This is a genomic window from Sphingobacterium spiritivorum ATCC 33861 (assembly GCF_000143765.1).
Lineage (GTDB): Bacteria > Bacteroidota > Bacteroidia > Sphingobacteriales > Sphingobacteriaceae > Sphingobacterium > Sphingobacterium spiritivorum.
This window is the reverse complement of record NZ_GL379770.1, coordinates 285,038-342,708: the sequence shown is the minus strand read 5'-3', so window position 1 is coordinate 342,708 and position 57,671 is coordinate 285,038. Positions and strand designations below refer to the sequence as shown.

The 57,671-nt window shown below is 41.0% G+C and carries 52 protein-coding genes (2 of these 52 running past the window's edge); 30 read left to right on the top strand and 22 right to left on the bottom strand.

Translation table 11 applies throughout. The annotated features are described in order from the left end of the window. A protein-coding gene (locus tag HMPREF0766_RS01705) for a potassium channel beta subunit family protein (protein ID WP_002993134.1) crosses the window boundary here: on the bottom strand, positions 1-59 show its 5' end (the start). The gene continues 931 nt to the left of window position 1, outside the view; only the first 59 of its 990 coding nucleotides appear in the window; the start codon lies at positions 57-59; the stop codon falls past the left edge of the window. Between the two features lie 161 nt (positions 60-220). Here HMPREF0766_RS01705 and HMPREF0766_RS01700 point away from each other — a divergent pair, with 161 nt between their 5' ends. The 4 genes from HMPREF0766_RS01700 to yidC all read left to right on the top strand — a co-directional run bounded on the left by HMPREF0766_RS01700 (position 221) and on the right by yidC (position 6,123). Further along, positions 221-1,321, top strand: coding sequence for a carbohydrate-binding family 9-like protein (locus HMPREF0766_RS01700; RefSeq protein WP_236590564.1), 1,101 nt, complete (start codon positions 221-223; stop codon positions 1,319-1,321). 5 nt (positions 1,322-1,326) lie between these two features. Next, the gene (locus HMPREF0766_RS01695) at positions 1,327-2,412 is read left to right on the top strand and encodes a family 10 glycosylhydrolase (RefSeq protein ID WP_002993132.1); all 1,086 of its coding nucleotides are present in this window, start codon (positions 1,327-1,329) and stop codon (positions 2,410-2,412) included. 227 nt (positions 2,413-2,639) lie between these two features. Then, positions 2,640-4,259, top strand: coding sequence for a CTP synthase (gene pyrG, locus HMPREF0766_RS01690; protein ID WP_037459839.1), 1,620 nt, complete (start codon positions 2,640-2,642; stop codon positions 4,257-4,259). 40 nt (positions 4,260-4,299) lie between these two features. Further along, a complete protein-coding gene (gene yidC / locus HMPREF0766_RS01685; protein ID WP_002993130.1) occupies positions 4,300-6,123 on the top strand; it encodes a membrane protein insertase YidC in 1,824 nt (607 codons plus the stop codon). Positions 6,124-6,200: 77 nt separating this feature from the next. Here the strand turns inward: yidC and HMPREF0766_RS01680 are convergent, their stop codons facing one another. Both HMPREF0766_RS01680 and HMPREF0766_RS01675 read right to left on the bottom strand, forming a co-directional pair. Next, positions 6,201-6,983 (bottom strand): M48 family metallopeptidase, encoded by a 783-nt coding sequence (locus HMPREF0766_RS01680; RefSeq protein WP_236590565.1) that lies wholly within the window; start codon positions 6,981-6,983, stop codon positions 6,201-6,203. Positions 6,984-7,062: 79 nt separating this feature from the next. Continuing rightward, entirely contained in the window at positions 7,063-8,415 is a 1,353-nt protein-coding gene (locus HMPREF0766_RS01675; protein WP_002993127.1) for an acyl-CoA dehydrogenase family protein, read from the bottom strand. Between the two features lie 571 nt (positions 8,416-8,986). On the opposite strand from HMPREF0766_RS01675, the gene HMPREF0766_RS01670 reads away from it, so the two are divergent. The 4 genes from HMPREF0766_RS01670 to HMPREF0766_RS01655 all read left to right on the top strand — a co-directional run bounded on the left by HMPREF0766_RS01670 (position 8,987) and on the right by HMPREF0766_RS01655 (position 11,985). Next, positions 8,987-9,205 (top strand): hypothetical protein, encoded by a 219-nt coding sequence (locus tag HMPREF0766_RS01670; protein WP_002993125.1) that lies wholly within the window; start codon positions 8,987-8,989, stop codon positions 9,203-9,205. 128 nt (positions 9,206-9,333) lie between these two features. Then, positions 9,334-10,683 (top strand): adenylosuccinate lyase, encoded by a 1,350-nt coding sequence (purB, locus tag HMPREF0766_RS01665; RefSeq protein ID WP_002993122.1) that lies wholly within the window; start codon positions 9,334-9,336, stop codon positions 10,681-10,683. Between the two features lie 74 nt (positions 10,684-10,757). After that, positions 10,758-11,312: a NifU family protein gene (locus HMPREF0766_RS01660; protein ID WP_002993121.1), complete on the top strand. Its 555-nt coding sequence runs from the start codon at positions 10,758-10,760 to the stop codon at positions 11,310-11,312. A gap of 103 nt (positions 11,313-11,415) precedes the next feature. Continuing rightward, positions 11,416-11,985, top strand: a complete 570-nt coding sequence (locus HMPREF0766_RS01655) for a hypothetical protein (RefSeq protein WP_002993120.1) — start codon at positions 11,416-11,418, stop codon at positions 11,983-11,985. Between the two features lie 9 nt (positions 11,986-11,994). Here the strand turns inward: HMPREF0766_RS01655 and HMPREF0766_RS01650 are convergent, their stop codons facing one another. Both HMPREF0766_RS01650 and HMPREF0766_RS01645 read right to left on the bottom strand, forming a co-directional pair. Next, positions 11,995-12,672, bottom strand: coding sequence for a response regulator transcription factor (locus HMPREF0766_RS01650; RefSeq protein WP_002993119.1), 678 nt, complete (start codon positions 12,670-12,672; stop codon positions 11,995-11,997). Beyond that, positions 12,662-13,993: a sensor histidine kinase gene (locus HMPREF0766_RS01645; RefSeq protein WP_002993118.1), complete on the bottom strand. Its 1,332-nt coding sequence runs from the start codon at positions 13,991-13,993 to the stop codon at positions 12,662-12,664. The genes HMPREF0766_RS01650 and HMPREF0766_RS01645 overlap by 11 nt, the downstream gene beginning before the upstream one ends. A 120-nt stretch (positions 13,994-14,113) precedes the next feature. Between HMPREF0766_RS01645 and HMPREF0766_RS01640 the strand changes: the two genes are divergently transcribed. The 8 genes from HMPREF0766_RS01640 (at position 14,114) to HMPREF0766_RS01605 (ending at position 22,615) form a co-directional block, all read left to right on the top strand. Then, the gene (locus HMPREF0766_RS01640; RefSeq protein WP_002993117.1) at positions 14,114-16,486 is read left to right on the top strand and encodes an outer membrane beta-barrel family protein; all 2,373 of its coding nucleotides are present in this window, start codon (positions 14,114-14,116) and stop codon (positions 16,484-16,486) included. A 106-nt stretch (positions 16,487-16,592) separates the two neighbouring features. Further along, positions 16,593-17,441, top strand: a complete 849-nt coding sequence (locus HMPREF0766_RS01635; RefSeq protein WP_002993116.1) for a transketolase — start codon at positions 16,593-16,595, stop codon at positions 17,439-17,441. A gap of 74 nt (positions 17,442-17,515) precedes the next feature. Further along, a complete protein-coding gene (locus HMPREF0766_RS01630) occupies positions 17,516-18,469 on the top strand; it encodes a transketolase family protein (RefSeq protein ID WP_002993115.1) in 954 nt (317 codons plus the stop codon). Positions 18,470-18,490: 21 nt separating this feature from the next. Further along, on the top strand, positions 18,491-19,036 hold the full coding sequence (locus tag HMPREF0766_RS01625; RefSeq protein WP_002993114.1) for an RNA polymerase sigma factor: 546 nt from the start codon (positions 18,491-18,493) through the stop codon (positions 19,034-19,036). A 35-nt stretch (positions 19,037-19,071) separates the two neighbouring features. Continuing rightward, positions 19,072-19,908, top strand: a complete 837-nt coding sequence (locus tag HMPREF0766_RS01620) for a hypothetical protein (RefSeq protein WP_002993113.1) — start codon at positions 19,072-19,074, stop codon at positions 19,906-19,908. Positions 19,909-19,911: 3 nt separating this feature from the next. Beyond that, positions 19,912-20,364 (top strand): hypothetical protein, encoded by a 453-nt coding sequence (locus tag HMPREF0766_RS01615; protein WP_236590566.1) that lies wholly within the window; start codon positions 19,912-19,914, stop codon positions 20,362-20,364. A gap of 51 nt (positions 20,365-20,415) precedes the next feature. After that, on the top strand, positions 20,416-21,603 hold the full coding sequence (locus HMPREF0766_RS01610; RefSeq protein WP_002993111.1) for an aspartate aminotransferase family protein: 1,188 nt from the start codon (positions 20,416-20,418) through the stop codon (positions 21,601-21,603). Between the two features lie 247 nt (positions 21,604-21,850). Further along, positions 21,851-22,615, top strand: coding sequence for an SGNH/GDSL hydrolase family protein (locus HMPREF0766_RS01605; protein WP_002993110.1), 765 nt, complete (start codon positions 21,851-21,853; stop codon positions 22,613-22,615). 115 nt (positions 22,616-22,730) lie between these two features. Here the strand turns inward: HMPREF0766_RS01605 and HMPREF0766_RS01600 are convergent, their stop codons facing one another. From HMPREF0766_RS01600 to thrA, 5 genes are all read right to left on the bottom strand, one after another. Beyond that, positions 22,731-23,936, bottom strand: a complete 1,206-nt coding sequence (locus tag HMPREF0766_RS01600; protein WP_002993107.1) for an MFS transporter — start codon at positions 23,934-23,936, stop codon at positions 22,731-22,733. Between the two features lie 57 nt (positions 23,937-23,993). After that, entirely contained in the window at positions 23,994-25,178 is a 1,185-nt protein-coding gene (locus HMPREF0766_RS01595; RefSeq protein ID WP_002993105.1) for a class I SAM-dependent rRNA methyltransferase, read from the bottom strand. A gap of 104 nt (positions 25,179-25,282) precedes the next feature. After that, positions 25,283-26,590, bottom strand: coding sequence for a threonine synthase (gene thrC, locus HMPREF0766_RS01590; protein ID WP_002993103.1), 1,308 nt, complete (start codon positions 26,588-26,590; stop codon positions 25,283-25,285). Positions 26,591-26,596: 6 nt separating this feature from the next. Further along, positions 26,597-27,577: a homoserine kinase gene (locus tag HMPREF0766_RS01585; protein WP_002993101.1), complete on the bottom strand. Its 981-nt coding sequence runs from the start codon at positions 27,575-27,577 to the stop codon at positions 26,597-26,599. Between the two features lie 50 nt (positions 27,578-27,627). Continuing rightward, positions 27,628-30,075, bottom strand: a complete 2,448-nt coding sequence (gene thrA, locus HMPREF0766_RS01580) for a bifunctional aspartate kinase/homoserine dehydrogenase I (protein WP_002993098.1) — start codon at positions 30,073-30,075, stop codon at positions 27,628-27,630. 470 nt (positions 30,076-30,545) lie between these two features. Here thrA and HMPREF0766_RS01575 point away from each other — a divergent pair, with 470 nt between their 5' ends. Further along, positions 30,546-31,145, top strand: coding sequence for a C40 family peptidase (locus HMPREF0766_RS01575; protein WP_002993097.1), 600 nt, complete (start codon positions 30,546-30,548; stop codon positions 31,143-31,145). 95 nt (positions 31,146-31,240) lie between these two features. Then, positions 31,241-31,756, top strand: a complete 516-nt coding sequence (locus tag HMPREF0766_RS01570; protein ID WP_002993096.1) for a phosphoribosyltransferase family protein — start codon at positions 31,241-31,243, stop codon at positions 31,754-31,756. Between the two features lie 43 nt (positions 31,757-31,799). On the opposite strand, the gene HMPREF0766_RS01565 is transcribed toward HMPREF0766_RS01570, so the two are convergent. From HMPREF0766_RS01565 to HMPREF0766_RS01545, 5 genes are all read right to left on the bottom strand, one after another. Further along, positions 31,800-33,272: a lytic transglycosylase domain-containing protein gene (locus tag HMPREF0766_RS01565; protein WP_002993095.1), complete on the bottom strand. Its 1,473-nt coding sequence runs from the start codon at positions 33,270-33,272 to the stop codon at positions 31,800-31,802. A 207-nt stretch (positions 33,273-33,479) separates the two neighbouring features. Continuing rightward, the gene (locus tag HMPREF0766_RS01560; RefSeq protein ID WP_002993094.1) at positions 33,480-33,689 is read right to left on the bottom strand and encodes a twin-arginine translocase TatA/TatE family subunit; all 210 of its coding nucleotides are present in this window, start codon (positions 33,687-33,689) and stop codon (positions 33,480-33,482) included. A gap of 90 nt (positions 33,690-33,779) precedes the next feature. Beyond that, entirely contained in the window at positions 33,780-35,060 is a 1,281-nt protein-coding gene (locus HMPREF0766_RS01555) for a murein hydrolase activator EnvC family protein (RefSeq protein WP_002993093.1), read from the bottom strand. Positions 35,061-35,164: 104 nt separating this feature from the next. Then, positions 35,165-35,947, bottom strand: coding sequence for a lipoprotein insertase outer membrane protein LolB1 (gene lolB1, locus HMPREF0766_RS01550; protein WP_002993092.1), 783 nt, complete (start codon positions 35,945-35,947; stop codon positions 35,165-35,167). Beyond that, positions 35,937-37,658, bottom strand: a complete 1,722-nt coding sequence (locus HMPREF0766_RS01545; protein WP_002993091.1) for a tetratricopeptide repeat protein — start codon at positions 37,656-37,658, stop codon at positions 35,937-35,939. Before HMPREF0766_RS01545 ends, lolB1 begins: the two co-directional genes overlap by 11 nt. 253 nt (positions 37,659-37,911) lie before the next feature. On the opposite strand from HMPREF0766_RS01545, the gene rplM reads away from it, so the two are divergent. From rplM to HMPREF0766_RS01505, 8 genes are all read left to right on the top strand, one after another. Continuing rightward, complete coding sequence (gene rplM / locus HMPREF0766_RS01540; RefSeq protein WP_002993090.1) at positions 37,912-38,355, top strand: 50S ribosomal protein L13; 444 nt, start codon at positions 37,912-37,914, stop codon at positions 38,353-38,355. Positions 38,356-38,366: 11 nt separating this feature from the next. After that, positions 38,367-38,753: a 30S ribosomal protein S9 gene (gene rpsI / locus HMPREF0766_RS01535; RefSeq protein ID WP_002993089.1), complete on the top strand. Its 387-nt coding sequence runs from the start codon at positions 38,367-38,369 to the stop codon at positions 38,751-38,753. A gap of 18 nt (positions 38,754-38,771) precedes the next feature. Further along, complete coding sequence (gene rpsB / locus HMPREF0766_RS01530; protein WP_002993088.1) at positions 38,772-39,584, top strand: 30S ribosomal protein S2; 813 nt, start codon at positions 38,772-38,774, stop codon at positions 39,582-39,584. A gap of 188 nt (positions 39,585-39,772) precedes the next feature. Next, entirely contained in the window at positions 39,773-40,609 is an 837-nt protein-coding gene (tsf, locus tag HMPREF0766_RS01525) for a translation elongation factor Ts (RefSeq protein ID WP_002993085.1), read from the top strand. A 238-nt stretch (positions 40,610-40,847) separates the two neighbouring features. Further along, positions 40,848-42,230: a TolC family protein gene (locus HMPREF0766_RS01520; protein WP_002993084.1), complete on the top strand. Its 1,383-nt coding sequence runs from the start codon at positions 40,848-40,850 to the stop codon at positions 42,228-42,230. 1 nt (position 42,231) lies between these two features. Further along, on the top strand, positions 42,232-43,221 hold the full coding sequence (locus HMPREF0766_RS01515) for an HlyD family secretion protein (protein ID WP_002993083.1): 990 nt from the start codon (positions 42,232-42,234) through the stop codon (positions 43,219-43,221). A gap of 11 nt (positions 43,222-43,232) precedes the next feature. Further along, the gene (locus HMPREF0766_RS01510) at positions 43,233-44,408 is read left to right on the top strand and encodes an ABC transporter permease (RefSeq protein WP_002993082.1); all 1,176 of its coding nucleotides are present in this window, start codon (positions 43,233-43,235) and stop codon (positions 44,406-44,408) included. A gap of 36 nt (positions 44,409-44,444) precedes the next feature. Continuing rightward, on the top strand, positions 44,445-44,846 hold the full coding sequence (locus HMPREF0766_RS01505; protein ID WP_002993081.1) for a GNAT family N-acetyltransferase: 402 nt from the start codon (positions 44,445-44,447) through the stop codon (positions 44,844-44,846). A gap of 61 nt (positions 44,847-44,907) precedes the next feature. On the opposite strand, the gene pckA is transcribed toward HMPREF0766_RS01505, so the two are convergent. Together pckA and HMPREF0766_RS01495 are read right to left on the bottom strand one after the other, a co-directional pair. Beyond that, complete coding sequence (pckA, locus tag HMPREF0766_RS01500; protein WP_002993080.1) at positions 44,908-46,524, bottom strand: phosphoenolpyruvate carboxykinase (ATP); 1,617 nt, start codon at positions 46,522-46,524, stop codon at positions 44,908-44,910. Between the two features lie 227 nt (positions 46,525-46,751). Further along, positions 46,752-47,657, bottom strand: a complete 906-nt coding sequence (locus HMPREF0766_RS01495; RefSeq protein WP_002993079.1) for an OmpA family protein — start codon at positions 47,655-47,657, stop codon at positions 46,752-46,754. 332 nt (positions 47,658-47,989) lie between these two features. Here HMPREF0766_RS01495 and HMPREF0766_RS01490 point away from each other — a divergent pair, with 332 nt between their 5' ends. The 3 genes from HMPREF0766_RS01490 to HMPREF0766_RS01480 are packed head-to-tail and all read left to right on the top strand — an operon-like array spanning position 47,990 to position 53,445. Beyond that, the gene (locus tag HMPREF0766_RS01490) at positions 47,990-49,051 is read left to right on the top strand and encodes an efflux RND transporter periplasmic adaptor subunit (RefSeq protein ID WP_002993078.1); all 1,062 of its coding nucleotides are present in this window, start codon (positions 47,990-47,992) and stop codon (positions 49,049-49,051) included. Between the two features lie 5 nt (positions 49,052-49,056). Then, positions 49,057-52,134: an efflux RND transporter permease subunit gene (locus HMPREF0766_RS01485; RefSeq protein ID WP_002993077.1), complete on the top strand. Its 3,078-nt coding sequence runs from the start codon at positions 49,057-49,059 to the stop codon at positions 52,132-52,134. A gap of 9 nt (positions 52,135-52,143) precedes the next feature. Then, positions 52,144-53,445 carry a TolC family protein gene (locus HMPREF0766_RS01480; RefSeq protein ID WP_002993076.1) on the top strand — a complete coding sequence of 434 codons (1,302 nt, stop codon included), beginning with the start codon at positions 52,144-52,146 and terminating at the stop codon, positions 53,443-53,445. Between the two features lie 27 nt (positions 53,446-53,472). Here HMPREF0766_RS01480 and HMPREF0766_RS01475 read toward each other — a convergent pair whose 3' ends face one another. Next, complete coding sequence (locus tag HMPREF0766_RS01475; RefSeq protein WP_002993075.1) at positions 53,473-54,018, bottom strand: hypothetical protein; 546 nt, start codon at positions 54,016-54,018, stop codon at positions 53,473-53,475. A 156-nt stretch (positions 54,019-54,174) separates the two neighbouring features. Between HMPREF0766_RS01475 and HMPREF0766_RS01470 the strand changes: the two genes are divergently transcribed. Then, positions 54,175-55,191, top strand: coding sequence for a zinc-binding alcohol dehydrogenase family protein (locus HMPREF0766_RS01470; protein ID WP_002993074.1), 1,017 nt, complete (start codon positions 54,175-54,177; stop codon positions 55,189-55,191). A 71-nt stretch (positions 55,192-55,262) separates the two neighbouring features. On the opposite strand, the gene HMPREF0766_RS01465 is transcribed toward HMPREF0766_RS01470, so the two are convergent. From HMPREF0766_RS01465 to HMPREF0766_RS01450, 4 genes are all read right to left on the bottom strand, one after another. Then, positions 55,263-55,823, bottom strand: coding sequence for a DUF4230 domain-containing protein (locus tag HMPREF0766_RS01465; RefSeq protein ID WP_002993072.1), 561 nt, complete (start codon positions 55,821-55,823; stop codon positions 55,263-55,265). A 209-nt stretch (positions 55,824-56,032) separates the two neighbouring features. Then, the gene (locus tag HMPREF0766_RS01460) at positions 56,033-56,596 is read right to left on the bottom strand and encodes a thermonuclease family protein (protein ID WP_002993070.1); all 564 of its coding nucleotides are present in this window, start codon (positions 56,594-56,596) and stop codon (positions 56,033-56,035) included. Further along, entirely contained in the window at positions 56,578-56,892 is a 315-nt protein-coding gene (locus HMPREF0766_RS01455; RefSeq protein ID WP_002993068.1) for a hypothetical protein, read from the bottom strand. The genes HMPREF0766_RS01460 and HMPREF0766_RS01455 overlap by 19 nt, the downstream gene beginning before the upstream one ends. Positions 56,893-56,903: 11 nt before the next feature. After that, positions 56,904-57,671: the 3' portion of a TerC family protein gene (locus tag HMPREF0766_RS01450; protein WP_002993066.1), read on the bottom strand. It continues 252 nt past the right edge of the window; 768 of the gene's 1,020 nt are visible here — the last part of the coding sequence; its start codon lies beyond the right edge, outside the window — the gene reads right to left on this strand; the stop codon is at positions 56,904-56,906.

Here is a 57,671-nt window from a genome sequence, read left to right as displayed (position 1 = left end):
GATCCGAAGGAAAGCACACTCAGCTGGAGCCCCGTCTTTCCCATTCTTCTATATTCCATAAAAACTATCTAATTTATATACGTACTAAAGGTATACTTTCAGACTGATATTTAAGAACAGGAATTCTAAAATTTCGTTGCAACATTTCTTTTACAGAATGGTCAGAATTTCGTTGCTAAAACAATTTACTTTAACTTCAGCATTTATATTAGCCCTATACATGAAAAACATCCTGCTATCGACAATCTGTACACTGCTGCTGGTTTCCCCTTCTCAGGGTCAACAAAATATAGCCCAGTTCGAGGCCTTGCAAAGCATACCTCAGACCTACGCCGTAGTAAAGACCGGCAAGCCGATAGAAATTGACGGGAAAGCCACTGAACAGGACTGGCAGAATACAGCCTGGACAAATCTCTTTGTCGATATACAGGGGAAGCAACTTCCGGATCCGGCATACAAGACACAGGTCAAGATGCTCTGGGATGACGAATACCTCTATGTATATGCACAGATGGAAGAGCCGCATATATGGGGAAATCTGGAGAAACATGATGACATTATATACCACAACAATGACTTTGAGATTTTTATCAAACCGAATATACACCAAAGTGAATATTATGAGATAGAAGTGAATGTACTCAATACCATCTTTGACCTGTTGCTATCCAAACCGTACCGTTTTGGCGGAAATGCACTCGTTCACTGGGATGTTAAAGGATTGCGTTCGGCTGTTCATAACGAAGGAACAGTCAATAATCCGGATGATACAGATAAGTACTGGGCTGTAGAAATGGCTATTCCGTTTGAATCTTTACGCGCATACGGACCGGGCAATGCCCCTAAGCCAAAAGACTACTGGCAGATCAACTTCTCACGTGTGCAGTGGCAGCATGAAATCCAGAACGGAAAATACAGCAGAAAATTAAAAAACAATAAACGCATAGAAGAAGACAACTGGGTATGGTCTCCGATAGGAGTCATCAATATGCATTATCCGGAACGCTGGGGCTATATCCAGTTTGTAACCGAACAGCAGGATACCGTACCGGAACTACCTCCTTATTATGCGATATCCAAATTGAGCTGGAACATCCATTATTTACAAAAACTGTATTTTGACAAGAATAAGGTCTATACGTCCAAACTAAGTCATCTGCCCTCCTATACGACCCATATTCAGCCGTATCTGAAAACCTATGACGTTGAACTGTTGACGAATTCGCAAAAAAACTATTATAGCCTGCTCCTGCGCAGCAAGTCCAATCCCAGACAGACTGCTACAGTAGACAGCAAGGGAAATTTTGATACTAATCCATAAACCTCATGAGTAACAGAAGAAATTTTTTAAAACTGGCTGCCGGAAGTGTTGCAGCGCTAAGTCTCAAACCTGCAGATGTGATCGCCGGAATATCCCCGCAGCACTCTTTCAGTTTTGACTACTGGTTTTGGGTGAGACCCAATGAAAAAGATAGCTCCGCAACGTTAAAAGAAAGATACAAATCGTGGAAAGATGCAGGAGTAGTCGGACTGCTTTTCGAGAATTATTCAGAAAAACATTTTGCAATAGCGAAAGAGCAGGGACTACAGACCCACCGCTGGATGTGGACCATGAACAGAGGAGAGAAAGAGTTACTGCAGGCTCATCCCGAGTGGTACGCAGTGTCCAGATCAGGGAAATCCTGTGCTACAGACCCTGCTTACGTCAATTACTACCGCTTCCTCTGCCCCTCGCATCCGGATGTCCCTAAATACCTGGAAGACAAAGCCAGAGAGCAGCTGGAGAAGAAAGATGTAGACGGTCTGCACCTGGACTATATCCGCTATCCGGATGTGGTGCTACCGGTCAACCTGTGGCAAAACTACAAACTGGATCAAAGCAGCGAACTGCCGGACTATGACTTCTGTTACAGCAAATTCAGCAAAGATGCTTTCAGAAAAGAAACAGGAATCGACATCGATAAACTGGAATATCCGACACAAAGCCTCTCCTGGCGCAGCTTTCGTTACCGACAAATCAATAATGTCGTAAACCGTATTGCTGAAGTCGCTAAGGAATACCATAAACCCCTGACTGCAGCGGTATTCCCTACCCCGGACCTGGCCAAACGCATCGTGCGTCAGGACTGGACCAACTGGAACCTGTCGGCTGTATTTCCGATGATCTATCACGGATTTTACAGGGAACCGGTATCCTGGATCGGGGAAGCCGTATCAGAAGGAGTGAATACACTGCATAAAAAGTTTCCGCTGTATGCAGGTCTCTATTTACCCGATTTCAAAGATGTACACGAACTGGAAACCGCTATTCAGCTGGCGAAAGAAAACGGTGCTGCCGGCGTATCCTTATTCGGTGAATCCGAAATTAATGCAGACGTTCTGAAAGCCATTAAAAAAATAAAATTCGGGTAATATATTCCCATCAAAGACCTGTAGGCTAATCTCATCGGTGGAAGGAGATATAGCCTACAGGTTTAATAGCCATTTTTCATTTTCCGGAGATTGCTGAAACATTTTACTTTTTCAGGCCGGAAAAAACACGACATCCAGAAAAAATTTCTATCTTTGTATCCCGTACATAAAGCTGATGAATGGGGACCAATCCCCCCATATTTTTTAGTTCGAAATCCAAAATTGCTATGACTAAATATATTTTTGTTACGGGCGGCGTTACTTCGTCGTTAGGGAAAGGCATTATTGCAGCTTCTCTTGCCAAGCTTCTCCAGGCACGTGGCTATAAGGTTACCATCCAGAAATTTGATCCTTACATTAACATCGATCCGGGAACATTGAATCCGTATGAACATGGAGAATGTTATGTTACCGAAGACGGTGCAGAAACAGATCTTGACCTCGGACACTACGAGCGTTTTCTGAATGTAGCAACTTCTCAGGCTAACAACGTCACGACTGGTAGAATATATCAGCATGTCATTCAAAAAGAACGTGAAGGCGCCTATCTGGGTAAAACCGTACAGGTAATCCCGCATATCACGGATGAGATCAAACGTCGTATGCAACTGCTGGGTGAAACCGGTGAATACGATATCGTGATCACAGAGCTGGGCGGAACAGTAGGTGATATCGAATCGCTACCGTTTATTGAAGCTGTACGTCAGTTAAGATGGGAATTGGGCAATAATGATTCTCTGGTCATCCACCTGACACTGGTACCTTACCTTGCAGCAGCGGGTGAGCTCAAAACAAAACCAACACAACACTCGGTAAAAACATTGCTGGAATATGGGGTACAACCTGATATTCTGGTATGCCGTACAGAACATACTCTTTCTCAGGATATCCGTAAGAAACTGGCGCTGTTCTGTAATGTAAATATCAATGCCGTAGTCGAATCTATCGACGCATCTACAATCTACGATGTGCCGTTGTTGATGCTGAAAGAACAGCTGGACAAAACGGTATTGACCAAATTGAAGCTTTCCACCAAAAATGAACCGGATCTGACGAACTGGAAAACATTCCTTGGTAAACTGAAAAATCCTACAAACGAAGTAAATATTGCACTGGTAGGTAAATATATAGAATTGCCGGACGCATACAAATCCATTTCGGAAGCCTTTATCCATGCCGGAGCAAGCAATGAATGCAAAGTAAAAGTACACTACATCGCAGCTGAAAGTGTTGCTCCTGAAAATGTGAAGGACAAACTAAAAGCTATGGATGGCGTATTAGTCGCTCCGGGATTCGGAGAACGCGGACTGGAAGGTAAGCTGACAACGATCCAGTATGTGAGAGAAAACAACATTCCTTTCTTCGGAATATGTCTGGGTATGCAATGCTCAGTGATTGAGTTCGGACGCAATGTATTGGGTCTGAAAGGAGCCAACAGCTTTGAAATGGACGAAAGCACGCCTTATCCGGTGATCAACCTGATGGAAGAACAGAAAAACATCAAAAACATGGGTGGAACCATGAGGTTAGGTGCATATGACTGTGAAATCAAAAAAGGAACAAAAGCATTCGGTATCTACGGAAAAGCAAAAATATCAGAAAGACATCGTCACCGTTACGAATTCAATAATGCGTATCTGGAGCAATACGAAAAAGCCGGTATGATCGCTTCAGGCTTTAATCCGAAGACAGGTCTTGTAGAAATAGTCGAGCTGAAAAACCATCCATTTTTCGTAGCCGGACAATTTCATCCAGAATTAAAGTCAACTGTTGCAAATCCTCACCCACTTTTTGTTAGCTTTGTAGCCGCTTCTTTGGCAGGCAAAAAAGCGAAGGCAACAAAATAAATGGTTGCGGATAATATTGAATAGAAATTAATAATTAAAGATGGATAGAAATACCCTAATTGGTTTAATCCTGATCTTCGCCATCTTAGGTGGATCATTTTATTTAATGAAACCCTCAGAATCGGAGATTAAACAAGAACAAAGACTGCAAGACTCGCTGAAAAGAGTCAAAGAAGGCTTACCTCCGGTAGCTGACACAACAAAAAATCCGGCAAAAACTGCTGTTAATACCAATCAGGTAGATTCAGCCGAACTGAAAAAACCTTTCGGAGCTGCCAAATACGGTGAAGAAAAAATAATCACCCTGCAAAATGAAAAGATCATTGCAAAGATTACCTCTAAAGGTGGTCGTGTAAAATCTGTTGAGCTGAAAAACGAAAAGAACTTCGACGGATCTCCGTTAATCCTGTTTGACGGGAATAACAACAGATTTGGTCTGATGTTCAACGCTGCCGGTCAGAATATCTCTACCAACAATCTTAATTTCCAGACGACAGATGCAGATGTATCGGTAAGCAAAGGAGATTCAAAGACAGTGAAATTCAGACTGAGCTATAATGATGCGCAATACATCGAGTATACCTATACATTGAAAGGCGATGATTACAACCTGGGGCTGGATGTCAATGCGGTAGGTTTACAGAACCTGATCCCTCAGGATCAAAAAACAATCCTTCTGGACTGGGGAGCTGTATTGTACCAGAAAGAGAAAAATATAAAAGGAGAGCGTGATAAGTCCTCTATCTATTACAAAACTGCAGAAAACAATGTAGATCACTTAAAAGAATCCGGTGATGATGATGATCAGCTGGACAAACGATTAACATGGATCGCATTCAAGCAACATTATTTTTCAAGTATCCTGACCAGCAAGACAGGCTTTGCTTCTGCGGATCTGGATGTGAAAACCGCTGCTGAAGCTGATATCGTAAAATTATACAGTGCTAAAGCGAAACTTGATTTTTCAAACCAAAAGGACAATCAATATTCTTTTAATTTCTTCTTTGGTCCGAACAAATACAATATTCTGAAAGCACAGAACGACGGTTCAAACAGTATCATCAACATGGGCTGGGGCCCGATGCGCTGGATCAACCAGTGGATCACGGTTCCGGTATTCAACTTCCTGGATGGCTTCCACATGAGTTATGGTATCGTTATCCTGATTCTGACCATCCTGTTAAAAGGTGTCTTATTCCCGCTGACGTACAAGTCATACCAGTCTATGGCCAAAATGCGTGTATTGAAGCCTCAACTGGATGAAATAAAAGCCAAAGTAGGCGAGGATAATGCCGTATTGCTACAACAGGAGCAGATGAAACTGTATAAACAGGCCGGCGTAAATCCACTCGGAGGATGTTTACCACTGGTACTGCAGATGCCGTTTACCATTGCCTTTTTCTACTTCTTCCCGAATCTGTTCGAATTAAGAGGAGAAAGCTTCCTGTGGGTAAAAGATTTGTCAACCTACGATTCGCCAATCACGTTCCCGGCAATCTTCGGTATCGATCACGTCTCTTTAATGTGTGTGCTCATGACATTGACGACCCTACTGACTACCTGGTACAATAATGCAACATCCGGAGCGACCGGACAGATGAAATATATCGGATACTTTATGCCGCTGATCTTCTTCTTCGTCCTGAACAGCTTCCCGGCAGGTCTTAACTACTACTACTTCTTAGGTGCGGTATTTACATTCCTGACGCAATTATTGATTCGTTCATTCGTAGATGATGATAAAATTCTGGCGAAAATCGAAGAGAATAAAAAGAGACCGGAGTCTGAAAAGAAAAAATCATCTTTCCAATCTAAAATGGAAGAAATGATGAGACAACAACAGGCACAGAAAAACAAAAAATAGAACTTCAGTTCTGATCATAAAAAAAGTGGCGGCTTCCATATAGAAGCCGCCACTTTTTTTATAACGGATAATTCCTGTTATTCAGGTTTTTTGAAGCCTTCTTTTTCCGCCTTTTTAGACATAGTCTCTACACGCTTGGGTGTATCCGGATGTGAAGACATCAGTTTCTGAGTAGCACTTTGCTTCTCACCACCTGACAGTTCATTCAGTTTTTCAAAAGCCTTTGCCATATACCACGGATTGGATTTCTGTTTTTTCAGGAACTCGTATCCATAGTCATCAGCAAGAGATTCCTGTTTACGGGAAAAGCTTGAGTTTGCGATCTGCTCACTTAAAGCTCCCAGTTGCGATTCAGAAAGCGCAGCTGCAGTACCTCCCTGTGAAGATACACCGTCCTTCAATGCCGAAGTCAGTAAAGCCGTACGGAATGCATCTTTAGAATCTTCATTCTTCACGTGACCGATCTCATGACCAATTACACTCAAGACTTCCTCATCGGTCATCACCTGCATCAATCCCGCACATACCCTCACACTACCATCAGCACAGGCAAATGCATTCACATCACGTACCAGATATACTTTAAAATTAAGGTCAAGCCCATCGTAATTGTTCAATCCTGAAGTCAGTTTTTTCAAACGGATAGCCAGTTCATCATTATCCGGAGCCACCGGATTGTTCTCATCCATCCACTCGATATACTCTTTCGTATATTTTACAACATCTTCGTTGCTCAGGGTTACTGCTTTGACCGCTTTAGTCGCAGAACCAACAGTCTTCGAATTCAGCTTAAACTGTCCATAACTTACTGATGACAGCAACGCCACAGCACAAGAGGTTAATAAAATCTTTTTGATCATAACTAATAATATAAAGTAACTATTCATTGAAATGCCGTACAGCATTTCAGATTATCACTTTTCCGTTACAATTATCGTGCTAAACAAATGCACTGAAGCCAGTAATACTTCTTCCGACGATCAGAGAATTGATCTCTTTGGTACCTTCGTAAGAATAAATAGCCTCAGCATCAGCCAGAAAGCGGGCCACATTATATTCTAATAAAATACCATTTCCTCCCATCACTTCCCGGGCCTTGGAAACGATATCGCGCGTCCGCAGCGAACAGAAGACTTTTGCCAGAGAAGCATGTTCATCTTTTAGCTGTCCGGCATCCTGTAATTCAGACAACCGGAATACAAGTGTCTGCATCGCGGTAAGATTGGAAAGCATTTCCACCAGGTGGTTCTGAATAAGCTGAAATGCAGCGATAGGTTTACCGAACTGCTTACGCTGACGGGTATAGTCCAGGGCATTTTCATATGCACCACGCGCGCAGCCTACAGCCATCCAGGCCACTCCTGCACGTGTCATCTGCAACACCTTAGCTGTATCTTTAAAAGAGTTGGCATTCTGCAAACGGTCAGATTCTGCTACCACACAGTTTGTCATCGTAATCAAGCCATTCTGTACGATACGCAGCGCCATTTTTCCCTTTATCTTCTCTACTTCAAATCCGGGTGTCTCCTTCCGTACAATAAATCCTTTGACTTCTCCGTCATCCAGATCACGGGCCCACACAATTGTAATATCAGAAAAGGTAGAATTACCGATCCACTTCTTCTGCCCGTTGAGTACCCAGCCCTGTTCTGTCTTCTGGCAGGTTGTGGTCAGCCCCCCTGCAGCTCCCGAACCTACTTCCGGCTCCGTCAGGCCAAAAGCACCGATCACTTCCATCTTCTGCATCTTAGGCAGCCATTCCTGTTTCTGCTCATCGGATCCACAGATATAAATAGATCCCATAGCCAGACCACTCTGCACTCCGAAAAAAGTAGCAATAGAAGCATCTACACGAGCGATCTCAGCAGCAACAACACCTTCCATAAGAGAAGTTCCCCCGGCACAGCCGTATCCCTCATAGGTATATCCGGCAATATTCAATGCCGCAAACTTGGGAATGATCTCAAAAGGAAATTCATCTCTTAACCAGTAATTGTTGACGATTGGCTTGATCTCCGTCTCCATAAAAGAGCGCACCTTCAACTGAAGTGCACGATCTTCAGGGCTTAATTTGGCGTCAATATCATAAAAATCCCCGTTTATAGGTGGCAATTCCTTCTTCTTATTACCACCTCCGGTCAGCATTTTGGTTACAGCCTGCAATTGCTTATCATCCATTTTAGAGATAGCCTCCATAACCTGTTTCAGATCTATCTTCTTTGATATTTTCTCAATTTGTTCCAGATCGACAGACTTCATAAGGCCCATCATATTTTTTATTTTATCAAACATAACTGTATCGGTTTTAACCTCTTTAACAACAAAGGGCCTTATAATTTAGTTTTTATTATTGAAAAATAATAGGACTACTTTTCGCAGTCTGCCACACAATAACCAGAGCATTAGTCGGCGTCCCTGCCAACTGTATGGACTTTGCTCTGGAAAAAAATAATCAAACACTGTACTCAAAAGCACATGCTCCTTTTCAAAACAAAGTAAATCAAGCAATTAAAAGCTGCGTCAGTTGGCGTCCCCGCCAGCTTTATGGACTTAGACGATAAAATATAAATACCTGATTATAAGAACATTAAATAAATATAGCACAAATAAACACATCAATTAGAATAAAAGTCTTGACAACGTCATATTATTATCCCATCTTTGCGCCATATTTAAACGAATATCTGCTTTTCAAGGTTCTTTAAAAATAAAAAAATAATATTTTTTAAAACTTTAAAACACTGAAAAACAACAACTTAAATAAAAAATTAAAAAAAGTTAAATATTCGGGGTTACCTTTTAAGGTTACGGGTATTAAAGATTAAATAAACAAATTTGTTTCAATTAAAATAGAAAATTAAAAATGAAAAACTTATTCAAATTCGGATTTTTAGGTTTAGCTTTAACTTTAGCTTTCGCTTCATGCGGTAACTCATCTACTAAAACTGCTGAAACTGCAGATTCATTAGGTGATTCAATCCAAGCTACTACTGACTCTATCGCTGATTCTTTGAACAACGTAGCTGATTCAGTTAAAGCTAAAGGTGATTCTATCGCTGATTCAGTTAAAGCTGCTCACTAATCTCCGATTGAGAGTATAAAAAACTCATTAAAGACCGGTACAAATTTGTACCGGTCTTTTTGTTTTTACCACTCTAAATTGGGAATACGTGCTCGTTTTGCTATTTTTGTCAAAATAAATTGACAAACATGGCTTTATCTTCTCTAACAGCGGTGTCTCCTGTAGACGGCCGTTACTATAATGCTACCAACGAACTATCTGCATATTTTTCTGAATTTGCACTGATCAAATACCGTGTACTGGTAGAAATCGAATACTTTATTGCATTGACGGGTTCCGGCATTCCACAGTTACAACATTTTGACGGATCTTTAAATGAAAAATTAAGAGCATTATACCTCAACTTCACACCAGAAGATGCACAGTGGATCAAGGATAAAGAAAAGATCACTAACCATGACGTCAAAGCTGTAGAATACTTTATTAAAGACAAATTCGAGCAGTTCGGTCTGCACGATTCTCTTGAGTTTATACACTTTGGACTGACTTCTCAGGATATTAATAATACGGCCATTCCATATTCATGGAAAGAAGCAATCGAGAAAAGCTATACTCCTGCTATTCAGGAATTGGTAAATGAACTGACAGCCCTATCCAACGAATGGACAGCTATTCCGATGCTGGCACGTACACACGGACAGCCGGCCTCTCCTACCAAATTGGGAAAAGAGATCAAAGTATTTGTAGAGCGTATAGAAAAACAACTTCAGTTATTGAATGCGGTGCCGTATTCTGCTAAGTTCGGAGGAGCTACCGGTAATTTCAACGCACACCAGATCGCTTATCCTAACCAAAACTGGGTGGACTTCGGAAATAATTTTGTAAACAACATATTAGGATTAGACCGTTCACAGACCACTACGCAGATTGAGCATTACGACAATTTTGCTGCAAGCTGCGATGCGCTGAAACGTATCAATAATATCATCATCGATCTGTGCAGAGATATCTGGACATATATTTCGATGGAGTATTTTAAACAAAAGATTACCGCCGGACAGATTGGTTCATCGGCTATGCCTCATAAAGTAAATCCTATTGACTTTGAAAATGCGGAAGGTAATCTGGGTATGGCTAATGCCATCTTTGAACATCTGGCAGCGAAACTCCCGATTTCACGTCTGCAACGCGATCTGACAGACTCTACAGTATTACGTAATATCGGAGTTCCGTTTGCACACACCCTTATCGCAATCAAATCTACATTGAGAGGTTTACGTAAACTGATCTTAAATGAGAAAGCGTTACAGGATGATCTCAACAACAACTGGGCAGTAGTAGCAGAGGCTATACAGACAGTACTTCGCCGTGAAGGATATCCGCAGCCATACGAAGCACTGAAAGATCTCACACGTACAAATACACACGTAACACAAGACACCATTGCTGTATTTGTAGAGAACCTCAATGTCAGTGAAGCTGTAAAAACTGAGTTAAAAGCGATTTCGCCATCTAACTATACAGGAGTAGAACTGTAACCTTTGACGCTTTGATGACGGGCAGGCATAAGTAAAACTCCTATATTTGTCATCATATAACTAGAGAGAAAACTATGGCAACCATAAACGTATATACAGAAAGCACTCCTAACCCGGCAACCATGAAGTTTCTGGTCAATAAATTATTGATCAACGGAAGTCTGGATTACCCGAATAAAGAGAAAGCCCAGGAATCACCATTTGCATTTGAACTCTTCAAGTTCAACTTTGTAACCGGTGTATTTTTCGCAAGTAACTTCGTGACCATCACCAAATCGGACGATGTGGAATGGAGTGATATTGAAGCTATCCTCAAAGATTTTGTAAAAGGAGCGGTAGAGTCCGAACTGGCTGTAAAAGAAGTTCATCACGATGAGGATACTAATTTTGAAGGAACAGAAGTAGAAGTCAAGATCCAGCAGGTATTGCACGACTATGTACGTCCTGCAGTGGAACAGGATGGCGGAGCTATTCACTACAAATCATTTGATAACGGAATTGTAACCGTAGAATTGCGCGGATCCTGCAGTGGCTGCCCGTCTTCTACCATTACGCTGAAATCAGGTATTGAAGGCCTTCTGAAAAGAATGGTACCTGAAGTAGAAGAAGTAGTTGCTGAAGCCATGTAATAAGACGTATAGCGTAAAATATAGAAAACGGGAGTATAACACAATACTCCCGTTTTTTTATACTATCTTTAGATGGCCACTATGTAAATAACCGCTCAGTATAATGAAAAATTACCTGACAATCCTATTATTTCTGTTTACCGGATCGCTGCTACAGGCCCAGGTAAGCCTTATTGCTGTAAACAAAGACAATATCGACCGCAACAGAATCCCTTACAGCGGAACACGTATTATGATGGCAGATGCTGTAGAAACAAACGGTCCTGCCCGCATGTATATTTTTTCAAAAAATGAAAAAGGAACCGATAAAGATTCTCTGTATGCTGAAGAATTCCTGAAAGAGAATGATAAATGGATCCTACAAAGTAAGAAGGACTTTTGCTTCCCCAATGAAATCCTGATGACCTGGTCCAACCGGAAAGCATTCTTTGACAGTGACAAAGATCATTATCCCGAAAGCCTGTTTATCTTCTCCAAAAATGCAGCTAACAATATCGATCAGCAACATGCTGTCATTCTGTTACTGTTCCATAAAAAACAGTTCTATACAATAGAAGCAAAAGCGGCTGACAGCTATCAGAAGGATTATTTTTCAGCTAATTTTGATCAGTTACCTGCACTGGTCAAAGATAAGGTAATGGCTTACTGGCAAAATCTGGATAAAGAGGAATGATTATAAAGCTTATAACCTGACATCAAAGCCTATTCCCCGCACAGAGTTAATCTGTAATCCGGGATCATGACTCAGATACTTTCGCAATCGGCTGATAAATACATCCATACTTCTCCCTGTAAAAAAATCGGTAGTTCCCCAGACCTGCTCCAGTATCTGCTCACGCGTCACCAATTGTCTGTTCTGACTCCATAGATACGAGAGCAGATTGACCTCGCGTTCAGTCAGCCGGAAAGTTTCCTGCGGATGGATCAACAGAAAATTAGACCGGTCAAATACATAAGTTCCTATTTTGACTTCAGCTACAGGCAATACCGGCTGACTGCGACGGACAATATTCTGAATACGCAGCACAAGTTCTTCCGGATCGCAAGGCTTGGTAATATAATCATCCGCCCCGATCTTGAGCCCTGTAAGCTTATCTATCTTCTGATCCTTCGCGGTCAGAAAGATAAACGGAAATCCCGGATACCGGCTAAGAATTTTTTGTGCCAGTGTAAAGCCACTCATATAGGGCATCATTACATCCAGAATAGCCAGATGAAAGGTAAAATCCTGATCCAGCAATGCCTCTGCCTCCTGTGGATGGGCAATGAGCCTTACTTCCAGACCGGAAAGTTCCAGATACTGTTTCAGCATAAAGCCAAAATCCTCATCATCCTCGACTAATAAAATATTATACTTCATAAGGTAATGATATACGGAATGCCGCACCTTTGCTAAGTTCACTCAAGACAGTCACCTCTCCTTTATACTTACTGACAATCTGCTTGACAATATACAATCCCAACCCCAACCCTTTGGTATCATGTATATTGTCTTTCTGGATACGGTAAAACTTCTCAAAAATATAAGGCTGCTCTAGTTTGTCAATCCCAACTCCGTCATCTTTTACAACAATTTTGACCAGCCCTTCGTTTAGCTCAAAAGATAAGGATACAGACTTCGCACCATATTTTATACTGTTATTCAAAAGATTGGTCAGAATAGTTTCGATATCATATTTATCCAACTTAAGATCATGATCAAACAGCTGCTCCACCTCTAATGTAATCATCGGATGTGCCAACTGAAAATCACTCACAAAAGCCTTCGCATCAGCTATTGTCCAATATGTCAATTCATCCCTCCTCTCCTGCTGCATAATCGGCTGCAACATATTTTCAAGGCGATCGACCTGACGTCCGATGACCTGTACAACTTGCGAGTCGGTATTGTGCGCCAGTGTTTTTGATGCGATTTTGAGTGTAGCAATAGGCGTTTTGAGTTCATGTGAAATATTGTCCATCATATCATGAAGCACATCAATCTGTTTTCGCTGACGCAATAGATTTTTGTAGGTCAGATAGAATAAAATCAATACCGCTGTCAGAATCAATAAAGATGTGATAATCAAAAACAACAAGTCTTTAAAAACGACCCATTTCAGATTATTGATTTCAAAATACGTCTTACGTACCAGATGATAGCTGTATTTTCTTTGAGAGGATATCTTAGTCTTTTTATCGTCAGTAGTTGTCGTAGAGTTATAACTGGTCTCCCATTTACCGGATGTCATCAGATATTTTTTTGAAACCGGTGTACTGGTCTTGTATATAAGAAGAGGATGCTGAATAAGGGGCCGATTAGTACTGCGTGAAATCACATTCACGAATTCTTTCATCACCCCGACCTTATATCCCTTCTCTGCAAAAGTACTATCCACATACCGTGTCAGCTTCGCTTCCACAGATTTAGCCTTACGTGCATACAAGCTACGCAAATCACTTTCAGTCCATTGTTTTTTCTCCACTTTCCAGACAGCCTCCTGTGCTTCATTATCCTTCAGCAGACTCTTGTCAAAGATATCCACATCATCCTCCAGAGAGGACAAACTCTGCTTCACATCCTCAATAATCTCTCTGCGCTTGAGCTGATATGTATTGGAGATAAAATAGACCTGTATCCCGACCAGCACAATAAAAAGTATTGAAAATGTAAGAATTAACCGTGAAAGCTTCCCATTCATAAAACAAATATAATCAGTAGATCCGATCTTAAACAGACCTTAACCCATCATTAACGCTTCATTAACCGAGTCTGTAAAACCTAATAAACACTTTTGCCCTATCAGATACGATCAGCAAACATGAAACACATTTTACTACTCTTTCTTTTCCCCTCTCTTTTATGGGCACAGCAAAAACAAATGCAAGGTAAAGTAATCAATGATAAAAACGAAACACTGGCAAATGTAACAGTAGTGCTCATGGACAGCCTGTATCAGGCACTCCATAAAACACGGACAGATGCATCCGGAAAATTTACGCTCTCTCTGGACAACAACAGCAATTATTATATCAGCGCCAGGGATCTTAATTATAAGACCTACGAAGAATTTATTCAACCCGACACCATACAAAATCAGCTCCTGATCCGTCTTTCAGCAAAGACAAATCAATTGGAAGAAGTGATTATAGAAGGTAAACGTCCTCGTGTAACCCGAAAAGTAGATCGTCTTGAATTTAATGTACAAAACAGTAATATCTCTGCATTGAGCAGCTGGGAAATACTGAAACGTACGCCACTGGTCAAAGTCCTAGGTTCAGACATCAGCATCAAGGGAAGTCGCAATATACTTATCATGATAAATGACAAACCGGTCACACTTACAGGAGAAGAATTAAAAAACCTGTTAGAGAACAGTTCGGGAACTGATGTACAGGCGGTGGAAGTCATCACAAATCCTCCGGCCAGATATGAGGCTTCCGGAACGGCTATTATTAACATCAAAATGAAACAAAATCAACTGTATGGTTACAGAGGGGTATTTCTGGCTAAGGCTGAACAAAGTAACTACGGCAAACAAATATTCGGACTTACTAATTATTTCAAAACAGAAAAGTTCAATTTCAAAGGAATCTATAATTTCGGCAGAGGAACTTATGCACGCTACGGTACCGATTATGTCCAATATGCAAGTGATAATACGACCTGGATCAGCAAAATGGACCGTATAGATGACAATAAAAATCAACAAACCTATGTATTTACAGCAGACTATAATCCGGATAGTACATTAACACTATCCTTCGGATGGAATGGTTTTTACAGTCCCAATTCAGAAGGAATATACCGTGTACCTACGCTTATCTATAACCAGCAGCAGCAGGTAGAGTCCAACTATCTGACAACCAATGATCATTACAGAAGCACAAAAAATAACAACCTGTTTCTGCAACTGGTCAAAAAACTCTCTAAAGCAAATACCTTAGACTGGGCCACTTATTACACCACCAATAACAGGGTTAATTATCAGGACATTCTTACAGAGCTTAATTTTAAAGATCAGGATCCGTCGACCTCACATTTCACAAGTGACAACGACAATAAGACCCGGCTTTTTTCCACACAAATAGATTTCAGCCACAAAAGAAAGCAACTGGAACTGGAATTTGGAGGAAAATACAGCTACGTAAGCACATTCAGTAAACTAATATTTGCAGACAATGAAAATGGGGAATTAGCTTTCAGGCCAGAAAAAAGCAGTGATTTTGATTATCAGGAACATAATGCAGCCGGATATGGATCAGCATCCTATCAATGGAAAAAGTGGAGTCTCAAAGCCGGCCTACGTGCAGAATACACCAACTTAACCGGAACCGTATCACAACCGTCCGATATCAACAAGACCGATTACCTGACACTTTTCCCTACTTTCTATGCACAATACGAGACAAATGACAAGTCACAGTTGGGATTTTCCTATGGCAAACGTATCAGCAGACCGTCTTACTCCTGGCTCAATCCGACCAAATCCTATTATAACCTTTTCTCCTACTTTCAGGGGGATGCAAGGCTTCGTGCAACCATTGTACATAACCTGAACCTGACTTATACCCGAAATAACTGGAATATTGATTTGTTTTACCGCTATGAGAAATGGCCTTCTATGGAAATCTCCTATCAGGATGATGCCACGCACAACCTGATCTATCACTACACAAATATCGAAAAGGGACAAGGCGCAGGAATAGATATAAGCAAGAATCTGGATATCAAACCCTGGTGGTCTGCAAATGGAATGCTTTCAGCGATGTACAATGAGAATTATTTTGAAGGAGTAGATAAACTGATTTATAAAAATGATGTGTACCAGCTTAATACAACACTCAGCACCAGTTTTATCCTTAACAGAAAAACTGACTGGAACGTAGAAGTTGGCAATTCTTATTACTCCCCATCTATACAGGGACCGTTCAGAATTTCCGGATTTTCATCCACCTATTTTGTTATGAATCGCAAGTTTATCCATAAAAAATTAGAACTGAGTCTCTATTTTCTGGATATTTTCAAATCAGAGAAAGTCAAAGTTGCAACCAATTATGCGAATCAGAACAATTATTTTCTGGATTATCAGGACACCCGAAAAATAAGTGCCACATTGCGCTTTAACTTTGGAAATCAGACGATCAGAAACAATAAAACTATAAGGAAAACAGATGAACAGAATCGTCTGTAAACATCTTATCAGTCAATAATTTAATTCAGACATTAAAATAACTTTTTATCTGCTACTCTATGAAAAATAACTAACTTTGCGGGAGTTGTGAAAACCAAATATTAAAATGAGTGCAGATATAAACAAACTAGAACAAATCGCATCGCAAGTAAGACGTGACATCGTACGCATGGTACATGCCTGTCAGTCAGGACACCCTGGAGGATCATTAGGTTGTACCGATTATTTTGTGGCGCTTTATTTCAACGCTATGAAACGCAATCCGTCATTCAACATGGACGGAATCGGAGAAGATCTTTTCTTCTTGTCAAATGGTCACATTTCTCCTGTTTTCTACAGTACACTGGCAAGAGCGGGTTATTTTGAAGTAAGCGAATTAGCGACTTTCAGAAAGATCAATTCGCGTCTGCAGGGACACCCTACTACACACGAAGGTCTTCCGGGAATACGTGTAGCTTCAGGATCTCTGGGTCAGGGATTATCAGTAGCGATCGGTGCTGCACAAGCAAAAAAACTAAACAAAGACAATAATTTGGTGTACGTCCTGATGGGTGACGGCGAGCTGCAGGAAGGGCAGGTATGGGAAGCTGCGATGTATGCACCTCATAACAAAATCGACAATCTGATCGCAACTGTTGACTACAACAAAGCACAGATTGACGGTTCTACAGATCAGGTACTGTCACTGGGAGATCTTCGCGGCAAATGGGAAGCTTTCGGATGGGATGTACTTGAAATTGCAAAAGGGAACGACATGACTGCTGTCGTAGCAGGTCTTGAAGAAGCAAAATCACGTACCGGAAAAGGAAAACCGGTGGTGATCCTGATGCATACCGAAATGGGTAATGGTGTTGACTTTATGATGGGATCTCACAAATGGCATGGTGTAGCACCGAATGATGACCAGTTAACATCTGCATTAGGTCAGTTACAACAAACTTTAGGAGATTATTAATCAGATATTAGATTTTAGTAATTTGTATTTAGAAAAATCTGAAGACTAAATACCAACTACTCCATACTAAAAGAATGAAAAAATATACATACACAGAATCAAAAGATACACGTTCGGGTTTCGGAGCCGGATTACTGGAAGCTGGTAAGCAGGACGAAAATGTCGTGGCCTTATGTGCTGACTTGATCGGTTCATTGAAAATGAACGATTTCATAAAAGAATTTCCGGAGCGTTTTTTCCAGATTGGTATTGCAGAAGCAAACATGATGGGTATCGCAGCGGGTCTGACTATAGGTGGTAAAGTTCCTTTCACAGGTACATTTGCCAATTTCTCTACAGGTCGTGTTTATGACCAGATACGTCAATCCATTGCCTATTCGGACAAAAATGTAAAGATTGCTGCTTCACATGCAGGTCTTACATTGGGAGAAGATGGTGCTACGCACCAGATCCTGGAAGATATCGGTCTGATGAAAATGTTACCTGGAATGACAGTAATCAACCCATGTGACTTCAACCAGACCAAAGCAGCTACTATTGCTGTTGCCAAACACCACGGTCCAGTATACTTACGTTTCGGACGTCCTGTAGTACCTAACTTTACTCCTGCAGATCAGGAATTCGTAATCGGTAAAGCTATCCTGTTGAATGAAGGTACTGACGTAACGATCATCGCTACAGGTCACCTGGTATGGGAAGCAATTCAGGCCGGAGAAAAACTGGCAGAACTGGGTATCAGTGCAGAAATCATCAATATCCACACAATTAAACCACTGGATGAAGAAGCTGTATTGAAATCTGTTGGTAAAACAAAATGTGTGGTTACAGCTGAAGAACACAATCGTCTGGGTGGTCTGGGCGATAGTGTGGCACAGGTTTTGGCGCAACATTTGCCTACTCCACAAGAGTATGTCGCTGTAAACGATAGTTTCGGTGAATCCGGAACTCCGGCTCAGTTAATGGAGAAATACGGTTTGAATGCAGAAGCAATCGTTGCTGCAGCTCAGAAAGTAATTAAGAGAAAATAACAAAGACCACAACGTCAATATATGGAAGATACTTTAATAATTTCGAAATTTGCGGACGAAGCCACGCGCGAGGAAGCATTCGGATTATTGTTGAAGAAATATCAGCAAAAAATTTATTGGCATGTGAGAAGGATGGTAATCGATCATGACGATGCCGATGATGTAGTACAGGATATCTTTATCAAGGTATGGCGCAATCTGGGCAACTTCCGCGAAGACTCCCAATTGTACACCTGGCTATATCGTATCGCTACAAATGAATGTATTACCTTTCTGAATAAGAAAAAACAGAAGCAGAATGTGTCGTTAGATGACGGCACCTCTGCCTATCTGGCCGAATCCCTGTCGGATGGCAGCTATTTTAACGGAGACAAAGCTCAGTTGAAATTGCAGCAGGCACTGTTAACACTACCGGAAAAGCAAAAACTGGTATTCAATATGAAATACTTCGATGATATGAAGTATGAAGAGATATCAGATGTACTGGGAACAAGTGTAGGAGCATTAAAAGCCTCTTATCATCTGGCTGTGAAAAAAATTGAGCACTTTTTTCACACGCACGATTAAACCTTTTGTGCTTAGTGTATTCTATACTACTTACTATGAAGGAAAATAACACATATCATGATCATACCGAAGGTAATAATCTTCCTGAATCATTGCGTGTAAACCCTTTTGCCGTACCTAAAGATTATTTTGAAAATCTCGGATCCGGTCTTTGCTCAAAGATCAGACTTTTGAATGCCGCTCCCTCCGAAAAAGAATCCTTTAGTACTCCTGAAAATTATTTCAATGATCTTCAATCCCGCATTATGACTGCGGTAAAGCTGGATCAGCTGAAAACAGATACAGAGGAAAACGGATTTACAGTTCCTTCTAACTATTTTGATCAGCTCCAGCAACAGATCACCGCAAATATCACTGCAGATCGCTGGAAAGATCAGCTAAAAGACGAAGGTTTTGCCGTACCGGAAGACTACTTCAACACATTAGAAGATTCCATTTTTGCAGGTATTGCTACGGATCGATTGAAAGCAGAAGTAAAAGAAGACGGATATACCGTTCCTTCCAATTACTTTGATCAGTTGTCAGCAGACATACAGGCTAAAGCATTTGAAAAAGAACAACCAAAAATTGTCCCTATCGGAGGTCTGAAACGTCGTAACTGGATGCGATATGCAGCTGCGGCCTCGGTTACACTGATACTGGGATTGGGTGCGTATTTCGGTATTCAACAAGAAGAAACAGCTACAACTGATCTACATTCGGAACTAGCAAATGTATCTGATGCTGAAATTATAAACTATCTTGCCGCCACGAACAGTGGTGATAATATGGTCTATTTCACACAATATATTTATGAACCTGAGGAGTCAGCTGGCGTAGGAAGTCAGATTGATAACGAAGATATTGAAGAGTACTTAAAATATTCATTATAAGTGATGTTACAGTTGAAAAAGATATTAGCAGCATGTTGTTTTGTATTTCTATTGACTTTATCTGCTCATGCACAGCGTGATAATGAGCGCTTCAAAGCTATAGAGAACGAGAAAATTGCCTATATTACCAAAGAGCTCAATCTGAGCAGTTCAGAGGCACAACAGTTCTTCCCGCTCTACAATGAGTATTCACAGGAAATGTGGGCTATACGTAATGAAAAAATTGGTCCCAGACAGAGTGCACCAAGCAGAAGCAATGGCTTCAGACAAGGCGGATCACGGGATGTAATCGCATATGATGCCAAAGAACTGGAAATCAAAAAAGAATACCGCGCAAAATTCGCCCGTATCATAGGCAATTCACGTGCTTCACAATTTTTTGAGATCGAGCAGAATTTCATAGAACTTCTCTATAAAGAATGGCAAAGCCGAAAAAACGGTTCAGGCCGAAGATGATACAGGAAGAAGTCCAAAAGACTTCTTCTTTTTATTTAAATCAAAATCAACATGCTAAGTAATCGTGAATTATTCCTGATGAATACAGCCCAGACATCAAACTCTCCCCGTCTGGTAGAAGTAGAAAAAGCAGAAGGAATTTATTTATATGGTCCGCAGGGACAACAATATATGGATCTGGTATCCGGTTTTAATGTAAGCAATATAGGTCACAGACATCCTAAGGTACTGGAGGCAATACGGCAGCAACTGGATAAGTATCTCCATGTAACTGTATATGGCGAGTTTGTACAGGCGCCACAGGTACAGTTTGCAACAGATCTGCTGGCAGTCCTGCCCCCCTCTTTTGAATCAGTATACCTGACAAACAGCGGAGCAGAAGCTGTAGAAGGATCAATGAAAATCGCAAAACGCTTCACTGGCAGAAGACAGATTATAGCTGCAAAAAAAGCATACCACGGAAGCACACAAGGAGCACTTAGTCTCATCGGTAATGAAGAGTATCAAACAGCCTACGCACCCTTATTACCGGAGATAGACTTTATCACGTTTAACAATCTTTCGGATCTGTCTGCGATCACGGATAAGACCGCAGCAGTCATACTGGAAGCTATTCAGGGTGAAGCCGGTGTACGTGTTCCTGAAGTGGCCTATATGCAGGCTGTTCGCAAGCGCTGCAACGAAACCGGAACGCTATTAATCTTTGATGAAATACAAACCGGATTCGGACGTACCGGAAAACTCTTTGCTTTCGAACACTTTGGCATTGTCCCCGACATTCTTATGCTGGCAAAAGGTATAGGTGGAGGAATGCCTCTGGGCGCATTTGTTGCACCTAAACAGATCATGGATGTAATCAAAGACAATCCCATGCTGGGCCATATCACCACATTCGGCGGACATCCTGTAAGTTGTGCTGCAGCAAAGGCATCTTTACAGGTTATAAAAGATGAAAGACTGATCGAACAGGTAGAAGAGAAAGCATTGCTTTTCCGTCAGTTGCTCCAGCATCCTAAAATTAAAGAGATACGTGGATTAGGTCTGATGATGTGTCTGCAACTGGAAAATTTTGATCAGGTCTACCAGGTTAGCAAGTACTGCGCTGAACACGGTGTGATGATAGACTGGTACCTGCACTGCGAGACTGCACTTAGGGTGGCACCTCCACTGACCATCACTACAGATCAGATCAGAGAAGCCTGTACCATTATCCGGGCAGGAGTAGAAAAATACACTTAGTATATACAAATAAGGGAACATCTGATATGTTCCCTTATTTATTCCACATTTTCTGACGGATATTTATTCGTAAAAATCCAGCTCTGCAACTAATGACTACAGGTGCAGACAATCTCTGCAAACCTTCTACTGAGAGTACACAAAAAAATGCAACCTTTTATTGTGATTTTATTACCAAATAAAATCTCATTTTAAAACTATAATTATAATAATCAATGCTTATATTAGATAAGCATAAACCTCTATCATGAATACAAACAGAAGATCTTTTATCAGCAAAAGTCTGCTTACCGTAGGTGCAGCCGTGGCAGGCACCTCATTACTACAAGGTCGTGAAAACAATTTGTCCTTACCGGCAAAAGGTAATCAGATCAGTATTAAGAAAAATGATATCATACTTTTTCAGGGAGACTCCATTACTGATGCTGGTCGTCAGAAGGACAATCCCAATCCGAATGAAACTTCCGCATTCGGAAGCGGCTACGCCCTGTTAGCAGCGGGCAGTCTGTTGTCTGAACATGCATCCAAAAATATCAAGATTTTTAATAAGGGTATCAGCGGAAACCGGGTGCCGGATCTGCAGAAACGCTGGCAAAGGGATACCTTAGATATCAAACCTACTATCCTGAGCATACTGATCGGCGTTAATGATTTTTGGAGAACAATGGATAGCGGTGCCAGCAATACGGCACAACAATATAAAGAGCAGTATCAGAAACTGCTGGATGACACCTTGAAACAATTGCCCAACGTACAACTTATTATCGGGGAACCCTTCGGCCTGAAAGGGGTAAAACATGTAACTGATGCATGGTACCCTGCTTTTGAAGGATATCAGCAGGCTGCACGAGACGTTGCGAAAGAATTTAAAGCTATACTGATCCCATATCAGTCTATTTTTGACAAGGCACTCGCAGAAGCTCCGGGCAATTACTGGACTACGGATGGCGTACATACCAGTCTGGCAGGAGCGACATTAATGGCTGAATCCTGGTTGAACACCATTAAATAGTCATATCTCCGGAAAATCCCGAAGCACTCATCTTACCCATACTGAAAAGACCTCGTTAACAATAGCAGCTAACGAGGTCTTTTTACTTTTAAACCGGTCTATACATTACAGGCTATCAGAGTTCGACTTCTCTGTATGTAGTCTTTTGCAGATCAGGAAGATAGTAGGCCACAATACCGATCAATGGCAAATACGAACAGATATGGTAGATAAAGGTAATAGACGTATGGTCTGCATACCAGCCTAACAATGCTGATCCTAACCCGCCCATACCAAAAGCAAATCCATAAAACAATCCTGACACCATCCCTAATTTGCGTGGAAGCAACTCCTGCGCATATACAATAATGGAAGGAAATGCAGAAGACAGGATCAATCCGATAATCACGATAAGAATACCGGTCGTTGTAAAGTCTACGTACGGAAGAGCTAATGAAAACGGTGCGACTCCAAGTACAGAAAACCAGATCACATATTTACGACCAAAACGGTCTCCGAATATACCCCCCAACAAAGTTCCTACAGCCACTGCTATCAGAAAGTAAAATAAGAATACCTGTGCCTGTACTTCAGAGATACCAAACTTTTCCATCGTGAAGAATTGAAAATAGTTGGTAATACTCGCAATATAAAAATATTTAGAGATGATCAGCAACAGCAGGACTACGACAGACAAAGTGATTTTCTTGTTAGAAAGATCCGGTACGCTGATTGTCTTATTCTTGACGGTGGTACGATGCTCTAATTTACGGCTGTACCATTTACCGATATACAGTGCAACTACCTTACCTAAAATAGGGACAATCGCAAACCAGACAATAGCTTGTTGTCCTTTTGGAAGAATAAAAAATGCAACCAGAATAGGTGCAAGCGCTGTTCCGGCATTACCTCCGATCTGGAAGATAGATTGAGCAAGACTTCTCTTGCCTCCGGAAGCCATGTATGCTACCCTGGACGACTCGGGGTGAAAAATAGAAGATCCGACCCCTACCAGAAACACGGCTATCAGAATAATCTCATAACTATGTGCATACGAAAACAGGATAAGTCCTACTAATGAAAATGCCATCCCGATAATCTGAGAATACGGCTGAGGTCGCTTATCTGTAAAAGATCCTACTACAGGTTGAAAGATAGATGCTGCCATCTGATACACAAAGGTGATCATCCCAATCTGAGAGAAGGTCAGATGATGTTCGTCCTTCAGCAAAGGATACACGGAAGGAATAATGCCCTGAACAAAGTCATTGAGCAGGTGAATAAAACTTACGGCAAAAAGAATTGAAAAAACAGGTTTGTTATCTTTAAAATTAGCAACCATAATAAAATATAAATTAAAAACAAAAAGGCTGTTCCTCTACAGCCTTCCAAAATATTGTTAAAGTATTCGTACCAATAAACCTTTGAGGTACTCCCCTTCGGGGAAGGAAGCCCGGACGGGATGATCTTCAGGTTGATGAAATTGTCTTATAAACTGAATTTCCTTACCTGCATCGAGTGCAGCCCAGGCAATGACCTGTTTGAATGTACTGATATCCATGGCTCCTGAACAGGAGAAAGTAGCCAGCAATCCGCCGCTTTCCAACAGCATCATCCCTCTTCTGTTAAGATCTTTATAGGCTCTGGATGCTTTTTCCAATGAAGATCTTGAGGGTGCGTATTTGGGCGGATCCAGGATCACGACATCAAATCTCGCTTCCTCTTCAATAAAAGTGCGCAACTGTTTATTCACATCCGATAAGATAAACTGATGACCGGAAGTATCAAATCCGTTGACAACCATATTGCGTTCCAATGTTTCGATCGCCAGAGCCGAGCTGTCCACAGCAGTAACAGCAGCTGCTCCTTGCTGAATGCTATTCAAGGTAAAGCCTCCTGAATAACAAAAACAGTCCAGTACTTTTTTGTCTTTCACATATTGTGCAGTCAGAAATCTGTTTTCACGCTGATCGCAATAGAAACCGGATTTTTGTCCATCTATAATATTCACCTTATAACGGATACCATTTTCTACGACATCGACAAACTCCGGAGGTAATTCTCCGGACAGGAGACCGTTAGTATTTGGAAGACCTTCGTGTTCACGGGACTTGAGATCACTGCGTTCATATATTCCTTTGGGTTGAAGTAACCGGGTAAGTTCATCAATAATTACAGCTTTTACATTTTCCGTACCTGCAGCATGCACCTGGATAGAAATGTAATCGGCGTATTTGTCTGCAATAAGGCCTGGTATAAAATCGGCTTCTGCAAAAATCAGACGAACGGTATTGGTCTCAGCCGTCAAAAGATGCTGACGGGCTTCCACAGCCTTACGAATGCGATTGCGCCACCAATTTTCATCAATAGTTGTATCCGGATGCCATTCCAGCAAACGAACAGCCACACGCGACTGGTTATGGTAGATTCCATAAGCAATAAATTCACGATCGCTGTTGAATACAGAAACGACTTCTCCGTTTTCTACATTGCCGGAGACATTGTTTACTGCTCCGGAAAACACCCACGGGTGCAATTGCCAGGCAGCTTTATCCTTGCCTTTATTGAGTATGACTGATTTCATCGTCGCAAAGGTAAGCAAATATTAAAAAAAGGAGACAGCACTTCGTAACAAGTATATGATTTTGGTAAAACAATAAATGACTTCTTTGAGAAGCCATTTATTGTTTAGTTATTTTCTAACAAATAGGCTTTGAACAAGTCATAATCAACCGGTAATTCTTTTGCCAGTTTTTCCTTTCCGGAAAGTGTTTCGGCTCCTTCCGGAAGTTTAACCTTTTCGAATACATCAGCATCGATAGCATCCGGAAATTTGCAGGGATGTGCTGTAGAAAGAAATACGGAAGCATACTGTCCCGGATGCTCGCCAAGATAAGCCTGTGAAGCTAACCAGGCAATAGCGGTATGCGGACAAGCGACATATTGATATTCCAGATAAAGCTGTTTCATAGCAGCCTTAGTCGCCTCATCATCGTAAGTATAGGATGTAACAACCTTTTTCAAGGCTTCCAGATCCTGATCAAAGAGATCCAGAATCCGAACCCAGTTGCTCGGATCTCCTACATCCATAGCATTGGCCAGCGTCTGCACAGAAGGCTTAGGCTGGTATTGTCCGGAAGACAAGAAACGCGGAACTGTATCATTGACATTGGTTGCAGCCACAAATTTTTCAACAGGAAGCCCCATCTTAAAAGCCAGCAATCCTGCACCTATATTTCCAAAATTTCCGCTTGGCACACTGAATACAACCTGATTGATTCCCTGTGCCTTCAATTGCGCGTAGGCATAGAAATAATAAAAGGTTTGCGGAATAAGACGTGCAATATTAATAGAATTGGCAGATGTCAATCTTAATTCCCTATTCAATTCAGCATCATTAAATGCCTTCTTCACCAGCGCCTGGCAATCATCAAACGTACCGTCCACTTCCAGTGCCCGGATATTCTGCCCGTTGGTGGTAAGCTGCTGTTCCTGTACTTCGGAAACTTTTCCTTTTGGATACAGAATCGTTACCCTCGTCCCTTCTACACCTAAAAAGCCTAATGCTACAGCGCCTCCGGTATCACCTGATGTAGCGACCAGTACATCTAACAACTTATCATCAGATTGCGAGAAATACCCCATAACACGACTCATAAAACGAGCCCCGAAATCTTTAAAAGCATAAGACGGACCGTGGAATAATTCCAACACCGCTGTATCCTTGCTCAGGAAGCGGACAGGCGCATCAAAATTAATGGCATCCTTAATGATCTTTTTAAGATCATCAGCCGGGATATCCTGCCCGATCAAAGCATGGGCAACTGTGAATGCAATCTCCTCTAAAGAGTATTGCTGAATGTTACGGATAAACATGGGATCCAGCTGAGGGATCACTTCTGGCATATAAAGCCCCTTGTCTGCAGGCAGTGAATTGAATACGGCATCTTTGAAGGATACACGCAGATCTTTATTTTGGGTACTGTATAATTTCATTTTCTGTTAGTTTAAAACTTTAGGTCCTTCTACATTGACGGATGATACATATCCGAAACTTTCTATTTCGGATTCATTCAGGTGTTGCTGTATGCGTATCTTGATGTTTTCAGCTATAGCTCTGTCTCTTGTCACCGCTACTACAGAAGGTCCTGAGCCCGATATACCAAAGCTCAATGCGCCTTCCTCCAAAGCAATTTGCTTCATTTCATAAAATTGCGGAATCAGAATAGCGCGTGTAGGTTCGATCAGTACATCATGCATACTTCTTGCTATAAGGTCATAATCTTCCTTGAACAGGCCGGCTACGAGTCCCGCAATATTTCCCCATTGTGTGACCGCGTCTTTCAGTAATACTTTTTCTTTGATAAGTTGACGCGCATCTCTTGTCGGGACATCTACCTGCGGAAACACGACCGCTGCATATAGCTCTTTCGGAGTCGGCAGGGATATAACATCCAGAGGTTCGGTACTGCGAATCAGTGTAATGCCTCCAAAAAGAGCAGGAGCTACATTGTCTGCGTGACCTGTACCGCAGGCCAGTCGTTCTCCCTCTACGCAGTAAGGAAGAAGCTCTTCCTTAGAAAGCGGGCTTCCTAACAGCGCATTAATGGCAAAGAGACCTGCAACAGTGCTGGCAGCACTGGAACCTAGTCCGGAGCCAATAGGCATATGTTTGTGTAATTTGATCTCGACACCGACTTCATGCTGCAATCCCAGATTATGCAGCAGAAATTGCACACATGCTGATACTGTATTTTTTTCAGGATCTAAAGGCAACCGACCGTCGTCACCTGTTATCTCGGTAATCACTACTCCTGGTGTTGAAATCCTTTTCATGATGACCTCATCGCCCGGCTCGTCCAGTGCGAAACCCAGAATATCAAATCCGCAGATCATATTGGCAACCGTTGCCGGTGCAAAAACTCTTATTTCATCCAACATTTTTTCCAGATTGATATCCTTTTTCAGCTGCGATAGTTCCATTGTGTATGTTTAGTAATTAATATTCAGTAATTGTATTTCAGTTATCAGGATTAAGCGCCTACGTTTACCAGGTCCGCAAATACACCTGCCGCTGTAACCTCAGCACCTGCTCCAGGTCCTTTGACAACGAGAGGACGTTCCTTATAGCGTTCGGTTGTAAAGGAGATAATATTGTCACTTCCCGAAAGCGAATAGAACGGGTGTGTCTCATCCACCAACTGTACTGAAATAGCCACTTTTCCATTTTCCAGTTTACCGATATAACGGATTACTTTATTCTCAGCCTTAGCTTTTGCTTTTAATGCCTCGAAATACGCATCCTCCTTTTTCAGTTCTTCATAAAAAGAAGCCACACTATCAGCTTTCAGACAGGCTTCCGGCAGAATGGCACCCAGATCTACATCTTCAGATTCAATGGCATGACCTGCATCACGCGCCAGAATCAGCATCTTACGCATGAAATCCACTCCTCCGAGGTCATCACGCGGATCAGGCTCTGTATACCCCAGTTCCTGTGCTTTCATAACCACATCATAGAATGAAGCATCATCTTTAAAGTTATTGAAAATATAGGATATTGTTCCGGACAGGATCGCTTCTATCCTGATAATACGGTCACCGCTCATCATTAAATCTTTAAGGACACGTACGATCGGTAATCCTGCACCGACATTTGTTTCATAAAAGAAATCTACACCGTATTTGCGCGCAGTGTCATGCAGAGACTTATACTGCTCATATTTGCCCGAATTCGCAATCTTATTGCAGGTTACAATGGATATATTGGATCTGAAGATATCTTCATAATAGGAAGACGGGACTTTACTTGCTGTATTATCTATAAAAACACAGTTAGGCAGATTCATTGCTTTCATCTTCTCTACAAATAGCGGCAAATCAGCATCTATTCCATTTTCGTTCAGATCCGCTTCCCAGTTACCCAGATTGATTCCCGATTCACTGAAAACCATCTTCCGGCTATTCGATATCCCCACTACCTTGATATCAATATCATTTTTATCAGAAAGGAAATCATGCTGATTCTCCAGTTGTTTGAACAATGTAGAACCAATATTCCCTGTTCCCAGATTAAAGACATGTAACGTTTTCTTGAGTTCAGCAAAGAAAGCATCATGAACCGCATTCAGTGCCTTTGCAAGATCAATCTTGGAGATGATCACTGAGATATTAAATTCAGAAGATCCCTGAGCAATTGCACGTACATTGATACCGTTTCTTCCCAGTGCGGCGAATAGTTTGCCCGACATTCCCGGGGTTTTCTTCATATTCTCACCGACAATGGCAAGTACGGAAAGATCATTTTCAATTTCAGGGCGTACCAGTTTATTTGCTTCCAGTTCCAGCTCAAACTCTGCTTCTATAAGCTGTACAGCCTTGCGCGCATCATCCGGGTGCACGGCAAATGTAATACTGTGCTCGGAAGAAGACTGCGTAATCAATACGACATTGATCTGTTCACGGGCAAGTAAGGTGAACAGACGACCGCTGAAACCGGATTTGCCGATCATACCTGAACCGCTCAGATTGATCACAGAGATATCGCTGATAGAAGAAATACCTTTTATCGGATAACTGGTCTTTCCGCTGTCAAACTGAATAACTGTTCCTTCAAATTCCGGCTGGAATGTATTACGGATAATGATTGGAATTTTCTTCAGAAATGCAGGAATCATGGTCGGTGGATAAATCACCTTCGCACCAAAATAGGAAAGCTCCATTGCTTCTGTATAAGAGAGAACCGGCAAGGAGAATGCTTTCTTAACAATACGCGGATCTGCAGTCAGCATACCGTTTACATCTGTCCATATCTCTATAGCCGAAGCATTCAGTACTGAACCGAATATAGCAGCTGTATAGTCTGACCCTCCCCGACCTAAAGTCGTAATACGTCCATTTTCGTTAGAACCGATAAATCCGGTTACGAACATAAGCTTGTCGGCATTGGTATTAGCCAGTGCACGGATCAGTTGATCGGTGATCTCGTCATTGACACTGGCATGTCCAAAATTTGAATTTGTCTTGATATAATGTGAAGCATCTACAAACAATGCTTCTTCCAGGTGTTGTTCGGCTATTTTTGACACCAGAAAGGTAGAGCAGCGCTCTCCATAACTCACCACCAGATCCCGGCTTTGATTACTCAGCTCTTTCAGCGCATAGATTCCCTGAAGCAGGTCTTCTATTTCATTGAAGAACAACTTTAATTTGGTAAACACAGGATTCTGGAATTTAACAGCGATTAGTTTACGTACCACTTCAAAGTGTTTCTCTTCCAGAACTTTTATACCGGACTCAAATGGTTTGCCCTCAGCTGCATCTTCTGCCATTTGTGTTAACAGATTGGTAATACCTGACATAGCAGATAATACGACTAGTGGTTTCTCTCCTGCCTGATAAGCTGCTGTTACAATGGCGAGCACAGACCGGATACTGTCTGCCGAACCTACTGATGTACCACCGAATTTTAGAACTTTCATATTTAATTATACTGTTTAGTTGACTGATTTAAAACAAAAAACGCCTTCCTCTTTGCGGAGGAAGGCGTTTTCATCAATATTATGTACACTTTTTAATACATAGAAACTACTTCCTCCGCGTATATGCCCCCGGTGGTAATAATAATCGATGTAGTAATGGTGTTAAAATTCATTTCTGTTTTTTGCTTGTGCTAAAGGTAGGATATTAATTTCGAAATATTCAAAAATATTTTATCTTTTTTATCAAATTCACCTTTAAAGCTATGTTTCGTTGATTTTTTAATGAAATATAGTTTTATACAGCTCAGAAAGCTTCGGTTTTGAATTGTTAAAAAAGGTTAAAGAATTGTTAAATCTGCGTCAAAAAGTTTGGATTGCTAGACAGAATGACTTAGTTTTGCGACAGTGCTGTAGAATAAAATATACAGTGCGCATGTAAAAGTTTAAAGTTGTATTAATAAAGCGATTGAATGAAAACAAAGAAAATAGTAGCTTTAGTGCTATTTATAGGCTTATGTCTAGTGTCGCAGGCACAATCAACCAAAACCCAATCCAAATCAGAATCAGCCGATCCTGATAACTTAGCAAAAGATTATTTCTCGCAAATCATGGGTGTAGCTGTTTCAGCAACTACAAATACCAAACTTTATCAATTTGTATACGACTGGATCGGTACTCCTTACCGTCTCGGAGGCGATTCCAAAAGAGGTATTGACTGCTCGAAGTTTGCATACGAACTATACGATAAGGTTTTTAACACTTCTATCGGTTACAATAGCCGTAATATCTACACACAGGTAGATCCTATCGGCAAAAGTGAACTAAAAGCGGGAGATCTGGTTTTCTTTAAAATCAGAAGCAAAAGCATCACACACATAGGGGTATACCTTGGAGATGACAAATTTGCACACGCTTCATCCAGTAAAGGTGTTATGATCAGTAATCTGAATGAGGCTTACTGGAAGCGCTACTACTACAACGGCGGACGTATGCCGATTGATAATTCAGAAGAAATTGGAAGAGTATTGACTGCAGATCTTCTTAAAGAAAGAAAAGCAACTGTCAATTAATCAATAAAACAGTATTCAAAAGTCCGATTGTTCATGCAATCGGACTTTTTTGTTTAAAAGATTTCTTATTTTTACCTCAGTAAAATTTGAGCCGTATGTCTTCAAAAAAAACCCTTATTCTAAATAAAGAGCAAATCAAACAAAAGTCAATTCGTATTGCCTATCAGATACTTGAAGATAATTTTGAGGAAAAGGCAATCGTCATTGTGGGCATTGCAGACAGAGGCTATATCTTCGCTCAGCGTCTTCAGAAAATTCTTGTTACGTTAGCACCCGAAAAAACAATCGAGCTTATTAAAGTAACAATCAACAAGACCAGCCGGAGCCTGGTGGGTTCTACAGATGTAGCAGCCTCTACAGCGAAAGATAAAGTGGTGATCCTTGTCGATGATGTACTGAACAGCGGAAGAGCTTTAGCGTATGGCTTAGGAATCTTTCTGGACGTTCCGTTGAAAAAGATGAGAACAGCTGTACTGATTGACAGAAGTCATCACAAATTTCCTATTTTCAGCGATTATTATGGTCTGAAGCTTTCGACTATCCTAAAGGAACATGTGGAAGTGACTTTGGAAGAATACGATAAAACAGAAGATGCGGCCTGGTTAGTATAACCGGACCGCATCCTGTACATTTATATGAAAAACATTCGTTTCTCTATTTCTTGATTTTCAATTTCATTCCGGGTTTCAGTTTACTGCTGCTCAGTCCGTTGTCTGCCTTAATATTACTTACGGTAGCACCTTTATATTTGTTGGCGATATCTGACAACGTATCCCCTCTCTTTACAGTATAGCTCAGATAAGTGCTCGTAGATTTTTTACTGGTAGTAGCAGCCTTACTCTTACTTACACGGCTCGCTAACCGCTCGTTGACTCCCGGACTGGATACGATCAGGGTACGACCTACCGGAGCACGACTTGATGAGATATCATTCCATGCTTTCAGGTTTTGTACACTCACCCCGAATTTCCTGGAAATACTCTGCAGTGTCTCTCCCTTTCTGACACGGTGTCTGGTCATCGCATTAGGCGATACGCGCAGATCATCATTAACCGCCTCAACAACTGCTGCCATAGTCTCTACAGGCGAATTAAGAGCTGTATACAGCTTCTCTTCGTCCATGCCTGCCAGTTTAGGTATAACAAGTCGACGGGGCGTCTCTGCCGTACCATTGACTATTCCTTTCTTGTATCCCGGATTGAGCATTTTTAAAGCCTCTTCTGAGAGATTAAGGGCCTGAGCAATACTGTTGAGATTAAGAGATTTGTCAACCATCATCATATCGGTAGCCAAATGATAATCTGTTGTTGCAGCTTCAATATTATTTTCAGCTGCATATCCCATCATATAAGTCATCGCAATAAATGCCGGTACGTAATTGCGGGTTTCTCTTGGAAGATACGCAGATATTTCCCAGAAGTTGGGATTGGTCTTTCCTGATTTAGCTATTGCACGTTTAATGTTTCCCTTTCCGCAATTATAGGATGCAATAGCAACCAGCCAGTCTCCGAATTCCTGATAAGAATCCTGCATGTATCTTGCAGCAGCATAGCATGATGCATAAGGATCTTTCCGCTCATCCAGATAATTATCCATTATCAGATTGTAGGATTTGGCTGTCCCATACATAAACTGCCATGGTCCCGTCGCGCCTACACGTGATACACTGTGCGGGTTGAGTGCTGATTCAACAATGGACAGGTATTTGATCTCATCCGGAACATTCATTTCTTTGAAGATCTTTTCATAGATCGGGAAATAATACTGCCCCAGTCCCAGCATCTTACTCATATGTGGTTTATAATTTTTAGAGCTGTACAGTTCTATATAATTACGTACCTGAGCATTGTAATTTAAAGGCACTTCCCGCTGGAGGGAGAGTAATTTGCGTACCATTCCCACATCCTGAATATCAAAAACGACATTATCGACGTTTTTTTCTCCGGCATTGACAAATTTAATACTGTCAAGTTCCTTTAAGATCTGTGTGTTTTCATCTGCCAGATTTTGCAGAAGTGTAGTTTGTAGATCATCTTTAAAAGATGAAGAGGATTGACCTTGAACATTAGCCTGTGCGATGCACAGAAAGCCAAATAAAGACAGGGTCGTCACTTTCATTTTAACCATAAGATCAATTTAATGCATAAAATAAGGTTGAATCCCTATTCTATAATAGCTCGTGTTCTTTGAAACATAAGCCGTACTTCCATGCATGTTTATAATTTCGGTCTTTTCAAAGCCTGGATATCCCTTGTCAGCTTTTGAAAACGGTTGAAAAAGCAAAAGATTCCTTTGAGATCTGATCACATTGGAATCTTTTGTTCTGGACGTCCATTAGTGGGCGTTATTTGAATTTTCTTTGTTATTCGTATTGTTGCCGGACTCAGTAGGTTCTTCCCGCTGACCATCCTTAAACTCTTTCACTCCACGTCCCAATCCACGCATTAATTCAGGAATCTTTTTACCCCCAAATAATAACAGAACCAAGATTACAATGATAATAATCTCTTGCGTTCCTATAAATAATAGCCCTGATGTTAACATAATCTATTTTTGTGTTTATTTTTTATGCCCTATTGCTTTAATCACCCCCGGTAAATCTTCCAAAGGTAAACATTTAATTTTTTATTTCTGTTATCTTGCCAGCCAAGATTCCGGATTTAACTCCGTCATTCCTTGGAAGATAGAGAATTTAACAAGTGAAATACCTTCCTCTGTATCCTCCCCTGCTGTACCTATAGCCTGTCCGGCAGAAACTTTTTGTCCCTTGGACACAGATAATCCTTTCATATCACTATATACGGTAAAATACTCTCCATGGTTTATAATAACGTTACCTGAACCTGCAGATGTAAAGGCCTGCACGACTGTCCCCGGGAATACCGCCTTTATTGTAGCATTCTCACCGGTACGGATAACGATATCCGGATTGTAAACCGTTACATTTCTTCCGTAAGAGCCCATACCAAACTTGCGGATGATATTACCCTGTCCCACCGGCCAAGGGAGTCTTCCTCTGTTAGATTTGAAATCTGCAGATAATCGGGCTGCCTCAGGCGTAGATTTCAACACATCTCCGTCTGATTTGCGTTTGGTATTTTTCTCTACTTCGGCTACTGTTTTACCTGTTTTACGCGCTTCAGCTTCGGCAAGACGCTTGCGCTCGGCTTCTGCTCTTCTTCTTTCTTCAGCGATTTCACGTGCGATGGCGGCTTTAATCTGTGCTGCCAGCTTACGTTCCTGCTGTTGTTTTTTACTCAGCTGCGATTTTACATTACGCTCCTGAGAGGCCAGCTCATTCAATACTTTCGAATGCTCGGCTTTATCTTTAGCGATTACAGAACGTTCATTTTGCTGATCTTTCAGCAGGACATTCTTTTTATTCTTATCGGCCTGCAGTTGCGCGATTTTTTGTTTAATCTTGTTTTGGGTTGCCTCTATTTCGTCCGCCTTTATTTTTCGGGAATCGTTAAATTGCTGAAGGTATTTTACACGACGATAAGCCTGATTAAAATCTTTTGATGCAAAGATGAACATCATTTTACTGTACGCATTCTTATTACGAAAAGCGAACATGATCATTTTCTCATAGTCTTTCCGCAGCTTTTCAAGCTCTGCTTTCAGTGCATCTACGGCTTTATTATTACTGGAGATCTGATTATCGATCAATCGTACTTCGGCATTGATAGTAGAGATCTTCTCCTCACGAAGATTCAATTGCTTACTCAGCGCATTGACCTCCTGTTGGGAAAGTTTTCTCTCCTTAGTGGTATTTTGTAATACTTTTTGCAGTTCGGCAATCTCTTTGGTCAATTGCTCTCTTTGTTTCTGTAATAAAGCGCTACTCTGTGCCTTACTTGCAGTCACTACAAAAAACAGTGCTAATATGCTTAATAATACTTTTTTAAAACCCATGAACTGATTTTCATTACTCCCTCTACCTTAATGTGAAACACATAAAGATAAAGAACTACAGTTTGCGAAAGTAATAAAACTAACGCATTATACATTAATATTCACTAATTTATTACCTTATATTTTGAAGGTACATTAAATGGTAATTCCAAAATTTCATTAAAAGTGACCTTATTAAAGACCAGATCTGCAGTCACCCTGGCATTCTCTCCTATCAGATTCAAACGTAATTTTTGTGGAAAATTGTATCCCGACACAACAGAATGTTGACCATACATGGCTTCCAGCTTTTGATTACGTCCGTCTTCTGACAATCGGAAGGTAACCGGACGGTTATCCGTATTGATAATATAATGAAATCTCATCCCATCTTTAATACCAACCATCTGTGTATCCTGTGAACTGCTGGCCATCTGCAGGTTGTCGGTATTGAGTAATGTGGAAGACACATTGCCTATCAGGATATCCTGAAGATTAGAAAATGTAACAGCCCGGTTGGTATACTGATATACATAACTAAAAGGTTTGGAGATATACTCTCCCTGCAGTTTATTCAAGATCTTGATACTGTCAGGTGTGATAAGGATACGCGCAACTTCAATAGAAAGAAAAGAGGTAACAGATATCCATATCGCCTTGTTCCGCTCTATCCGTACATTAGCAGTAGCATCATAGGACTTATCTCCCAACGCTATTGTACTTTTTGCTTTTCCTGAGAATGTGTGAAAATCCAGATTACTCAGCTCAAATGTCTTGATCGCATCGGCAGTTGAATTTATAGGAGATACGACTTTCGGTTGTTCCTTATTCGTTATACTCTTTTTACTCTTACAGGAATACAATGCCAGTACCATCACCATCAATCCTATGCTCCATTTACTCCACATATTTTCTGTTTTTAATTTTAATCGCCAGTTTTTCTTTATCTATATCTTCGGAATCCGCCAGAACCAATGCTTTCTCCCATTGCTTTACAGCATCTTTCTCTCTTCCGACATGAAACAAGATATCTCCGTAATGATCCAGCAAGGTTGCAGAGGCCTGAGCTGAATTCTTAATGGAGCGTTCAATCCATACCAATGCTTCGCTGTATTTTTCCTGTTGAAATAAGACCCATGCATATGTATCCTGAAATGTCGCAGAGGCAGGTTCCAGTTCATTTGACAGTTTGGAATACGTAGCTGCTTTCTCCAGATCTTTTTTACGAAGTGATAAATAATAGGCCAGATTATTCATTGCTGTGACATTGGTACTGTCCAGTTTGATCGCTTCTTCGTAAGCCACATCAGAAGCTGACTCCATTTTCAACTGATGATACACATCTCCTAATGCTGCATAAATATTGGATTGTACAAATTTGTTCTCATTCTCACTGTTATTCAGTGCCTGTTCCAATAGTTCGCGTGCATTATCCTTATCATCTTTCATGAGATAAGCAAGTCCGGTAAAGTATAATAGTGTAGGATTATTCGGATTAGCCCGTAAGCCTTCCATACCATGCACAATAGCTACATCTACTTCACGAAGTGCCATATCTGTATTAATAAGCATGCGCCATCCGTCAATATTTGCCGGATTGATCCCTACCGCTACCAAAAATAAAGAACGGGCACCTTGCGGATCTTTACGTCTCCACATGACATCTCCTTTCGCCATATGGCTTTCCGCCATACGTGGATGTTTCAATACCAGCACATTTGTCAGATCCTGCAACTGATCCAGCGTAAATCCATTCTCTCTTATGAGTAAAGCGTGTACAACGCGATTTTTTTCCTGAAAATCTATTTTGTCCGATTCGAACGCTTTTTTCAGATAAGCATAAGCCTGTTTTTGGTTTTTCGCAGCAGAATAGGCATCAGCCATATCCAGATACAGCAGATCATCATGTGTAATACTGATACCTTTTTCAACGGTGGCTATTGCCTGCTTGGCATCTTTATCCCGTATATACAAATAGGACAATGTGCTGTATACCTGACGAAGCGGGCTGTTTTTTTGTTCCCAGGATCTGAGAATCTGTTTAGCGTCCTCATTTTTATTCTGACTCATCAAAATCTCGGCTTTCAGCAAATCCAGTGTATCCGATACTCCGAATTTCTTCTTTGTACTTTCATAAAAAGTCAATGCTTCATCCGATCTCTTACGCATATGGAGCAACATAATCTTCTCCCGGTATGCCTGAGGAAGATCCGGCTTTTCGGTGATCACCTGATCCAGTATACTGAGGGCATTATCATAATCCTGTCTGGATTTGTAAAGATCGATCAGAAAATTATAATAACGAAGATCTTTATTGAGTACTATAGCCTGCTGAATATTGGAAACTGCAGCATCGTAATTACGAAACTGGCCGTACAACAATGCTTTTCCGTAATATACTTCATCAGCGTTGGGGTATTTGGCGGTGATTTCATCCATGATCCGGAACGCTTCCTGGAACTCACCGTTTCTGAGTTTGGCTTCAATAAGCACCAGTTGATCCTGATAAGGTTTTTTTTCATTCTGCTGTGCTTCCGCAATAGAATAAAGTCCGGTCTGAAGAATAAGCATCAGCACAACAAATAAGTATCGGCAAGCACGATTTGTTTTTATCACCATGTATTATAATGTTTTTTAAAGAATTACCGCATTCGTATGAATAATATACTAAAGTACTCAATAGCTGGTAAAAAGATGACAAATGAACGCAAAAGTTTAATAAGGCAAGCGTTAATAAATGTGAAAGTTTGAGTTACAGCAAAATAAAGAAGAAATAGCTTTTATATTAAAAAGATTTGACGTACCTTTGCAGACCTTTGTGATAAAGGAAAAGAAGATAATAACATTTTATTAATTAATTAATCAAAAGCAAGTGAATACGTTAAGTTACAAAACTGTCTCTGCCAACAAGAACACTGTCAACAAAGAGTGGATTGTTGTTGATGCTGAAGGCGAGATTTTGGGGCGCTTGGCAAGCGAGATTGCGAAAGTGATCCGTGGAAAACACAAGCCAACATTTACCCCTCACGTAGACTGCGGAGATAACGTTATTGTTATCAATGCAGACAAAATTAGATTGACAGGTGATAAATTAGGTGACAAAGTTTACGTTCGCTACACTGGATACCCAGGTGGTCAGCGTTTCATTACTCCTAAGGAATTATTGGCTAAACACCCTGAGCGCATCATTGAGAAAGCTGTTCGTGGTATGCTTCCTAAAAACCGTTTAGGACGTCAATTGTTTAAAAACCTTTATGTTTATGCTGGTACTGAGCACAAACATGATGCGCAAAATCCAAAACCAGTTAAATTTTAAGGAGAATCGACATGTCAACAACTAACACTTCAGGAAGAAGAAAAACTGCTGTTGCCCGCATTTACTTAACTGCTGGTAGCGGAAACATTACCGTAAATGGTAAAGATTACAAAACATATTTCCCAACATTGCCATTGCAATACATCGTTACTCAGTCTACTGAAGTAGCGGGTGCTGCCGGAAATTATGATGTCAATGTTAACGTGAATGGTGGAGGTGTAAAAGGTCAGGCTGAGGCTGTGCGTCTTGCGATTGCAAAAGCACTTATTGAGCTTGATGCTACAGTAAAACCTGCATTACGTGCAAAAGGTTTAGTTACGCGTGATGACCGTATGGTTGAGCGTAAAAAACCAGGACGCCGTAAAGCACGTAGAAGATTCCAATTCAGTAAACGTTAATCAAAGGAGGATCAAAAAATGGCAAGAACAACTTATCAAGACTTATTGGATGCAGGTGTGCACTTTGGTCACCTTACACGTAAATGGGATCCGAAAATGGCTAAGTACATTTTCATGGAACGCAACGGTATCCACATCATTGACTTGAACAAAACTCTTACGAAATTAGAAGAAGCTGCTTCAGCTATCAAACAAATCGTAAAATCAGGTCGTAAAGTTTTATTCGTAGCTACGAAAAAACAAGCAAAAGAAATCATCGCACAACAGGCGAAAGAAGTAAACATGCCTTTCGTAACTGAAAGATGGTTAGGTGGTATGCTTACAAACTTCGCAACAGTACGTAAGTCCATCAAAAAAATGTCGAACATCGACAAAATGCAAAAAGATGGTACTTATGATGTATTGTCTAAGAAAGAGAAATTGATGATTCAACGTGAACGTATTAAGTTAGAAAGCCTTTTGGGCGGTATCGCTGACTTGAACCGTTTACCGGCTGCTTTATTCATCATCGATGTGAAAAAAGAACACATCGCTGTTTCTGAAGCAATCAAATTGAACATCCCTACTTTTGCAATGGTAGATACAAACTCTGACCCTACTAATATCGACTTCCCTATCCCTGCAAACGATGATGCGACTAAATCCATCAGCCTTATCGCAGGTATTATCAGCAAGGCGATCCAGGAAGGATTAGATGAGCGTAAACGCGACAAAGAGGACGAAGCTGAAAAAGAAGCTGCAGCTGCTAAAGCGCAAGTGGACAACGGTGGTGAAGCTCAAGAAGCTAACGCTGGTGCTAAACGCCCTCGCAAAGCGAAAGACGGAGAATAATATTTTCTATATTAAACCGGATAGACCTGTGTTAGTTTGTGGAGATCATGATTTCCTTAGACGGCGCATATCTGTCCGGTTTTCTTGTTAAAACCCGGAAGTAAGGTTTAACAATTCACAATTGCTTAACACAAAAAAAGAAGTTGTGATCTTTTCAAAATGTAATTTTATAAAAAATAAAAAATAACATGTCAGTACAAATTTCTGCATCAGATGTAAATAAACTGCGTCAACAAACAGGCGCTGGTATGATGGACTGTAAAAAAGCATTAGTAGAAGCAAATGGTGATTTCGAAGCTGCTATCGATTACCTGCGTAAAAAAGGAGCTAAGGTAGCTGCCAGCCGTCAGGATCGTGAGTCTAACGAGGGAGTAATCATTGCAAAAGCTTCTGCCGATAAGAAAAGCGGTATTGTAGTTGAAGTAAACTGTGAAACTGACTTCGTAGCTAAAAATGCTGATTTCGTAGCGTTTGCTGAGTCAATCGCTGACGTTGCTATCGCTAACCAACCTGCTTCTCTGGAAGCACTTAAAGCTTTAGAAATTGACGGTCGTCCAATCGCTGAACTTTTGATCGATCAAACTGGTAAAATCGGTGAGAAAATCGAAGTTTCTAAATATGAGGCTGTTCAGGCTGAAGAAGTGATCGCTTATATCCACGGTAACTACCGTCTGGGTGTATTGGTAGGTCTTTCTGCTGCTGGTGAAGGTGTAGAAGAAGCTGGTAAAGACGTAGCAATGCAAATCGCTGCTATGAACCCGGTTGCTATCGATAAAGATGGTGTGGATACTAAAACTATCGAACGCGAATTAGAAATCGCTAAAGAGCAAATCCGTGCAGAAGGAAAACCAGAAGAAATGGTAGAAAAAATTGCACAAGGTAAATTGAATAAATTCTACAAAGAGTCTACTTTATTGAACCAGGAGTTCGTAAAAGATTCTTCAAAAAATATCGCTCAATTCTTAGACTCAGTAGCTAAAGGATTGACTGTTTCCGCTTTCAAACGTGTTCAGTTAGGCGCATAATTTTTGACTGCTCTGCAGGAAATCATCCTCCTGCTATTCAAGCAGTAGACCCGTCAAGCCTGCCCTTTTCGAAAAGCAGGCTTGACTTTTATTCAAAATTTTAGTTGCATAAACAACATTAAATAGTTTAAATATTGTTATTTTGAGTGAATTATTAACTTAACAGCAATCTATTGAAATTTAATTTGCGCAAACCTTTTATTCGCTTGATTGTACTTTTAATTAGAGTATTTTGACGATGATAAAAATAACCACAACCACATTATTCCTAATCTTTGCCCTTTCAACTGCCCATGCACAACAGATCGTGGATGAGCAATTAAAAGATCCTATCCGCAGTGCTATCCGTACAAACAGAGAACTGGCTGGAAAAGATATGGAAAATCAGAAGACCAAAATTGAAGGTGATATGGTGGGCAACAAACGGTTACCCAGTGTTTCCGCTGCCGGTTTTTACTCCTATTTCAATTCAGGAGGTAAACTCGATCTGCCCACTGTTCCGATTGGCAATACGCCTCTAAGTCTCTTTGAGGGTGCACAAGACTTTCGTTTACAGGGCCAGGTAGGATTAGTAGGTGTGACCGCTACTCAGGTGATCTTTAGTGGACTGCAGATCAGTAACGGACAGAAAGCTCTAAAAGAAAAACTTCAGGCTCAGAATTATCTCCTGGAAGCCGATAAGGAGACGATTGCCAAAGAAATTATAAGCACATTTGATCAGTTAATGTTGCTGAAAGAAGTAGAAAAACTGATTGTTGATTCCGAGAAACGCTTGAATAAAGAACACCTCAAGGTTGTTAAGGCTATAGAAAACGGTATGGCGATACCTTATGACCGGGATAAGATTAAACTGGCCATGCTCGAACTGGAAGCTAAAAAGGTAGAACTGGAAGGTTCAAAAGAATTACTTCTGCAAAAACTGGAACAGGATACTCATCTCCCTGCAGATCAGTTACAGCATATTAATTACGAACTAAAAGGGATCGTGATTAATAAGGAGGAAAACAGCATAGAAAACCGCTATGAGCTCAAAGCACTGGATGCTTCGCAACGTGCATATGAGTATGTCTATAAAAAAGAAAAAGGATCCGGTCTTCCGCAGGTATTTGCGTTCGGATCTGCATCGTACAGTAATGTATTCAAATCCAGGCTGACGCTTCAGGATGTCAGCCTCCTGGGAGATGTACATCTGCGCTCCGATCAATTGCAGCTCTTCCCTACTTTTATTGTGGGAGTAGGCGCCAAATGGGAAATTTTTAAAGGCGGAGAGCACAAAAACAAACTGAAACAGGCTAAACTGGATCTGGATATCAACCAGAATAAAAAGGATGATATTTCGGAAAAACTGGAGCTTTTACTCAAAAAAAATAAAGTAGAGTACAATACGGCTAATCAAAAACTAAAAGTCAACGATCAGCAAGTACAGGTGGCAAAGAATAATCTTAATCTTTCATCCAAACAATATCAGGAAGGGTTGATAGATGTGACCGAACTGCTGGCTTCCGAAAATGATTATTACAAATCTAGTCTGGGCTACTATTCACAGATTTTACAGCAACGTAAATCTGCTCTTGAAGTTTTACATACCACTGGTGATTTACTTAACAGCATATTAAAATAACATGAAAAGATATATTGGTTTTTTACCTTCCTTAGTATTGGTACTTGCTTTTGGGGCTTGTAAAAATGAAAACAAGAATTCGGATCATATCATTGAAGGAAAAATAGAACGGGATCAACTGAGTGTAGTAACGAAAGTGCCCGGCAAGATTGAAAAAATATTGGTAAGTGAAGGACAACACGTCCGGAAAGGTGACACACTGATTATGCTGGAAATACCAGAGGTCACTGCCAAAGAGGAACAGGCTAAAGGCGCACTGGATGCAGCTGAAGCGCAGTATGAGATGGCCAGAAAAGGGGCTACTGACGGACAGCTTAAACAATTGAATGCGAAAGTAGCCGGACTGAAGGAACAACTGGACTTTGCCGAAAAATCATTGAACAGACTTTCTAACCTACTAAGGGACAGCCTGGTGCCTCAACAAAAATATGATGAGGTCTACGCTAAATATCAGGGCGCAAAAAATCAATATATTGCTGCTCAGGCTGAACTTAGCGATGTTCGCAATGGCGCACGTGTAGAACAGCAGCGCATGGCTCTGGGACAGAAAGAACGTGCATTAGGTGCTGTCAATGAAGTAAACGTAGCTGCTAAGGAACGATTTCTGATTGCTCCGCAGGATATGACGGTAGAAAGTATAAACCTGAAGGTAGGCGAACTTGCGCTGGCCGGCTATGCTATTGTAAACGGATATCTTGATGAGACTACTTATTTCCGTTTTACACTGACGGAAAAAAAGATGGCGGCCTTACGCCAGGGCGCGGAAGTAAATGTCCGTATTCCTTATAAAGACAATCAGGTAGTCAAAGGATCTGTTTCCTACATCAAAGCATTGAATTCATATGCTAATATTGCTACAGCCTATCCGGATTTTGACCAACAGGAGTCCCTGTTTGAAATCAAGGTAGTGCCAACAGATAAAAATGCGGCGCGTGAACTGCTTACCAAAAGCAATGCGACATTAGACATCAGCAGTATGGCGACTAAGTAAAGGAGACGGGCATGAAAATGATATGGGAATTAATCAAGCGTGAATTCAGGTTATTTAATAACAACAAAGTCTTACGCATTCTGTTTATAGGAGCTCCGATTCTCTACGGAGTGCTTATTGGCAATGTGTATAAGAAAGGGAAAGTAACCAACCTGCCTGTCATTGTCGTAGATGAAGATCGTTCGCCTATGAGCAGCAAACTGATCGATATGTTCAATGAGAGCGAGGTTATCTATGTATCCGATATACTGAACGACAGTTTCAACTCCCGCCAGCTGGCGCTGGAGCGTGAAGCGACTGTAGTTGTACAGATTCCGAAAGGGTTCATGGCTTCTGTGAGCCAAAACAGGCAGACGGAGGTCGCCGTATTTGTCGATGCCTCCAATACGCTGACGTCTAACTATGCTATGCTCGCGGTCAATGTATGTGCTGCCACAATGAAGGCGGGGATACAGATCGAAGCCCAAAAGAAAAAAGGGGTGCCGGGTTATATCGCCAGTCAGCAATATGAGCCGTTTAAAACCACGATCATCAAACAGAATATCAGAAGCGGTAACTATTTGTATTTTATGCTTCCCGGGGTATTGATGACGGTATTCCAGCAGATATTGTTATTAGGACTCGCCTTGTCTTTTGCTTCAGAATTTGAAAACAACACTTTTTCACAATTGCTTTCTAAAACTTCAAATCCGTTTACATTAATATTTGTCAAGGTATTCCCCTATTTCCTGATGTCTATCGGAGTGATGGCTCTCTACTATGGATTCTCTGTTTTCTATAAGATGCCTATACAGGTAGAGATCTGGCCATTTCTCTTATCCACCACTTTATTTATATTAGCGGCCAGCTTTATTGGTATTATGGTCAGCATCGCTATTCCCAATCAACTAAAAGCTACAGAGATCTTAATGGTGATTGCAACCCCTAGCTTTATCCTCAGTGGTTTTACATGGCCACTTAGTCAGATGCCACAATGGGTACAGGTGTTATCGGATGTCATTCCCCTAACCCATTACCTGCAGATTTTCAGGTTATTATTTATAGAACAAGCCCCGGCTTATCTTATTCATAAACCTATGATCGCGCTAACCATCATTATGTTTATCTGTTTCTTATTATCTGTATTACTTCTATATCTGAAAATAAGAAAGGTAAAAAAACAAAAATCAGTCACGGCTACAGTCTAACAGAACAATAAAACAACTTACAATCAAACAGCATACATGAAAGTTATAGAAAGCACAATCCCGGTTGACATATACCGAAATCTCAGAGTTGCTGCAGGATTATCACCCAAAACTCAGGAAGCCGCCAAAACAGGACTTAGAAATTCTATACATTCGGTCATGATCCAACATGAGAATCAGGTGATCGGGATGGGCAGAATCATAGGTGACGCAGGTTGTTTTTGTCAGGTGGTAGATATTGCAGTTCTTCCGGAATATCAGGGGCAGGGTGTCGGAAAAATGATCATCCGGAATCTGATGGATTTCATCAATACTAATCTTCCCTCCTCTTGCTATGTCAGTCTGATCGCTGACGGAGACGCCTCTTTTCTCTACGAAAAATTTGGTTTTAAAGATACACTTCCTGCATCCAGAGGTATGGCTTATAAGGTGCAGTAAATAAATACAGCCTGCTTAGGAATATAAGCAGGCTGCTTCATAATTTGAGGTTACATTTTGTTTATACTTCTGTTTTCTGAACAGCTACCTGAGGACCTCCTTTTAAAATATCCTCCGATACACCGTATTTATTCATGTTGCTTATGAACAGAGCCGCAAGTTTAGCTGCCTGTAGATCATAAGCTTCATCATTTTTCCACAGTTTCTTAGCATTAAGGATATCATCCGGTATTCCATAGCAGCTTACCGGGTAGCGTAAGCCAAATATCTCATGCTTATTGAAATCTGTATCCTGCAATTCGCCACTCATAGCAGCCCGGATCAGACTTCGGGTATAACTCAGTTTGATTCGGTGTCCTACCCCGTATGGTCCTTTTATCCAGCCTGTATTGACCAGCCATACCCGGATAGACGGATCGGATATGAGCTTAGCTTTCAGAAGTTCTGCATATTGCTCGGGATGTAAGGGAAGAAAGGCCTGACCGAAACAAGCAGAGAACGTAGCTGTAGGCTCTACTACTCCGACTTCTGTACCGGCTACTTTCGCCGTATATCCTGAAATAAAATGATACATGGCCTGCTCGTTATTGAGCAAAGAGATCGGAGGAAGTACACCGAATGCATCTGCTGTGAGGAAGAAAATATGCTTTGGTGTATTACCTTTTCCGGACAGATCAGCACCTTCCATATAGGAAATAGGGTAAGAAACACGAATATTTTCCGTTACAGTGATATTTTCATAATCAGGCGTGCGAGTGCCCGGTTTATACACCACATTCTCCAGTAATGCACCAAACTGGATGGCATTAAAGATCTCGGGCTCCTTATCAGCCGTAAGACCTATACATTTAGCATAACAGCCTCCTTCAAAATTAAAGACTCCGTCTGCAGACCAGCCATGCTCATCATCTCCTATCAGCAAACGGTTTCTATCTGCAGATAAGGTTGTTTTTCCTGTACCGGACAAACCAAAGAACAGTGAGGTTTCCCCTTCTTTGCTTTTGTTGGCCGAACAATGCATAGATAATACAGCATGTTCTAATGGTAGGATAAAATTTAATATAGAAAAAATACTCTTCTTGATCTCTCCGGTATATCCTGTACCGGCTATCAGTACCATCTTACGGGTGAAGTCTATAATTACAAAATTCTTGTTGCGGATTTCATACCCTTCAATGGATTCCATATCCAGAGAAGGCGCGGCCAGAATAGTCCATTGAGGAACTACCGAAGCATCTGCTACTTCAGGACGGATAAACAGGTTATTAGCAAAGATACTTTGATAAGCTGTCTCTGTAATCACACGGAGCGAAATAGCATACTCAGGATCTGCTCCGGCAATAGCATCACGGACATAGATCCGTGGAGCAGCACTCAAATGCTCAGCAACCTTGACACGTAACTTTTCAAAGGCTTCTTCCGAAACAGGCTGATTAATGTCGCCCCACCAAACATGATTTGCTGTTTTCTGATCTTTCACGATATACCGGTCTTTTGGCGACCGGCCGGTGAATTTTCCTGTCCTTGCATTCAGCGCACCTGTATCAGACAAAGTGCCTTCCGAATTTTTAATTGCATGCTCTACTAAAGTAGAGACATCCAGTTGATAATTTACCTCATGATTGTTATCAATATTAAGGTATGCTAAATCAAGTTTGACTAATTTTTCTGTAGCCATAAAAGTTTTAAATTTGAGCGTAAAATTAGAACTTTATTACGCTAAAATGCAAACGATTGTACTTTTAACACACATCTAACTAGCTCATAATCAGCGTTAAAAAATTTATTTTTTTTAGCACAACTTTATGCAAAATATGCGTTATTGAATAAATTTGCACTGCAACCAACTTTTATAACACAAAAAAGGCCCTGATAAAATCAGAGCCTTCTTTATATTTTGCAATTTTACAGACCTTCTGTCATATTGTTGTTTTCCGTTTCCGGGGCCTTATCGATCAACTCCATAAACTGATCCAGTTTAGGGGTGATAATGATCTGGGTTCTTCTGTTTTTCATTTTACCTGCAGCCGTACTGTTATCTGCGATAGGATTATATTGTCCGCGTCCGCCTGCAGTCAGACGTTTAGGATCTACTCCATAGGTATTTTGAAGTGCCTGTACAACTGAAGAAGCTCTTAGTGTACTCAGATCCCAATTGTTACGGATATTAGTTTTAGAGATAGGATCCGTATCCGTATTACCTTCGATCAACACTTCATAGTCTTTGTAATCCTGGATAATCTTTGCAATCTTACTTAAAGTCTCGCCAGCCTTGTCCGAAATTTCATAGCTTCCTGATTTATAAAGCATATTATCCGATAAGGATATATAAACTACCCCTTTCAATACCTGGACATCGACATCTTTCATTTCTTCTCTGCTCAGCGAGCGGGTCAGATTATTGGTCAATACCATATTAAGTGAATCACTTTTATTCTTCGTATTCACCAGGTGCTGTATATACTTATTGGAAGCATTGATCTCATCCACCAGTTTGGAAATATTAACATTTCCCTGCGAATTCTGATTAATACTGTTATCTAATGTCTTCTGCAGATTAGCGTATGCTTCTTTCAATTGAGCATTGTTGGCCTTTTCGTAAGCTAACTGCTCCTCCAGACTCTTGATACGTGTACGGCCTTCCGTCAGGTCAAGCTGGCCTTGCTGATACTTCTGTGCAAGATCACGATGCTCTGTTTGCAGCTTATCATAGTCTGTCTGTAAACTTTTGAACTTTCCACTGCTCACACAACTTGTTAAAAACAAACCCGAGAGTAGTATTGATATGGGTAAAACCGATTGCTTCATCATTATCGATAGATTTAAGGTATTTCAATAAATATCTAATATAAGGATTATAACAAAAGAAATGCCTAAGTTTTACAGAGTTTAGAAATTCTATGACAATACAATTGTGCAGACAGGACTCTTAAAAAGCAAGTATCCAATCACACATACCTCCACAAAAAACGTTGTAACATGCTTTTGACAATAAAAAATTTACAGATTGTAATCAATATATTTGATTTAAAATCAGAATATTGAAGACTACCGGAACGCATAATGATTTAACATTTTTTAAGTAAAGGCTACCTCAAACTCCTATAATGAATTCACTCAACTAACACTGATATAAAGTCAATATGAAAAAAAAGACGCTCATCTACCTTATACTGATTCTAGGTATCTGCGCAACCGCATACGCATTGTTTTTCAGAAAAGATAAGACCAATGCTTCTGAAAATGGGAATAAACCCAAATCTACCCTCCTTACTGCAGAAGGTTTGATCGTCAGTCCTACCGAATTTGACAATGTACTATCCTTATCAGGAACAATTGATGCCGATGAAAAACTGGAAGTAAGAAGTGAAGTAAGTGGCAGGGTAGATAAAATCTTTTTCAATGAAGGGCAACGTATAGCTCAGGGACAGGTTTTAGTTAAAATTGATGATATAGAACTGCAGGCACAACTCAAACAGACACAGACAAACAATCAGTTAACTGCTGAAAATGAAAGAAGGGCTAAATTACTTTTGGCCAAAGGGGCTATCAGTCAGGAAGAATATGATATCGCCAGTGCGGCCTATAAAACTTCTCTTGCTCAGATTCAACTGATCCAGGCTCAGATTTCGAAAACAACAATACGGGCGCCGTTCAGCGGTACTATTGGTTTGCGTAATATCTCTCCAGGAACTATTATATCGCCGACTACATTGATCACGAATCTGGTAAAGGATAATCGGGTAAAGATCACCTTCTCGGTACCTGAAAAATATGCCAGTCAACTCAAGACAAATTCCAAAATAGAATTTACAGTATCTAATAATGCGCGTACATTCGAGGGCAATATCTATGCTATAGAGCCTGAAGTGGCACTTAACACCAGAACAATGACCGTACGGGCTATGGCACAGAATCCGGAAGGCAAACTGATAGTAGGATCATATGCGAATGTACTGCTGCCTCTCAATGACAGCGTGACAGCTATCTCAATCCCTTCACAGGCGATAGTGCCGGTACAGGATGGCAAAAATGTATTTATCATGGAAAATGGAAAAGCAAAACAGGTGGAAGTACAGACAGGAAGCCGTACGGATAAAGATATAGTTGTATTATCCGGACTTAAAGCCGGAGATACCGTACTCACCACAGGTGTATTGACCTTGAAGGATGGTGCAGAAGTGAAAGTCACATTAAAGAAATAGAAACGATGAATCTTTCCGCGATATTTATTAAACGACCGGTACTGACAATCGTAGTTAACGTAACGATCATCCTGTTTGGCTATATCGGATATAGCTTTCTGGGTGTACGGGAATATCCCTCTATCGATCCGGCTATCGTATCTGTCCGTACTAATTATGCAGGGGCTAATCCGGATATTATCGAATCTCAGATCACCGAACCTTTAGAAAAATCCATCAACTCTATCGATGGTATTCGTAACATTACATCCTCCAGTAGTCTGGGTTCAAGTAATATTACTGTAGAATTTGAATTAGAAAAGAATCTGGAGGAAGCAGCGAACGATACGCGTGATAAAGTATCTCAGGCGCTGCGAAGTCTTCCACAGGATATAGACGCTCCTCCTGTAGTTTCCAAGGCAGATGCGGATTCCGAACCTATCATTACGCTGACCATACAAAGTGATACCCGGGACAAATTAGAACTCAGTGATTATGCTGAGAATGTAATCGGTGAGCGTCTGCAAACAATACCCGGAGTAAGTAGTGTACAGATATGGGGACAGCAGCGTTATGCTATGAGGCTATGGTTTGATCCGGCTAAGCTGGCTGCTTACAGTGTAACAGTAGATGATGTAAGGGCAGCTTTAAGTGCACAGAATGTCGAACTGCCGTCCGGAAAAATCGTAGGAGCCAATACCGAACTTACCGTCAAAACTGTCGGTAACCTCTCGACTGAAAAAGAATTTGAAGATATTATCATCAAGTCAGATAGTGACAGGATTGTCAAGTTCAGCGATGTGGGCTATGCTAAATTACAGGCCGAAAATCTGGAAACAAAAATGGTAAGCAATGGTAAGCAACTGGTAGGGGTAGCGATTATTCCTCAACCGGGTACCAACTACATTGACATTGCCAATGATTTTTATAAATTACTCGACCAGCTAAAAGAGGATATCCCTGAAGATATTACCCTCAATGTTGCTGCTGATAATACCACGTTTATCAAAAAGTCTGTTATCGAAGTGGCGGAGACTTTACTGATTTCTATTGCTTTAGTGACGCTAATCATTTACTTTTTCTTCAGAGACTGGGGAATCGCACTCAGACCTTTGCTTGATATTCCGGTATCGCTGATAGCAACTTTCTTTATCATGTATATCTTCGGATTTTCCATCAATGTACTGACACTTCTGGCGATTGTACTTGCCACTGGTCTGGTCGTGGATGACGGTATTGTCGTCACCGAAAATATATTTAAGAAAGTAGAGGCCGGTATGTCTCCTATCGAGGCTGCACTGAAGGGATCAAAAGAAATCTTCTTTGCTGTTATTTCGATATCGGTGACGTTAGCAGCTGTATTTCTTCCCGTAATCTTTCTGCAGGGGTTTGTAGGCCGGCTCTTCAGGGAATTTGGAGTGGTCATAGCCTCTGCTGTTCTGGTATCGGCCTTCGTATCGCTGACATTGACCCCTATGCTGAATGCTTACCTCATTAAGGGAACCGGTCACGAAAAATCCAAATTCTATATCTGGACAGAGCCGTTTTTTGAAAAAATGAATAGCGGATATGCGAAGATACTTGAGCATTTTATGAAAATAAAGTGGATCAGTTTTCCGATTCTGATTCTTTGTTTTGTAGTGATCGGTATCATCTTCGGATCCATCAAGAAAGAAACAGCTCCATATGATGACCGCAGCAATGTGAATATCAACGTAACAGGACCAGAAGGAGCAACTTTTGAATACATGGACAGGTATATGCAGGAATTTGATAAATTGATTGCAGACTCTGTTCCTGAAAACAAAATCAGTCTTGTCATGACCTCCCCTACTTTTGGAACAGGCTCTGTCAATAACGGCCGGGTGCGGATGACACTTGTAGATCCCGGAGATCGCTCCCGTTCGCAGGATCAGGTAGCTTCGGAATTGACAAAATGGACCAAACAATACGACGGTGTACGAACCAATGTTTCTCAACGCCCTACTATATCTGTCAATCGTCGCGGAGGTCTGCCGGTGCAGTATATTATACAAGCTCAGAATTTTGATAAGTTGCGGGAGAAGATTCCGGCATTTATGGACGAAATCAATAATGATCCCACCTTTTCCACTACAGATATTAATCTTAAATTTAATAAACCGGAGCTTCATATATCTATTGACCGTGCCAAAGCCCAGACGATGGGAATTTCGGTATTGGATATTTCACAAACGCTGCAAATGTCCCTGAGTGGTCAGCGTTTTGGTTATTTTATGAAGGATGGCAAGCAGTATCAGGTGATAGGTCAGATTGAAGATGACAAAAGAGCAACACCTCTGGATCTGAGTGCAATCTTTGTTAAGAATAATCTGGGACAACTTGTACAACTGGATAATCTGGTACAGCTAAAAGAAGAAAGCAGTCCTCCGCAACTGTACCACAATAACCGGTATATGTCTGCTACTGTATCAGCAGGATTGGCTCCGGGTATGAGTATGAACGACGGTATTGCTGCGATGGATCGGGCAAAGGCTAAGGTGCTGGATGAAACCTTCACGACTGATCTGAGCGGTGAATCCCGCGATTTCGTGGAGAGTAGTTCAAATACGATGTTTGCATTTGGTCTGGCTCTGCTATTGATTTACCTTATTCTGGCGGCTCAGTTTGAAAGTTTTCTGGATCCGTTTATTATTATCCTGACCGTGCCTATGGCTGTAGCAGGTGCATTGATCAGTCTCTGGTTGTTCGGACAGACATGGAATATCTTCAGTCAGATCGGAACTATTATGCTTATCGGACTGGTTACAAAGAATGGTATTCTGATTGTAGAATTTGCCAATCAGCTGAGGGAAGAAGGTATGCCAAAATTTGAAGCAATTATGCACTCCGCCGAATCCAGACTTCGTCCGATCCTGATGACCAGCCTGGCTATTGCTCTCGGTGCTTTGCCGATTGCGCTGTCTCTGGGAGCTGCTGCTACCAGCAGAATCGGAATGGGTGTGGTTATCGTGGGAGGGACTATATTCTCCCTGATACTGACATTGTTTGTGATTCCTGCTATTTATTACATGTGGTCCAGGGCAAAAAAACACAGACCTGAATTTGATAATATTGAAGTTTAAAAATAGACGATGAGATATATATTGACACTGCTCACTTTGCTTTGTAACATCAGTTTCAGCACCTATGCACAGGAGCTGTTGACGATGGAAGATGCGCTGACAATTACACTGGAGAATAACTTTGATATCAAAATAGCAAAAAATAATACACGTATTGATCAGCAAAATTTCAGTTTAGGGAATGCCGGGATCCTGCCACGGGTTACTGGCAATTTCACCCGTAACAACTCTATTCAGAATTCCAGACAGGTAAGGGCTGACGGACAGGTGCAGGAACTGAATAACGCTAAAAATGATAATATGAACTACGGCGTAACATTGAACTGGACTGTTTTCGACGGATTCAGTATGTTTGCCAGATATGACCAGTTGCGTGAGATTCAGAAACAGGGTGAAACGGAAGTGAAATATGAAATACTAACGCAGGTGAGTGAAGTCATTGCGACGTATTACAATCTGGTGCAGCAACAGAAAATGTTAAAAGCGCTGGATACGGCTATAGATCTGTCAGAATATCGTCTGACTATGGCAAAAAACAGATTTGAGATCGGGAAAGCCGCAAAACTGGAAGTATTGAATGCTCAGGTAGATCTCAATACGGATAAAACAGCCTTATTGCAGCAAAAGGAATTGTATGCTAACACCAAGACTTATCTTAATCAGCTAATGACCCGTGATCTGAATACACCTTTTAGGGTGATGGACAGCATTGCAATCAATGACCAGCTAAAACTGGGGGAACTGTTACAGACCGCTGAAAGTCAGAATCCGCAAATCCAGCTGGCTCTGATCAATAAACGCATAGCAGAATATAATCTGAAACAGATAAAAGGAGAACGCTATCCTATCATCGCGCTCAATAGTGGTTACAATTTTAATGAGTCGCACTCTTCTTTGGGATTTGCCACAGAAAACAAAGGAAAGGGATTCAACTATGGTGTAACGGCTTCTGTAAATATTTTCAATGGTTTTCTCCAAAACAGAAATGAAAAAATCGCGAAGATCGAAATTGAAAATTCAGAATTGCAGATCGGACAACAGAAACAGACGATCAGTGCGCAGGTCACTACTCTTTTCCAGACTTATATAACTAATATCGGCCTGGTCGATCTGGAGAAGAAAAATGAAGAACTCGCTAAAGAGAATATGGATATTACGCTGGAGAAATTTAAAATAGGGACCATTACAACTCTGGAAGTGCGAACTGCGCAATTGAATTATATCAATGCGATGGCCAGAAGCTACACCGCTCAGTATCAGGCAAAGTTATCGGAGATCAGGTTAAAGGAACTTTCGGGCAATTCATTTTAGACGGAATGACATAAAATGAACAGGCTGCTATTCTTCAAATTCTACCCATTTCCTTTCCAGATATACCGGAGCAAGTAAAACATCATCCTGGTAAAGATTTGCTTTTATAAATGCTCCTGCATCAGCCATATATTTAATGCTCATATCCGGCATACTTGCAGAATCATAATAAGATCCATACAAACACTTATAGGGGTTATCTTTTACATCGTTGGTAAATACAGATATCAGAAACATCTTTTGGGAAGTTGTATCCGGTTTACTGTAGCCAAAAACACGGTAATCCGCTCTTATATTGTTGTAGACATGAATCATACTGTCTGTCTTGGATATTTCTGCTCTCTGCATGGATTCTTCATCTATTGGCTCGGGATACACTTCTCTTACCCGTTTTTCTTTTACTGTAGTATCCGCCGGTCTGTTATTTTGAATGCTGTCCGTCTCTTGATCTGTGTTGCGGTCATTAGCAGATGAAATGCTTTTATCGGGATTTCCACAACTCCATAAGGACAGCATCACTGTCATTATCAGGAATGCTTTCATGTGTTTGCGCGGAAAGATATAAAATGCCATTTGAAATCAGTTTTTTATTTAGGAATAATCTTACAAAGATCATTCCTGATCCATTAGCTTCGAAAAAAATCCTGATATTTGGAAATATCGTTTGATAGGAATTTTTCTGATTTAATCACTTGAAAAACGACCTCAATACATAAACCAACTTTTATAATGAAAAAACTTGTCTGTCTGACTCCGGGGGAATTTGTATATACAGAAGAATCTGTTGCGGCTTTGCCTGCTGACTACACGCTGCTTCGTATGAAAAGACTGGGAATATGCGGAACGGATTACCATGCTTTTGAAGGAACACAGCCATTTTTCAGTTATCCGAGAATATTAGGACACGAAATTGCTGCAGAAGTAATAGATACACAGGAAAACAAAGACTTGAAAACAGGCGATCTGGTGACGATAAGTCCATATTTCTATTGCGGTAAATGTATAGCGTGTCGCAGAGGAAAGACGAACTGCTGTGTGAACATAAAAGTTTTCGGCGTCCATATTGATGGTGCTATGCAGGAATATATTGCAGTTCCTACTTCTTCCGTGCTCAAAGGAAGAGGATTGACAGCGGACGAACTGGCGACAGTAGAACCTCTTGCTATAGGTGCACACGGTGTACGTATGGCACAGATTGAACCGGGGGATAATGTGTTGATTTTAGGAGCGGGTCCAATCGGATTGGGGACTATTGCTTTTGCCAAAATTGCAGGAGGAAATGTGATGGTACTGGATGTAAATGACAACCGATTAAACTTTTGCAGGGAAAAACTGGACGTAGAGCATACTATCAACCCACTAAAGATGGATGCATCAGAGCAGATAAAAACTATTACAAATGGTGATATGGCAACCGTAATTATAGATTGTACCGGTAATCTGAATGCGATCAATAATGGCTTTCAACACCTGGCTCATGGCGGAAAATTTATAATGATAGGCCTACAAAAAGGTACGATAGAAGTTGTTCACCCCGAGTTTCACAAAAGAGAAGCTGTACTGATGAGTAGCAGAAATGCTCTTCCGTTAGATTTTGATTTTGTTATAAGCTGTATTCGTAATGGTCAGATTAAGCCGATGGACTTTATTACGCATCGCCTCACTTTCGATGAGGTCAAAGATAAATTCAGTACATTATCCGACAAAGATGCGGATGTCATTAAAGCGCTGATTGTATTTGACTAAGAAAAGCTTTGAACGCTAAGGCTGAAAAAGTTGCTATTCCTGCTTATTACAGAATGAGCAGGAATAGCATATTATTCAAACGATAAACTCATTTTACTAAATCCCAGTCCAGTCAACAGTGGTTTGAATACCGTGACAGCATTTGTACGTGTCTGTTGCAGAATATCCGATTTACGCACTTCTGCAGCAACTTCCTGCTCGGCACTTTTGTACGCCTCGTCTACCAGATCTGCTTCTCTGAAAAAGGCCATCTTTGTATCGTATACACGGGAAGCTTTGTGGTCTATCTTGATATAGCATATCTCCGGTTGCGGAAGTTTTATGGATACCGAATCTCCTGTGACTGTGATATCTTCTGCCTTTAGTTTGGAAAGATCGATACAACCGACGGCATCAGCCTTAATAATCAACAACACACTGGCATCCGGCAAAAACGTGGATACATTCTTATGTTCTACTACATCGCTGAAACGGTATTTGACCAATTCCAGTTTACCCATTGCCTCTATGCGTTCTATCAATATCTGGTGTTTACTTTCTACCGTGGTCTTGGGACTAAATTTGTCAGCAATAAGCCAGCCTAAGAGCCCGATTACTGCAACTATCATTAAAATCTTTAATAATCTAATCATAATCAGATATAATCAATTTGCAGACCAGTTTTTAATGCGTGTAAAGGTTTACCTTCCGGAAGTTACAACAGTACACTCAAAATAAACACAAGCAACTGATTAACAGCACTATAAATCAAATTAATTGTATTAAAAAAGATACAAATTAACGATCCAGACCATGACAATATGTAAGCAAAAATGATGACGTGACGATGAAAATTGTTAAGCTAATTGAACCTGACGGAATAGGATTTTATCCTGCCCGATGAATATCTCCTCACCGACCGCCACTCCCATGGTGCCACTGCATCGGGATCTTTCCATAGGCCTGCCCTATTCTTTCGGGCTTCTCTTTCGAGCCGGGCATACAGTGGATCTTTGGAGTATCTTTTAAAGTGCCAGGCCATACCTTGAATGATCATTTGCTGATTGACGATCTGTTTATTGGCATTCACAATAATAGCTATAGCCCTCCCGTATCGGTCGTATTTTTCTACCTGCACCGTGACATACTGCCCATAACACAAATCGGATAAGGCTTTTTTTGCGGCTTTACCGTAGGGTTGTGATTTCTTCAACTCCGGACTGTCAATATGCGACAGTCGTATTTTGAGTGGTTGACCTTCATACAGCACTTCCATACTGTCTCCGTCTATAATACGGATCACTCTGGCGCTGAAGGTCTGCCCTTTCAGGTTTTTCTGCACCGGTTGCCGGATCTGCTTCTGTCCGTGTACCGGACAGAAGCAGGTCAGCAATGTGATCAGCAATATCAGTCTTCCCAGCCACATAATGTCTTGCCGCTGTCTTTTGCTTTGTCAATCGTAGTCTTGACAATCTTTGAACCGCAGTTGCTCAAGCCTCTGCAATTTTCTTTGTAATGATATCTTTTGGCAGTCTTGCTGCTGCAGATATAGACTTTATCTTTAGAATCTTCCCGTGTTTCGGAAGCTGATCCGGCATGCGTATCAGATGTACTTTTAGTATCTGCAAAGGCATTGACGGGGATATCTTTATTGGTTTCTGTACGTGTATTGGTACAGGTGATACTGTTAAAGATCAGGAGGAATATGAGGTAGGTTTTCATGATTGATTAGCTTATTCGGTTTCCAGTTCTTTTTTCTCCGGAAATAGTATGGACAACAGGACTGAAATGATTAATACGCCTCCTACTATACCTAATGAAACTGGTGAGGGAATGTGAAACCATGGGGAAATCAGCATTTTGATGCCTATGAATGCCAGTATAACGGATAGTCCGTACGGTAATTTGCTGAACATGTGAATGAAATTGGAAAGCAGGAAGTATAGGGAGCGTAATCCCAGAATGGCGAATATATTGGAGGTATAAAGGATAAACGGGTCTTTGGATATGGCGAAGATGGCGGGTATGGAATCTACGGCAAAGAGGACGTCTGTAAATTCGATAACTGCGACAACGACGAGGAGTGGTGTGGCGATTTTCATTCCGTTCTGAACGGTAAAGAATCGGTCTCTGTCATAATTATCACTGACTTTGTAGAGTTTTTTTATGAGTCGGGCTCCGGCTGAATTGCTAAAATCCTGTTCGTCATCCTCATCTCCTCCTCCCCAGGATTTGATGCCGGCATAGATAAGGAACAATCCGAACAGGGTGAGCACTACATTGATTTCTACGGTATGTCCTAAAAGTTGCATGGCTGGCAGATAGGTAATATTGATAATGCCTACTCCTGCAAATATAAAGATGGCTCTGAAAACGAGTGCACCGAGTATCCCCCAGAACAGGACTTTGTGGTGCAGATTTCGGGGTACTTTGAAATAGGAAAATACGAGTATGAAAACGAAGAGGTTGTCGACGGACAGTGCCTTTTCGATCCAGTAGGC

Coding starts and splice junctions, on each gene's coding strand:
- HMPREF0766_RS01700 (WP_236590564.1), top strand. CDS start 221: ATGAAAAACATCCTGCTATCGACAATCTGTACACTGCTGCTGGTTTCC.
- HMPREF0766_RS01695 (WP_002993132.1), top strand. CDS start 1,327: ATGAGTAACAGAAGAAATTTTTTAAAACTGGCTGCCGGAAGTGTTGCA.
- pyrG (WP_037459839.1), top strand. CDS start 2,640: ATGACTAAATATATTTTTGTTACGGGCGGCGTTACTTCGTCGTTAGGG.
- yidC (WP_002993130.1), top strand. CDS start 4,300: ATGGATAGAAATACCCTAATTGGTTTAATCCTGATCTTCGCCATCTTA.
- HMPREF0766_RS01680 (WP_236590565.1), bottom strand. CDS start 6,983: ATGATCAAAAAGATTTTATTAACCTCTTGTGCTGTGGCGTTGCTGTCA.
- HMPREF0766_RS01675 (WP_002993127.1), bottom strand. CDS start 8,415: ATGTTTGATAAAATAAAAAATATGATGGGCCTTATGAAGTCTGTCGAT.
- HMPREF0766_RS01670 (WP_002993125.1), top strand. CDS start 8,987: ATGAAAAACTTATTCAAATTCGGATTTTTAGGTTTAGCTTTAACTTTA.
- purB (WP_002993122.1), top strand. CDS start 9,334: ATGGCTTTATCTTCTCTAACAGCGGTGTCTCCTGTAGACGGCCGTTAC.
- HMPREF0766_RS01660 (WP_002993121.1), top strand. CDS start 10,758: ATGGCAACCATAAACGTATATACAGAAAGCACTCCTAACCCGGCAACC.
- HMPREF0766_RS01655 (WP_002993120.1), top strand. CDS start 11,416: ATGAAAAATTACCTGACAATCCTATTATTTCTGTTTACCGGATCGCTG.
- HMPREF0766_RS01650 (WP_002993119.1), bottom strand. CDS start 12,672: ATGAAGTATAATATTTTATTAGTCGAGGATGATGAGGATTTTGGCTTT.
- HMPREF0766_RS01645 (WP_002993118.1), bottom strand. CDS start 13,993: ATGAATGGGAAGCTTTCACGGTTAATTCTTACATTTTCAATACTTTTT.
- HMPREF0766_RS01640 (WP_002993117.1), top strand. CDS start 14,114: ATGAAACACATTTTACTACTCTTTCTTTTCCCCTCTCTTTTATGGGCA.
- HMPREF0766_RS01635 (WP_002993116.1), top strand. CDS start 16,593: ATGAGTGCAGATATAAACAAACTAGAACAAATCGCATCGCAAGTAAGA.
- HMPREF0766_RS01630 (WP_002993115.1), top strand. CDS start 17,516: ATGAAAAAATATACATACACAGAATCAAAAGATACACGTTCGGGTTTC.
- HMPREF0766_RS01625 (WP_002993114.1), top strand. CDS start 18,491: ATGGAAGATACTTTAATAATTTCGAAATTTGCGGACGAAGCCACGCGC.
- HMPREF0766_RS01620 (WP_002993113.1), top strand. CDS start 19,072: ATGAAGGAAAATAACACATATCATGATCATACCGAAGGTAATAATCTT.
- HMPREF0766_RS01615 (WP_236590566.1), top strand. CDS start 19,912: ATGTTACAGTTGAAAAAGATATTAGCAGCATGTTGTTTTGTATTTCTA.
- HMPREF0766_RS01610 (WP_002993111.1), top strand. CDS start 20,416: ATGCTAAGTAATCGTGAATTATTCCTGATGAATACAGCCCAGACATCA.
- HMPREF0766_RS01605 (WP_002993110.1), top strand. CDS start 21,851: ATGAATACAAACAGAAGATCTTTTATCAGCAAAAGTCTGCTTACCGTA.
- HMPREF0766_RS01600 (WP_002993107.1), bottom strand. CDS start 23,936: ATGGTTGCTAATTTTAAAGATAACAAACCTGTTTTTTCAATTCTTTTT.
- HMPREF0766_RS01595 (WP_002993105.1), bottom strand. CDS start 25,178: ATGAAATCAGTCATACTCAATAAAGGCAAGGATAAAGCTGCCTGGCAA.
- thrC (WP_002993103.1), bottom strand. CDS start 26,590: ATGAAATTATACAGTACCCAAAATAAAGATCTGCGTGTATCCTTCAAA.
- HMPREF0766_RS01585 (WP_002993101.1), bottom strand. CDS start 27,577: ATGGAACTATCGCAGCTGAAAAAGGATATCAATCTGGAAAAAATGTTG.
- thrA (WP_002993098.1), bottom strand. CDS start 30,075: ATGAAAGTTCTAAAATTCGGTGGTACATCAGTAGGTTCGGCAGACAGT.
- HMPREF0766_RS01575 (WP_002993097.1), top strand. CDS start 30,546: ATGAAAACAAAGAAAATAGTAGCTTTAGTGCTATTTATAGGCTTATGT.
- HMPREF0766_RS01570 (WP_002993096.1), top strand. CDS start 31,241: ATGTCTTCAAAAAAAACCCTTATTCTAAATAAAGAGCAAATCAAACAA.
- HMPREF0766_RS01565 (WP_002993095.1), bottom strand. CDS start 33,272: ATGGTTAAAATGAAAGTGACGACCCTGTCTTTATTTGGCTTTCTGTGC.
- HMPREF0766_RS01560 (WP_002993094.1), bottom strand. CDS start 33,689: ATGTTAACATCAGGGCTATTATTTATAGGAACGCAAGAGATTATTATC.
- HMPREF0766_RS01555 (WP_002993093.1), bottom strand. CDS start 35,060: ATGGGTTTTAAAAAAGTATTATTAAGCATATTAGCACTGTTTTTTGTA.
- lolB1 (WP_002993092.1), bottom strand. CDS start 35,947: ATGTGGAGTAAATGGAGCATAGGATTGATGGTGATGGTACTGGCATTG.
- HMPREF0766_RS01545 (WP_002993091.1), bottom strand. CDS start 37,658: ATGGTGATAAAAACAAATCGTGCTTGCCGATACTTATTTGTTGTGCTG.
- rpsI (WP_002993089.1), top strand. CDS start 38,367: ATGTCAACAACTAACACTTCAGGAAGAAGAAAAACTGCTGTTGCCCGC.
- rpsB (WP_002993088.1), top strand. CDS start 38,772: ATGGCAAGAACAACTTATCAAGACTTATTGGATGCAGGTGTGCACTTT.
- tsf (WP_002993085.1), top strand. CDS start 39,773: ATGTCAGTACAAATTTCTGCATCAGATGTAAATAAACTGCGTCAACAA.
- HMPREF0766_RS01520 (WP_002993084.1), top strand. CDS start 40,848: ATGATAAAAATAACCACAACCACATTATTCCTAATCTTTGCCCTTTCA.
- HMPREF0766_RS01515 (WP_002993083.1), top strand. CDS start 42,232: ATGAAAAGATATATTGGTTTTTTACCTTCCTTAGTATTGGTACTTGCT.
- HMPREF0766_RS01510 (WP_002993082.1), top strand. CDS start 43,233: ATGAAAATGATATGGGAATTAATCAAGCGTGAATTCAGGTTATTTAAT.
- HMPREF0766_RS01505 (WP_002993081.1), top strand. CDS start 44,445: ATGAAAGTTATAGAAAGCACAATCCCGGTTGACATATACCGAAATCTC.
- pckA (WP_002993080.1), bottom strand. CDS start 46,524: ATGGCTACAGAAAAATTAGTCAAACTTGATTTAGCATACCTTAATATT.
- HMPREF0766_RS01495 (WP_002993079.1), bottom strand. CDS start 47,657: ATGATGAAGCAATCGGTTTTACCCATATCAATACTACTCTCGGGTTTG.
- HMPREF0766_RS01490 (WP_002993078.1), top strand. CDS start 47,990: ATGAAAAAAAAGACGCTCATCTACCTTATACTGATTCTAGGTATCTGC.
- HMPREF0766_RS01485 (WP_002993077.1), top strand. CDS start 49,057: ATGAATCTTTCCGCGATATTTATTAAACGACCGGTACTGACAATCGTA.
- HMPREF0766_RS01480 (WP_002993076.1), top strand. CDS start 52,144: ATGAGATATATATTGACACTGCTCACTTTGCTTTGTAACATCAGTTTC.
- HMPREF0766_RS01475 (WP_002993075.1), bottom strand. CDS start 54,018: ATGGCATTTTATATCTTTCCGCGCAAACACATGAAAGCATTCCTGATA.
- HMPREF0766_RS01470 (WP_002993074.1), top strand. CDS start 54,175: ATGAAAAAACTTGTCTGTCTGACTCCGGGGGAATTTGTATATACAGAA.
- HMPREF0766_RS01465 (WP_002993072.1), bottom strand. CDS start 55,823: ATGATTAGATTATTAAAGATTTTAATGATAGTTGCAGTAATCGGGCTC.
- HMPREF0766_RS01460 (WP_002993070.1), bottom strand. CDS start 56,596: ATGTGGCTGGGAAGACTGATATTGCTGATCACATTGCTGACCTGCTTC.
- HMPREF0766_RS01455 (WP_002993068.1), bottom strand. CDS start 56,892: ATGAAAACCTACCTCATATTCCTCCTGATCTTTAACAGTATCACCTGT.